General features: G+C 53.4%; 57 protein-coding genes. 52 read left to right on the top strand and 5 right to left on the bottom strand.

The window, feature by feature from the left end:
* The 13 genes from ACU680_RS27110 to ACU680_RS27050 all read left to right on the top strand — a co-directional run.
* Window positions 1-472, top strand: a 472-nt coding sequence (locus ACU680_RS27110; RefSeq protein ID WP_448181050.1) for a VirB8 family type IV secretion system protein, incomplete at its 5' end; no start/stop codon positions are given.
* Window positions 465-1256: a TrbG/VirB9 family P-type conjugative transfer protein gene (locus ACU680_RS27105; protein ID WP_448181049.1), complete on the top strand. Its 792-nt coding sequence runs from the start codon at window positions 465-467 to the stop codon at window positions 1254-1256. The genes ACU680_RS27110 and ACU680_RS27105, both read left to right, overlap by 8 nt.
* Complete coding sequence (locus ACU680_RS27100; RefSeq protein WP_448181048.1) at window positions 1243-2535, top strand: TrbI/VirB10 family protein; 1293 nt, start codon at window positions 1243-1245, stop codon at window positions 2533-2535. Before ACU680_RS27105 ends, ACU680_RS27100 begins: the two co-directional genes overlap by 14 nt.
* Window positions 2536-2544: 9 nt before the next feature.
* A complete protein-coding gene (virB11, locus tag ACU680_RS27095; RefSeq protein WP_448181047.1) occupies window positions 2545-3597 on the top strand; it encodes a P-type DNA transfer ATPase VirB11 in 1053 nt (350 codons plus the stop codon).
* 8 nt (window positions 3598-3605) lie between these two features.
* Entirely contained in the window at window positions 3606-3947 is a 342-nt protein-coding gene (locus ACU680_RS27090; RefSeq protein WP_448181046.1) for a hypothetical protein, read from the top strand.
* Window positions 3944-4351: a hypothetical protein gene (locus ACU680_RS27085; RefSeq protein WP_448181045.1), complete on the top strand. Its 408-nt coding sequence runs from the start codon at window positions 3944-3946 to the stop codon at window positions 4349-4351. Before ACU680_RS27090 ends, ACU680_RS27085 begins: the two co-directional genes overlap by 4 nt.
* Window positions 4352-4484: 133 nt before the next feature.
* Window positions 4485-4808 carry a hypothetical protein gene (locus tag ACU680_RS27080; protein ID WP_448181044.1) on the top strand — a complete coding sequence of 108 codons (324 nt, stop codon included), beginning with the start codon at window positions 4485-4487 and terminating at the stop codon, window positions 4806-4808.
* The gene (locus tag ACU680_RS27075) at window positions 4795-6327 is read left to right on the top strand and encodes a type IV secretory system conjugative DNA transfer family protein (RefSeq protein ID WP_375122192.1); all 1533 of its coding nucleotides are present in this window, start codon (window positions 4795-4797) and stop codon (window positions 6325-6327) included. The genes ACU680_RS27080 and ACU680_RS27075 overlap by 14 nt, the downstream gene beginning before the upstream one ends.
* Before the next feature lie 51 nt (window positions 6328-6378).
* On the top strand, window positions 6379-6714 hold the full coding sequence (locus tag ACU680_RS27070) for a TrbM/KikA/MpfK family conjugal transfer protein (protein ID WP_375122191.1): 336 nt from the start codon (window positions 6379-6381) through the stop codon (window positions 6712-6714).
* A gap of 24 nt (window positions 6715-6738) precedes the next feature.
* Window positions 6739-8877 carry a type IA DNA topoisomerase gene (locus ACU680_RS27065; RefSeq protein WP_448181043.1) on the top strand — a complete coding sequence of 713 codons (2139 nt, stop codon included), beginning with the start codon at window positions 6739-6741 and terminating at the stop codon, window positions 8875-8877.
* A gap of 26 nt (window positions 8878-8903) precedes the next feature.
* Entirely contained in the window at window positions 8904-9374 is a 471-nt protein-coding gene (locus tag ACU680_RS27060) for a single-stranded DNA-binding protein (RefSeq protein WP_448181042.1), read from the top strand.
* A 298-nt stretch (window positions 9375-9672) separates the two neighbouring features.
* Window positions 9673-10377 (top strand): StbB family protein, encoded by a 705-nt coding sequence (gene stbB, locus ACU680_RS27055; RefSeq protein ID WP_448181041.1) that lies wholly within the window; start codon window positions 9673-9675, stop codon window positions 10375-10377.
* 9 nt (window positions 10378-10386) lie between these two features.
* Window positions 10387-10962, top strand: coding sequence for a hypothetical protein (locus ACU680_RS27050; protein WP_448181040.1), 576 nt, complete (start codon window positions 10387-10389; stop codon window positions 10960-10962).
* Between the two features lie 35 nt (window positions 10963-10997).
* Here the strand turns inward: ACU680_RS27050 and ACU680_RS27045 are convergent, their stop codons facing one another.
* Window positions 10998-11396, bottom strand: a complete 399-nt coding sequence (locus ACU680_RS27045) for a hypothetical protein (protein ID WP_448181039.1) — start codon at window positions 11394-11396, stop codon at window positions 10998-11000.
* Window positions 11397-11560: 164 nt separating this feature from the next.
* Here ACU680_RS27045 and ACU680_RS27040 point away from each other — a divergent pair, with 164 nt between their 5' ends.
* The 10 genes from ACU680_RS27040 (at window position 11561) to ACU680_RS26995 (ending at window position 19646) form a co-directional block, all read left to right on the top strand.
* Window positions 11561-12010, top strand: coding sequence for a plasmid mobilization protein (locus tag ACU680_RS27040; RefSeq protein WP_448181038.1), 450 nt, complete (start codon window positions 11561-11563; stop codon window positions 12008-12010).
* 989 nt (window positions 12011-12999) lie between these two features.
* On the top strand, window positions 13000-13401 hold the full coding sequence (locus tag ACU680_RS27035; RefSeq protein ID WP_448181037.1) for a relaxosome component, NikC family protein: 402 nt from the start codon (window positions 13000-13002) through the stop codon (window positions 13399-13401).
* A 449-nt stretch (window positions 13402-13850) separates the two neighbouring features.
* Window positions 13851-15761, top strand: a complete 1911-nt coding sequence (locus ACU680_RS27030; protein ID WP_448181052.1) for an LPD7 domain-containing protein — start codon at window positions 13851-13853, stop codon at window positions 15759-15761.
* A 63-nt stretch (window positions 15762-15824) separates the two neighbouring features.
* A complete protein-coding gene (locus tag ACU680_RS27025; RefSeq protein ID WP_448181036.1) occupies window positions 15825-16268 on the top strand; it encodes a hypothetical protein in 444 nt (147 codons plus the stop codon).
* Between the two features lie 89 nt (window positions 16269-16357).
* Window positions 16358-16666 (top strand): plasmid replication protein RepB, encoded by a 309-nt coding sequence (locus ACU680_RS27020; protein ID WP_448181035.1) that lies wholly within the window; start codon window positions 16358-16360, stop codon window positions 16664-16666.
* Window positions 16667-16854: 188 nt separating this feature from the next.
* Window positions 16855-18126: a replication initiation protein gene (locus tag ACU680_RS27015; RefSeq protein WP_448181034.1), complete on the top strand. Its 1272-nt coding sequence runs from the start codon at window positions 16855-16857 to the stop codon at window positions 18124-18126.
* A gap of 181 nt (window positions 18127-18307) precedes the next feature.
* Window positions 18308-18487: a hypothetical protein gene (locus ACU680_RS27010; RefSeq protein WP_448181033.1), complete on the top strand. Its 180-nt coding sequence runs from the start codon at window positions 18308-18310 to the stop codon at window positions 18485-18487.
* A gap of 34 nt (window positions 18488-18521) precedes the next feature.
* On the top strand, window positions 18522-18875 hold the full coding sequence (locus ACU680_RS27005) for a hypothetical protein (protein ID WP_448181032.1): 354 nt from the start codon (window positions 18522-18524) through the stop codon (window positions 18873-18875).
* Between the two features lie 191 nt (window positions 18876-19066).
* A complete protein-coding gene (locus tag ACU680_RS27000) occupies window positions 19067-19222 on the top strand; it encodes a hypothetical protein (protein WP_448181031.1) in 156 nt (51 codons plus the stop codon).
* Window positions 19223-19232: 10 nt separating this feature from the next.
* On the top strand, window positions 19233-19646 hold the full coding sequence (locus ACU680_RS26995; protein ID WP_448181030.1) for a hypothetical protein: 414 nt from the start codon (window positions 19233-19235) through the stop codon (window positions 19644-19646).
* Between the two features lie 860 nt (window positions 19647-20506).
* On the opposite strand, the gene ACU680_RS26990 is transcribed toward ACU680_RS26995, so the two are convergent.
* On the bottom strand, window positions 20507-21091 hold the full coding sequence (locus tag ACU680_RS26990) for a recombinase family protein (RefSeq protein ID WP_448181029.1): 585 nt from the start codon (window positions 21089-21091) through the stop codon (window positions 20507-20509).
* Window positions 21092-21686: 595 nt separating this feature from the next.
* On the opposite strand from ACU680_RS26990, the gene ACU680_RS26985 reads away from it, so the two are divergent.
* The 8 genes from ACU680_RS26985 (at window position 21687) to ACU680_RS26950 (ending at window position 25913) form a co-directional block, all read left to right on the top strand.
* Window positions 21687-22097, top strand: a complete 411-nt coding sequence (locus tag ACU680_RS26985) for a hypothetical protein (RefSeq protein ID WP_448181028.1) — start codon at window positions 21687-21689, stop codon at window positions 22095-22097.
* A gap of 68 nt (window positions 22098-22165) precedes the next feature.
* Window positions 22166-22471, top strand: coding sequence for a hypothetical protein (locus ACU680_RS26980; RefSeq protein ID WP_448181027.1), 306 nt, complete (start codon window positions 22166-22168; stop codon window positions 22469-22471).
* A 255-nt stretch (window positions 22472-22726) separates the two neighbouring features.
* Window positions 22727-22906: a type II toxin-antitoxin system HicA family toxin gene (locus ACU680_RS26975; protein ID WP_003229979.1), complete on the top strand. Its 180-nt coding sequence runs from the start codon at window positions 22727-22729 to the stop codon at window positions 22904-22906.
* Window positions 22907-22958: 52 nt separating this feature from the next.
* A complete protein-coding gene (locus tag ACU680_RS26970; protein WP_448181026.1) occupies window positions 22959-23384 on the top strand; it encodes a type II toxin-antitoxin system HicB family antitoxin in 426 nt (141 codons plus the stop codon).
* A 332-nt stretch (window positions 23385-23716) separates the two neighbouring features.
* Window positions 23717-24403: a nucleotide-binding protein gene (locus ACU680_RS26965; protein WP_448181025.1), complete on the top strand. Its 687-nt coding sequence runs from the start codon at window positions 23717-23719 to the stop codon at window positions 24401-24403.
* Window positions 24403-24741, top strand: coding sequence for a stability/partitioning determinant (locus ACU680_RS26960; protein ID WP_448181024.1), 339 nt, complete (start codon window positions 24403-24405; stop codon window positions 24739-24741). The genes ACU680_RS26965 and ACU680_RS26960 overlap by 1 nt, the downstream gene beginning before the upstream one ends.
* Window positions 24742-24817: 76 nt before the next feature.
* Window positions 24818-25639, top strand: a complete 822-nt coding sequence (locus tag ACU680_RS26955) for an FkbM family methyltransferase (protein ID WP_448181051.1) — start codon at window positions 24818-24820, stop codon at window positions 25637-25639.
* Window positions 25640-25664: 25 nt separating this feature from the next.
* A complete protein-coding gene (locus ACU680_RS26950; RefSeq protein WP_448181023.1) occupies window positions 25665-25913 on the top strand; it encodes a hypothetical protein in 249 nt (82 codons plus the stop codon).
* Between the two features lie 97 nt (window positions 25914-26010).
* Here ACU680_RS26950 and ACU680_RS26945 read toward each other — a convergent pair whose 3' ends face one another.
* The 3 genes from ACU680_RS26945 to ACU680_RS26935 form a co-directional block, all read right to left on the bottom strand.
* On the bottom strand, window positions 26011-26205 hold the full coding sequence (locus ACU680_RS26945; protein WP_448181022.1) for a hypothetical protein: 195 nt from the start codon (window positions 26203-26205) through the stop codon (window positions 26011-26013).
* A gap of 200 nt (window positions 26206-26405) precedes the next feature.
* Entirely contained in the window at window positions 26406-26852 is a 447-nt protein-coding gene (locus ACU680_RS26940) for a DUF6392 family protein (RefSeq protein WP_448181021.1), read from the bottom strand.
* Between the two features lie 165 nt (window positions 26853-27017).
* Window positions 27018-27365, bottom strand: a complete 348-nt coding sequence (locus ACU680_RS26935) for a helix-turn-helix domain-containing protein (protein WP_448181020.1) — start codon at window positions 27363-27365, stop codon at window positions 27018-27020.
* A gap of 260 nt (window positions 27366-27625) precedes the next feature.
* On the opposite strand from ACU680_RS26935, the gene ACU680_RS26930 reads away from it, so the two are divergent.
* The 21 genes from ACU680_RS26930 to ACU680_RS26830 all read left to right on the top strand — a co-directional run.
* The gene (locus ACU680_RS26930; RefSeq protein WP_448181019.1) at window positions 27626-28159 is read left to right on the top strand and encodes a transcription termination/antitermination NusG family protein; all 534 of its coding nucleotides are present in this window, start codon (window positions 27626-27628) and stop codon (window positions 28157-28159) included.
* Between the two features lie 82 nt (window positions 28160-28241).
* Window positions 28242-28466 carry a hypothetical protein gene (locus tag ACU680_RS26925; RefSeq protein WP_448181018.1) on the top strand — a complete coding sequence of 75 codons (225 nt, stop codon included), beginning with the start codon at window positions 28242-28244 and terminating at the stop codon, window positions 28464-28466.
* Between the two features lie 16 nt (window positions 28467-28482).
* A complete protein-coding gene (locus ACU680_RS26920) occupies window positions 28483-28833 on the top strand; it encodes a hypothetical protein (RefSeq protein ID WP_448181017.1) in 351 nt (116 codons plus the stop codon).
* The gene (locus ACU680_RS26915) at window positions 28805-29137 is read left to right on the top strand and encodes a type IV secretion system protein VirB2 (protein ID WP_448181016.1); all 333 of its coding nucleotides are present in this window, start codon (window positions 28805-28807) and stop codon (window positions 29135-29137) included. Before ACU680_RS26920 ends, ACU680_RS26915 begins: the two co-directional genes overlap by 29 nt.
* A 21-nt stretch (window positions 29138-29158) precedes the next feature.
* Window positions 29159-29596 carry a VirB3 family type IV secretion system protein gene (locus ACU680_RS26910; protein ID WP_448181015.1) on the top strand — a complete coding sequence of 146 codons (438 nt, stop codon included), beginning with the start codon at window positions 29159-29161 and terminating at the stop codon, window positions 29594-29596.
* On the top strand, window positions 29565-31898 hold the full coding sequence (locus tag ACU680_RS26905; protein WP_448181014.1) for a VirB4 family type IV secretion system protein: 2334 nt from the start codon (window positions 29565-29567) through the stop codon (window positions 31896-31898). The genes ACU680_RS26910 and ACU680_RS26905 overlap by 32 nt, the downstream gene beginning before the upstream one ends.
* 8 nt (window positions 31899-31906) lie before the next feature.
* Window positions 31907-32584 carry a P-type DNA transfer protein VirB5 gene (gene virB5 / locus ACU680_RS26900; protein ID WP_448181013.1) on the top strand — a complete coding sequence of 226 codons (678 nt, stop codon included), beginning with the start codon at window positions 31907-31909 and terminating at the stop codon, window positions 32582-32584.
* 50 nt (window positions 32585-32634) lie between these two features.
* Window positions 32635-32961, top strand: coding sequence for a hypothetical protein (locus ACU680_RS26895; RefSeq protein WP_448181012.1), 327 nt, complete (start codon window positions 32635-32637; stop codon window positions 32959-32961).
* A 10-nt stretch (window positions 32962-32971) separates the two neighbouring features.
* The gene (locus tag ACU680_RS26890; protein ID WP_448181011.1) at window positions 32972-33910 is read left to right on the top strand and encodes a TrbL/VirB6 family protein; all 939 of its coding nucleotides are present in this window, start codon (window positions 32972-32974) and stop codon (window positions 33908-33910) included.
* Window positions 33911-34347: 437 nt separating this feature from the next.
* Window positions 34348-34749 (top strand): TcpQ domain-containing protein, encoded by a 402-nt coding sequence (locus ACU680_RS26885; RefSeq protein WP_448181010.1) that lies wholly within the window; start codon window positions 34348-34350, stop codon window positions 34747-34749.
* Window positions 34749-36470, top strand: coding sequence for a PilN family type IVB pilus formation outer membrane protein (pilN, locus tag ACU680_RS26880; protein WP_448181009.1), 1722 nt, complete (start codon window positions 34749-34751; stop codon window positions 36468-36470). Before ACU680_RS26885 ends, pilN begins: the two co-directional genes overlap by 1 nt.
* A 3-nt stretch (window positions 36471-36473) precedes the next feature.
* Window positions 36474-37790 carry a type 4b pilus protein PilO2 gene (gene pilO2, locus ACU680_RS26875; protein WP_448181008.1) on the top strand — a complete coding sequence of 439 codons (1317 nt, stop codon included), beginning with the start codon at window positions 36474-36476 and terminating at the stop codon, window positions 37788-37790.
* A complete protein-coding gene (pilP, locus tag ACU680_RS26870; protein ID WP_448181007.1) occupies window positions 37780-38295 on the top strand; it encodes a type IV pilus biogenesis protein PilP in 516 nt (171 codons plus the stop codon). Before pilO2 ends, pilP begins: the two co-directional genes overlap by 11 nt.
* 10 nt (window positions 38296-38305) lie before the next feature.
* Window positions 38306-39832: a GspE/PulE family protein gene (locus tag ACU680_RS26865; protein ID WP_448181006.1), complete on the top strand. Its 1527-nt coding sequence runs from the start codon at window positions 38306-38308 to the stop codon at window positions 39830-39832.
* Window positions 39829-40926, top strand: a complete 1098-nt coding sequence (locus tag ACU680_RS26860) for a type II secretion system F family protein (RefSeq protein WP_448181005.1) — start codon at window positions 39829-39831, stop codon at window positions 40924-40926. Before ACU680_RS26865 ends, ACU680_RS26860 begins: the two co-directional genes overlap by 4 nt.
* An 11-nt stretch (window positions 40927-40937) precedes the next feature.
* Window positions 40938-41525 (top strand): type 4 pilus major pilin, encoded by a 588-nt coding sequence (locus tag ACU680_RS26855; protein WP_448181004.1) that lies wholly within the window; start codon window positions 40938-40940, stop codon window positions 41523-41525.
* Entirely contained in the window at window positions 41525-42502 is a 978-nt protein-coding gene (locus tag ACU680_RS26850) for an ATPase, T2SS/T4P/T4SS family (RefSeq protein WP_448181003.1), read from the top strand. The genes ACU680_RS26855 and ACU680_RS26850 overlap by 1 nt, the downstream gene beginning before the upstream one ends.
* A 10-nt stretch (window positions 42503-42512) precedes the next feature.
* Complete coding sequence (pilV, locus tag ACU680_RS26845; RefSeq protein WP_448181002.1) at window positions 42513-43829, top strand: shufflon system plasmid conjugative transfer pilus tip adhesin PilV; 1317 nt, start codon at window positions 42513-42515, stop codon at window positions 43827-43829.
* Window positions 43830-43908: 79 nt separating this feature from the next.
* The gene (pilM, locus tag ACU680_RS26840) at window positions 43909-44346 is read left to right on the top strand and encodes a type IV pilus biogenesis protein PilM (protein WP_448181001.1); all 438 of its coding nucleotides are present in this window, start codon (window positions 43909-43911) and stop codon (window positions 44344-44346) included.
* Entirely contained in the window at window positions 44343-44855 is a 513-nt protein-coding gene (locus ACU680_RS26835) for a lysozyme family protein (RefSeq protein WP_448181000.1), read from the top strand. Before pilM ends, ACU680_RS26835 begins: the two co-directional genes overlap by 4 nt.
* Before the next feature lie 78 nt (window positions 44856-44933).
* Window positions 44934-45377 (top strand): VirB8/TrbF family protein (locus tag ACU680_RS26830; RefSeq protein ID WP_448180999.1); only part of this gene is annotated, 444 nt, incomplete at its 3' end.

Raw genomic sequence — 45377 nt, 5'->3', positions numbered from 1 at the left:
GGGCGGCCAGGCAAAGACCCAAAAACAAGTTGATGACGAATACTACCTTTCGAATTACGTCCGTTTCCGAGAGGGTTACAACTTTGCGGACAGTGACGCTATGTACGCAGCGGTTGAGTTGATGTCGTATTCAGAGACGTTTACTGAATACAAAAACTTCCAGATGTCAAAAAAGGGCTATACCGAAACGCTCGGCAACAACCGTCAAATGAAGGTTGAAATTCGGGGTGTGGGCTTCCTGAAGCGCGATGAGGAAGCCGGTACTGGCACAGCCCAGGTTCGGATCATTAAAACGGTTGTCGATCGCAATGGCGTACCTGATCCGTCCGTCAAACCTGCTACTTGGCAAACGACTATCAGCTACGACTACAAAAACCCACCAAAAAAGCGCGAGCAGGACTGGATCAACCCCCGTGGGTTAGGCATCAAGAGCTATTCCAAAGTGCAAGAGGCGGGGACAAACAATGGATAAGCGAATCCTGGCACTACCGCTTGTGTTGATGCTTGCCGGCGTAGGAACCGCACAGGCTGAAGTCATGGGCGACAGTTCAGTCCTCGACCGGCGAGTTCAAACCGCAGTGTATTCCCCGGACAACGTTTACAGAATTCAAGCAGTGATTGGACGATCCACGCTGATTCAGTTTCCGCAGGACGAGACGGTTAACGGTAAGTCGGGATTGATCATCGCCGGTGATCCGGATGCCTGGTCAGTCGGTGTAAACGGATCCGGCAACATGATCGCTATCAAGCCCAAAACAGCTGACGATCCGAACACCAACCTGATCGTCAACACCAGCAAGTACACCTATTTACTGGAGTTGAAGCTGGTGAAATCTGTCACGGAAATGACCTACGCACTGCGCTTCAAGCATCCCGAGGCTCCGAAACCGGTAGCGGTCGCGAAGGTTCCTTTCGACCCTTGCAACGGCCTGCGCAGTGGGCCTTATCAAGTTCGTGGGGACAAATCCCTGGCGCCGCTGGAGATCTGGGATAACGGCACGTTCACTTGCTTCCGTTTCCCTAACAACGTTCCACGTCCGAACGTGTACCAGGTGCTTCCTGACGGAACTGAAACGGTCGCGAATACCCGGCCAGAGGACGACATCCTGGTGGTGCATGGCGTGAGCAAGTTGTTCCGACTGCGCTTGAATGCCCTGGTCATGGAGGCTAGGCCGACCCAGCAACTTAGCACTACCTACAACTACAGCGGGACGACTACAGGGGAAGTGCGGGAGGTGAAACGTGCAGACAAATGACAGCGAGGACACCACCGGCGCCGTGGTTTCTGATCCGCCGGCGGAAATGTCGGCAGAAAAGGCGAGGGGGGCATTCGATATCCGTAGCAAACGGAGCGGCCCGCCTAAAGCAAAATTCTGGGTTTATATCGGGTTGCTGATCTTGGGCCTGGTGGTTGCGGTGTTCGGTATATGGGCTTGGGTTATCAGTGAAATAAAAGGTGGCTCCTCTAAAGTCGATGAAAGCACGGTTATTGCGGACGCCACGTTGACGACCAACACCTCCTCGGATGACTCCATGGCCAAACTCAAGGCTGATAAGTTGAAGGAGATCGAGGAGGAGAACAAACGCAAAGCCGAGGAAGCTAGAAAGCAGGCGGAAAGCAGTAGCGCACCGGCAAAGCAAAATTCCACCACATCAAGCGGTAACAAAACGTCTGCGGCGAACGCGGGAGCTAATGCCGCCCCTCCGGTGGAAACGGCTGCGCAACGGAAGCTGGGCGGGGGAGTAATGTTGCTGGCAACCGTCAACGACGTTTCTGGCTATCAGGCTGGTGCACGTGGTGAATCGAATTCGAGTCGTCCAGCGGTGGGCCAGCCGCCACCCGTCCAAGGTGATGTTCCGGATGCTGGCGAGGGGCTTCTGGGGGCCGGTGGGTCATCGACGCGAGGCAATCTGAATAATCTATCTGGCCCTGATTTCACTCCGACGAAAGCGACGTTGGCCCCTTCCCGAAAGTACCTCCTCGGGAATGGCACGTATGCGCGCTGCGCGCTCTACTCGGAGATCATCACCGAACAACCCGGGCCAGTGGATTGCCGACTTACAGAACCGCTCTACTCGGCTGATGGTTCGACGGTACTGGCCGAAGCGATGGCCCGGCTTCGTGGTGTGCAGACAGTCCAGATGGGTCAAGGACGTGTTCGGGTGTTCACGACCTGGAACGACCTGGAAACAAAATACGGGCGAGCGAGGCTTGACAGTCTTGGCGCTGGCCCAATGGGTGCAAGCGGCACAGAAGCATGGATCGATAACCACCTCAAGGAGCGGTACGGCGGTGCCGTTGTTCTGTCGCTTTTCAAGGACGTGCTGACAGCTGCCACGAACTCGTCGCAGCCGAGCAGTGGAGCCGGCGGTTACACAATCAACAACACTGAGCAGAGTGTCGAGGGCATGGCAGAGAAGTCCCTGGACAACACGATCAACATTGCACCGACAGGGCATTTACTGCCTGGCACGGTGATTACTGTGATCGTGGCCCGCGACGTGGATTTTTCTTCAGTTTTCGAGAATCGTTAAGGAGTCGATATGCAAGACGCAGCAATTGCTGTTGATGAACTGGTTGATTCGACGCTACTGCAGGACTTTCTGACCCAGGCAGGCCTCACCGACCGGATGAACCGGCCTGGCACTACAGAGGTGAAGATAAACCGGCCATTCGAGATCTGGACTGCGAATGATGACTTCCCCAGCGGTCAACGCGAAGAGGTGCCTACGTTGGACTTCGGTATGTGTTGGCGGGTGGCTAACAGTCTCGCTGTGTTCAACAACGTCCAGTTGACGCCCGAGACGCCGATTCACACCCTGAAATTCCCTGATGTTTTCCCTGATGGTGTGCGCGCTCAAGTGGTGATCCCGCCGGCGGTCGAGAAAGGGACAATTTCGATGACCATCCGGATCCCTTCGATAAAACGCTTTTCTTTGGAGGACTACATCCGCTCCGGTCGGTTTGCCGCCACTCAAGCGCTTGCATCATCCGTGCTGGAACTGACGGATTGGCAGCAAGAGATCAAAGCCGCGCATGGCCGGCGCGATTGGGCGCAGTTCTTCCAACTGGCGATCGATCATAAGCAGAACATCATCCTTTTCGGAGGCCCAGGCTCAGGGAAAACGACGCTCGCTAAGGCTTTGGTGGATCTGTTCCCTACGGATCGGCGAATGATCACGATCGAAGCGATCAATGAATTGCTTCTCCCGCGTCACCCGAATCGAGTTCACCTGCTGTACGGGCCTACGGTTACACCAAAGGCGCTGGTGGCAAGCACCATGCGGATGAAGCCTGACCATCTGTTTCTTGCCGAGCTGACGGGCGATGAGGCATGGCACTACATGGAAATCCTCAATACCGGTGTACCTGGCACCGTTACCACAGCTCATGCCAATGACTGTGTGTCGGGAATCGCCCGTGTGTGCGGGTTGGTTAAACAGTCGGAAGTCGGTAAGGGGCTGGATTACAGCTACATCGAGCGCCTGGTGAAAACCTCATTCGACATCATGATTTACATGGAAAAAACGCAAGTTCTTGAAGTGCACTACGAACCTGAGAACAGGTTGCGATTAATGAACGGCCATGCGGCCTAGGAGGCGTTATGTGGTGGAAAATCTCGTTAGTGGTGTTGGTCTTGATGGCGTTGTTCTTTGTGCTTGGCCTATACGTCGGTGGCGCCTTTTTCCTGATGGTTACGGGGCTGCCGATCGGCACGGTTACCTGGCACACGTTGATCGATATGTCATCGATGACGTTGAACGATCGGGGCATGATGTATTTGCCCTGGGCTTGGTGCGTGACGATCGCGCTAACCTTCTTACCGCTCGCGCTGACACTGTTGGCCCTGTTCATGCGTAAACCTGTTTCGAACCTGCACGGCAATGCACGGTTTGCCAACAACGCCGAGCTGCGCATTTTTGAGTACAAGGGGCCGTACCAATGAGCAGCCAAGGTCAAGTAGGAGAGTGTCTGAACTCCACCGTACTTGAGGGCATAGACCTCACACTGGTTGCTGGGCCAGTTCATCGAATCATGAACGAGAAGATGCACGCGGCCATCTTGAAAGCGGTCATGGATGCAGCCAAGAAAATCGGCTGGCAGTTCGCGTACACCAAAGAAGTACATGAGCTTTCGACTTGGCACCGGCTTCATATTGCCGAGGCGATTTGGCCCGCACACAAAGCCTTCATTGAGCCACGGTTCCAGGCGAATAATCCCGAAACCTACGAGCGTTGGGCGAGGGAGGCCATCGAGGATGGCTGGTCGGCCAACTGGCTCGATCAAACGCTTGCGGCCTTGCGCGAGATTGGAATTCGACCTGTGCCGTGCCTGGCTTTGACCGAATAACAGCATCCTCAGTACTCCACTCCCAATTCCATATGTGTGCCGCGCCGGCATAGGCGCAGCGGCCTACGAGCGCATGCCTTTTAGAGAAATCGCTGTGTTCAACGGCTCACTGAAACCATTTTTGGAGGCAGAAATGCTTACCCATGACACCATTCTGGGAAAACTGAGGTGCCGGCAGATGAAATCGGAAGCACAGCAATCACGCGAAGCGGAACTGCTTCTGGCTCGCCAGTTCGGGCACGCCTTTGTCAGAGAGTCAGACTCACAGCGAGTTCGCGCTGACTTCAACAGGGTGTTCAAGCAAGACTCCGAGGCGCTGCAGCAATACGAAATCGGCGTTGTGGAAGAAGATCAGCGGCGCTTGGCCCTGGGCATGACACCTATGCAGTACCACGCTTATTACCTCAACAAACTGAACCCTCAAGCAACAAAACGGAGGTCGCATGGCAGCTTATAGCCCCGAAAACCCTCAGAAACGCATCGAGGAGTATCCGCCGTTGTTGTTCGGGAAACACCCGACGAAGGACACGCTCCTAGCCTCTTACGGTCAGACCTTCATGATGCTCGCGGCGCCGCCCGGCAGCGGCAAGGGTGTTGGGATCGTGATCCCTAACCTGCTCAGCTACCCGGACTCGGTGGTGGTCAATGATCCGAAGTTCGAAAACTACGACACCACAGCAGGGTTTCGTGCGGCTGCGGGGCATCAGGTCAAACGTTTTTCGCCAGAGCGGTTGGAAACGCACCGCTGGAACCCGTTAGCCAGGCTAAGCCGTGATCCTCTGTATCGCCTCGGCGAGATCCGCACCATCGCGAGTGTGTTGTTCGTGTCGGACAACCCCAAGAACCAAGAGTGGTACAACAAAGCCGCGAACGTGTTTTCGGCGATTGTGCTGTACCTGATGGAAACACCGGAGTTGCCCTGCACGTTGCCTCAGGTCTACGAAGTTGCCGCGCTGGGGAGCGCGATGGGTGTTTGGGCACAGCAGGCAATGGAAGAACGCAGCGCCGGCAGCGCACCGCTTTCTGATGAATGCATGCGTGAAATGAACGGCGTTTACGAAGCCTCGAAGAACAAAAGCAGTGGCTGGTCTACCACGGCGGACATTGTTCGGGACACGTTGGCGATGTATGGCGAGAAGACGGTCGCGTGGGCTGTTTCCGCTGATGACATCGACTTTTCCAAGCTGCGCGAGGAAAAAACGAGCATCTATTTCTGTGTCACCGAGCCGTCGCTGGTCAAGTTCGGCCCATTGATGAACCTGTTTTTTACCCAAGCCATTCAGCAAAACTCCAAGATCCTGCCGGAACAGGGCGGGCACTGTGCTGATGGCTCGTTGAGGCTCAAGCACCAGGTGCTTTTCCTGATCGATGAGATCGCGATCATGGGCCGCATGAAGGTTATGGAAACCGCGCCGGCACTGACACGCGGTGCAGGGCTGCGCTACCTGATCATCTTCCAAGGCAAGGATCAGATGCGCGCAGAGCGTACCTACGGTGAGCAGGCCGGTAACGGGATCATGAAGGCGTTTCACATCGAGGTTGTGTACGGAACCGGCGATATCACACTGGCCGAGGAGTACAGCCGGCGTCTGGGTAACAAAACGGTTCTGGTCAAAAACCTGTCTGTGAACAGTGGTGGTGAGAAACGCACCAAAACGGACAGTTACACCGAGCAGCCCCGGGCGTTGATGCTGCCTCAGGAAATCAACGAACTGCCGTACGGCGAGGAGGTGGTTTTCGTCCAGGGCACCAAGACGACACCGCCTATGAACATCCGCGCGCGGAAAATCTTCTGGTACGAAGAGGAAGTGTTCAAGGAGCGGGCATTTATGAAAACGCCGGCGTTGCCGATCGGCGATGCCTCGAAAATCGACTCTTTGACTGTGCCAGTCCGTACCGCCGAGCCAAAGGTCGCCGTAGCCGCTCCGCATGACCAGCAGTTGCGCGACGCCCAGCAAAAGCGCCTCACCCCGTAACGCCTCCTGCAGCACACCAGCGCCGATCGGCGTGAACCAAGGGAATCAGACATGAAATACACCGTTGATGCGGCGACGTTTTCGCGTGCCCGCAAATACACCGTTGCCTGCTTGTTGGCAGTGGCTGTCCTCGTACCTACACCAGTTTTCGCGAAAGACCCCTGCAAGAGCGCGCTCTGTATGTGGGGACTGTACAGCGGCAAGAAGCAACCCGGATGCGATGAAGCGATCCAGGAGCATTTCGACATTGTTGTTTACAAGAAGAAAAAACGGATCGACTGGAACTCAACCGCCAAACAGCGGCTGAGCTTCACCAACAGTTGTCCCGGATCTGACAAAGGCCACAACAAGCTGATCAACGACAAATACGGCAAGTCGAGCGGCTGAAAAATCACCTGAGAGGACACTGTTATGCGAGTTTTCATTGCGGAAAAACCACAGCTCGGCAAGGTGATCGCCGAAGCCCTGGGCAACGGTCGCAGCCGAGGCGGCTTTATCGAGTGCGGGCCAGACATCGTGACCTGGTGCGTCGGCCACTTGTTGGCATTGGCTGGCCCGGAGGTACACAACCCAGCCTATGCGAAGTGGAACGCGGAAGATCTGCCGCTGAAGCTGCGACCGGAAAAATACCTGCCGATCCCGGCCACGCAAGACCAGCTCAAGATTGTGGGTGAGCTGATCGGCAAGGCTACAGAAATCGTACACGCCGGCGATCCTGACGATGAGGGGCAACTACTGGTGGACGAGGTGTTGCTGTATTACGGCAACCGTAGTCCGGTCAAGCGAGTGCTGATCAACGACCTGAACGCCAACGCTGCGCGCAAAGCGCTGGAAAATCTCAGGGACAACACTGAGTTTTATGGTTTGTCCCAAAAAGCCCTGGGCCGCAGCATTGGCGACCAGCTTTACGGCTTCAACATGACCCGGGCTTACACCTTGGCAGCACGGGCAAAGGGCATCAAAGGGGTGCTGTCGGTGGGCCGTGTACAGACAGTAATTCTCGGTTTGATCGTCAACCGTTACCTCGCGAACAGGAGCCACGCTGCAGCATATTTTCATAGCGTGACTTCGACGCTCGCCTTTGCCGCAAGTCGGATCGGAGCGCGCCTGGTCGTGCCGGCGGACGCTCCAGTAGATGACAAAGGGCGGATCATCGAGGAGCAGTACGCCGAGAGCCTGGCTGCACGCTGCCGCAATGCTGCAGTAGTAGTGAAACTGGCGGACGTGACCGAAAAGCCGACCGCTGCGCCTCTACCGTTTTCCTTGTTGGCTCTGCAGGTACAAATCAGCCGTGAGCATGGGATCGACGCCGAAAAAACCCTCGCGATTACTCAGGCGCTGCGCGAGAAATACAAAGCCATTACCTACAACCGATCCGACTGCAGTTATCTGACTGACGAGCAGTTCGAGGAAGCGCCGGCGACTCTTGCCGCATTGGCCCGGTTGCTACCGGATCTGGGCTACGTGTTTGCTGATGTCGAGTCCGGGCGCAAAAGTCGGGCGTTCAACAACAGCAAGGTTTCGGCGCACACCGGGATCATTCCAACGGCAGCGAACTTCGACGTCGCCCAGCTCACCGCTGACGAGCTGAAGGTTTATCTGGCGATCGTGAAGCGGTACCTGGCTCAGTTCATGCCCGAAAAACGCCATCTGGCCGCCGAGGTTCGTTTTGACGTTGCCGGCAATGAGTTTGTCGCCAGATCCACCAAAGTAACCGTACCTGGCTGGACGATTGCGATCTCGGCTGAGGTGAACGAAGAGGAGGATGGCGAAGACGGCGCGCAGGACGAAAGCCCATTCGAGTTACTGGCAGCGCTCGCGATCGGAACAAGTGGTTTGTGCGAGGCCGTCACAGTCACCAAAGAAAAAACACGGCCACTGCCGCTCTATACCGAGCCTACGTTGCTCGAGGATCTGCAGCGAGTCGCCAAGTACGTCAAAGATCCTCGTATCAAACAACTGCTCCTCGATCGCGACCAGGGCAAGGCCGCCGGCGAAAAGGGTGGGATCGGGACGCCGGCAACCCGGGGCGCCATGCTCGCCAAGCTGCAGGATCGCAAGTTCTACACCGTCGAAAAGAAAAAGCTCGTTCCCACGCCGCTGGGATTGGAGTTCATCGCGGCACTTCCGGAAATCGCGACAACTCCTGACATGACGGCGCTCTGGCATGAACAACAGCAAAGGATTGAGAGCGGTGAACTGACGGTTAACGAGTTCCTGGACGAACTGGAGGTGTTCATCGCCGACCAGATCCGCAACGTGGACGTGGGCAACATTCAGCAGCAAGCCGCCTTCCAGATCGACGCCAAGTGCCCTATGGATGGCGGGGAACTCAAGGTGACCCAGCGGGTGATTGGGTGCCTCAGCTGCACCTTCAAGCTCTGGCCTGAGATCAGCAGCAAAACACTCACCTCGGCCCAGCTCCAAGCCCTGCTTACGAAGGGGAAAACGGGCGTTATCAAGGGATTCAAGAGTGGTGCCGGTAAGTCCTTCGATGCGGCGCTGAAGCTCGATGGCGAAGGCAAAGTGAAGATGGTTTTTAACCGTTAATTTCCGAATGACAAAGGGGTAACAACATGGCTCGTGGAGTAAACAAAGTGATCCTGGTCGGCACCTGTGGGCAAGATCCAGAGGTTCGCTACCTGCCCAACGGCAACGCAGTAACTAACCTCAGTCTGGCGACCAGTGAGCAGTGGACAGACAAACAGACTGGACAAAAGGTTGAGAAAACCGAATGGCACCGGGTATCGATGTTCGGCAAGGTCGCGGAAATCGCCGGCGAATACCTGCGCAAAGGCTCTCAGGTCTACATCGAAGGCAAGTTGCAAACCCGCGAGTGGGAAAAGGACGGAATCAAGCGCTACACGACTGAAATTGTCGTGGATATGCAAGGCACGATGCAGTTGCTCGGTACGCGGCCGCAGGGCGATCAGCAGGCCCGTCCTAGCTCGGCCCCGCGATCGCAACAGCAAACTCCTACCCCGCAACAAGCGGCACCACAGCCGGCTCCAGACTTCGATAGCTTCGACGACGACGTGCCGTTCTAGCGCCCCCTGAGCCGCCCCGTCAGGTGCCGCGCTCCCGGCTCGTCGGAACAGCTCCATCGTTCCGGCGAACGGAAGCACGGGCGAAGCGAACACTTGACGGCACACGGACAAAACAAGGCTCACCTCGGGAGTGTGGGGGTTGCTTTTCCCCCACGCTCCTGAGGTCAACGCGGCCGTTGCCAGAGGACGAGGGCGGAGCCCTTGGTGTTTTCCACTGTTCACACATTAATAAACTTTGATAACGCGCATTTATTAACTGCGCGAAAGGCTTTGTTTTTTTAATTACAGGAATCTAGAAATGAAAGTAGCAGTAATGAATTACACCGGTACTGTCGGCAAAACAACTATCGCTGTTCATATGTTGTCGCCACGTATGAACGGCGCACCTATTTACGCGATTGAATCGATCAATGAATCCGCAGAAGGATTGGGGCTTGATGTAGAGAAAATGCGCGGTAATAAATTCCGTGAATTGCTTAAACGAATCGTCATGGAAGACAATGCAATTATTGATGTCGGCGCATCTAACGTTGAAGACTTTATGGTCAATCTTGAAGGATTTGAAGAGGCTCATGAAGAGATCGATTTTTACATTATTCCGGTAACCAGCGGGACTAAAGAACAGAAGGAAACTGTCGCGATGGTTAAAAGCCTTGCGGCAATCGGTGTGCCGCCAGAGAAAATTCGAGTTATTTTCAATCGTGTTGAACGTGATGTGGTTTCTGAGTTTTCTATCATCGTCAACTATCACAAAATTGCGCAGAACTTTACTTTGAATACGGAATGCGCCGTTTATGAAACTGAGTTGTTTGATGCGTTGTCATTGAAAGGCTTGTCGCTCAATAGTCTGATGGCCGACGAGACAGATTACAAAGAGCTTCTAAAAGACAAAGAGGCAGACCCGAAAGAACGCGCTCGCTGGTCTGATATGTATGGTCTGAAGTTACTTTGCAAGGGTGTTAATCGTAAGTTGGATGCTGCCTACGATTTGTTGTTTGCTTGAGGTGAGCATATGAGCGATCAAGATGATGTGCCGAGAACAGCCCGGGACGCTCTACTGATAGAACTGTTAAGTGATGTTGGCCGGGTTCATGACGCTATCAAAGAAATCCCGGATATCTTTAAACTTTCCATGTCGGACTCTTTGGAGATCATTGCACAAGCAGTTGGTGACGCGGAGTCAACGGCAAAACACTTGCAAGATGCGACAAATGAGTCAATTAAAGCAACCGCAACGCGTGTTGCCTTCGAGGCCGGTTCAGAACTTTCGAATTCTATACAGCAAAGTCTGGAACGCACATTCGAGCCGGCTCTAAATAGAGCGTCCTCAAAAATTGACGACTTGCAACGCCGTGTCGAAAAATTGTCAGGAAATACCCGGGACGTTCATGCTACGCGGTTTAACTATATTTTGTTGATAGGGTTCGTCTCAACCTTGTTGTTGGCGTTGGCGGCTATGTCCAGGCTGGCAATTGTCTCTCAGGAAAGTAACGAGACCAACAAATGGTTTTACAATGAGTACAAGGCTCAACGTAGCATTATCGAATCTCTACCGCCGGACTTAAAAAGGAAGTTTGATAAATATTAGCCCGCTCGATTCGATGAATAAAGACTGGGGACGGTTTAGCCTTCCGCTAAAGCCGCCCAGTCTTCTTGTTCATTACGGAGGTTTCGCAATTCGGTTGGAGTAACCGGTTTCCGTTCCTTTTGTGTCACTTTTTCTATAGGTTGAGAGGTCGGAACATCTTTACCAACTTCGTCAAGTTTGGTTGGCTTTCCCGTCTTCTTCATTCTCGCTCGGTACATCATCGACGCGAAGAGTCCTGCGGTTACGGTTCTTCCTGATTCCTTACTTACAACTGCGCTGATGAAACCATTGCTGTATCCGAAGGCTCGCAACTGTTCCAGTTCGACCAGGTGATTTGCTACGGCTTTCTGCATGCTGATCGATGCTTTCATCGCTTCGATGAAGGGCACCAGGCTTCGAAGGGCTTTTTCATCGTTCACTTGTCTATTTGGCATCTATGTCTTGCTCATGTTCTGTCTATGGAATGTCGTGAACTGTCTATGAACTGATGAGCTTTGTCTAGTCAGTGCCTACGTTCTGCTTATGGTTTGGATATGCCCCCAATGGCAGGGGCGAAAAACAGGCACGTTACCGATTGTTTACAAAAGAGCTTCGCCTTTTGAAAACAATCGTCCGTGCCAAAGGGGAAACCCCTTTGAAACCCCGCACAGCGGGGGCCTGCCGGCCCTTGATGTTGTCGGTTGTTGATGGTTGGTTAGGAGGTGATGGCATGGCGAAAGACAAAACCCGCGTCGTGTCCTTCCGGGTCTCCGAGGAGGTCTTCGCGGAATACGAGAGGAAGCTAAAAGATTCAGGCGTGAAAAAATCGCAGTTCCTCCGCGAAGTTTTATTCAACTCGAACGCAACCTTTCAGGCGCCATCTAGAGACTATGAGCGCCTGTTGTTTCTGTATAACAAGTCGAGCAATAACTTAAACCAATTGGCTTATAAGGTTAACAGCGCGTATCGTAAGTCTGGAATCATATCCGAATCATTATATATCAGGGCGATCAACGAGTTGGTTTTAATTCGTGAGTTGCTTAGTGCCGGGGTTAATCATGCTGATTAGACCCGGCGGCTATAACACTGGTGCCCAAGAGTATCTCGAAAAAGGTGCTAAAGCAGGGCGTGAATATTCGCGGGATGAACTGGACGAGCGCGTAATTATCGACGGCGATTTGGATCTGACTCGAATGATATACGAGAGTATTCCGGATCGAGGCCAAGATCGTTATTTAACCTTCACGATGGGTTTTCGTGAGGACAATGTTTCTGATGAAACATTGCAAGCAGTTACGTTGGAGTTTAAGCAGTTCCTGATGTATGCGTATAAAGACGAAGAATTTAATTTCTACGCCGAAGCTCATCTTCCAAAAATAAAGCAGGTGACCGACAAGAAGACAGGAGCAATGATCGAGCGAAAACCACATATTCATGTGATTATCCCTCGTAAAAACCTACTGAGTGGCAACGAAGCAAATCCGGTTGGTGTTTATTTACACCACGAAAAATACTTCGAGGCTTTTCAGGAGTATTTGAATCAGAAGTATGACTTGGCTTCACCACGCGAACATATACGATTCGACCCACAGGACGCAGCCAGTGTTTTATCGCGTTACAAGGGCGACGACTTTTACGGAAAAAATCGTGAGTTTAAGCAAGACCTGGTGAAACAGGTGATCGAGCAAAACGTTACCACGCGACAGGATTTTTACTCTTTGGTTGAAACGCATGGTGAAACTCGAATCCGAAACGCCGGTAAGCCCACTGAGTACATCGCTGTTAAGTTGCCGGGGGATGCGAAGTACACAAATCTCAAGGACACGATATTTCAAGATGACTTCATTGTCAGGCGTGAGCTTAGTAGACCGCCTTTGGAGAAGCATCTAATACAGGAGCGGTTAGCGGATTGGCCTACACGTGCGCGAGAAATTAAATACGTGCACAAGGCTTCACCAAAGTTTAGGGAGCGCTACAAAGAGGCGTCAGTTCAAGAAAAAGCAAAACTGCTAGTTCGTTGTGAACAAGCATTCTATGAGAAATATGGAGAGCCAAAAAATGTCGAACATCGAACCCTTGGGCGGTCGGGTGGTCGTCAGCGAAGTTCTGCTGAAGCTGACGCCGAAAGATCTGGATCAACTACCGATGGCTTGCAAGACCTGTCCTTCAGCGATGTGGCAGATCACGGGCAAGCCCGACCAACCGGACAAGTTGACGGTGCGCAACTATTGCCAGGCAATGCATACGTTCACCTGGGACAGCAAAACCCGGGAGGAGATTCTGGACTGCGACCGTCTGTACGAGAAGGAGGAAGAGGAGGAGCCGAAGGACGACGACGACCAGGACATCCCGCCGTTTCTGAGACAGAAACGTCAGGAGCAGGAGCAGGAGCAAGCCCAGCCCGTGCGGGATCCGGCAGAAAGCGATCCCGATCAACTCGTGGACGAGCTGGTGACGTAGCACCTCCGTTTGTTCGCAACCTCAACAAGGTGCGCAGCATCAACGACATCGAGGACTACGGACGTCGTTTGTTCGACCCTTTGAAGCGATCGGGCGATGACGAGCTCGTCATCCATATCGATGCGGGTTTATTGCCTGTGAAGCCTCGGCCTGAAGCTAAACCCGCCACGGCTAAGCGGCGTAAACCCAGGGCGCCGCGAGGGGGGAAAGGGAAAGACCAGGTTCTACCGCCGCATGCTCGAAACCCGCACAAAGTCGCATCGGTTGCTGATATTGAATCCCGCAGTCGGAGGCTTTTTGAACCGTTGAAGAAGTCTGTTGGGGCGGAGCTGCTTTTCAAGTTGGCAACTCGAAAACAGATTGTTCTAAATCGAAGTGCATCCACAGTAGCGGCTTACTTCAGCCGACAAGTTGTACAGAACACCTTATTGCCGGCGCAACGCCGTGCTATGCAAAGAGTTGACCGACGTTTCTTCGAAATAAGACGGTCAGTGTTTTCAGATGACCGTTTAACCCGACTAGATAAAAAACAACTGGTTTCAATCCTGACGTTTGAAAGATTGAAAGCGCGTGAGGCAATAAAAACCCCTGATTTACACCATGAGGCTACTTATATGGGAAGTGCAGAAATTCGCGGTCTTGTTAAAGAAACAACGGAAGAAGAAAAAAATCCGTCGTACTCGATCAGCGGCCCTGGTGCAGCTGGGCCGACGCCGGTACGCAGTCGCGTCAAAGGAATTCTTCGACGGATTGCGCTGCAGGTTGACCCGAAGCTCACCAAGGAGCGCGAGGCAGAACTGAGCGCGAAGGATATCTACACCCGCAAAGCGAAGTTCAGCCAGAACGTGCATTACATCGACAAGAACACGGATCGCACGCTGTTTGTCGACACTGGTACGTCTATTGCGTTGCGCCGTACAGGTATCACTGAAGCCGGCGTGTCTGTTGCGCTCGGGCTTGCCCGGGAACGCTTTGGCAGCACGTTGACGATCAACGGCACCGCCGAATTTAAGCGCCTGGTTATCGAAGCCGCAGCCAAGGGCAAAATGGACGTTCACTTCACTGACAAGGCCATGAACGACAGCCTGAAGGCCCGCCGTGCAGAGCTGGATATCGAAAGCGAAGGTCAAGTGATCGAGAAACCCGGGGCTGAAGCTGCACCTGCAGCAGCGGCCACGCCTGCAGCGCCTGAAACAGTGGCGCCGGCGGCACAGGGTGCATCGAACGTCATTCTTCCGGACGACAACGCGCCGAGCTTCATCATCGATCGCGAGACTGAGTATCGGAAAAGCTGGGGTAACGGGGAGCTGTCGGAGGATGACATTCGTTCCTCGCCATCGATGATGGAACTCCGGGGCATCGATCACGCTACTTGGCTCGTTGCCGCGAACGATTTCAGCCCCGCCGCCGAAAAGCTCATGACGTCTTTCATGGAAGATCCGTTCTACCGTGAGGCGTTCAAATCGACCATGGAAGAGATCTACGAAACTGTAGAAGCATCTCCCGAAGCAGTGACGGCATTGGATCCGGCAATGTCCTTTGCCGCCAAGATGGTCAATCAGATCGAGCGGAATTTGAGAAAGACTGCAGATCTGCCACTTCATCAAGTTGGCGACACCCCTGCATCGAGGGCCAACGCCGAGGCCCAACAAGCACGCTATCTCGCGGACGGCAAAGGTATCACCGGCGAGATCGAACTGGCGTACGCCCTGGGCGTGACTGCCGCCGACATAGCGGCACAGTTGGGCGACAAGCTGACCGGTATTGCTGCCGGCGATCGAGCCGGCTTCCTGGAGCGCGTAGCGGACACACTCGGTATTCCGTCCCGTGCACCTGATGCGGACAAAACGGTGTTCGCTGCGTGGCAGCAAGAACACGCTGCCCGGGCTTCTTCAGCACCTGCAGCACCTTCGGCTCAACCGCCTGTTGACTTGAAAACTGCGCGTGCGGCGGTGACGTCTGCCGATCGCAAATTGATTCGTGGCGTCTTGCTGGAACACGGCCCGGCGCGCTACCAGAACAAGCCTGGCAACGACACCAGCTACTTCGTCAAGCTCAAAACCGATGCCGGCGAGCGGACTTTGTGGGGCGTAGGCCTACAGGACGTGATGGAGAGCGATCAGTTCAATATCGGCGAGGCAATGACACTGCGTGACCTTGGGACTCGCCCTGTGACCGTTGAACAGATCGATGAAAACGGGAACGTCCAGAAGATCACCGCGAACCGCCGGCAGTGGCATGGCGAGTCGGAGACAACGGCACAGGACATCAACAGTCCGGCACCTGCCGGCGTTGAAGTGCCAATCACCGACACCTCTACTCCGGATCCGGAAGAGGAACATGGCCCCGAAATGAATTAACCAGGTGCTGCCCTCCTCCCCCTCCGTGGGGAGGAGATTTCGCGAAGCGAACCGGAGAAAAACATGAGATCAGAGGACAAGATCGTTCAGCAGCGGCTGATCGATATGGGCTACAGCGCTCAGCAGGTTGAATGCCGAGGGAGCATGTTCGGGGTACTTGAGCAGCTTTTGGCTGATCCACCTGCAGGCCAGAAAAGCAGCATCGAAGATCTGGTCGATTCACTACGTGATCTTCTGAGCCAGGCTGACCGACTCGATAGCCGCGATCGCCTTGCTTTAGCCAGACAGGTGCACAAGACCATCAAAGGGTGCCCGGAGCCAGGTTGCGGCCGGAAGCCTGACGTCGATAATTACGACAGCGACGGCCAGTCGCTGATCGTGTGTATGGCCCATGACGACGGTGTGGTTGTTTGTGAAGGCTCCACGCTGATCGAGGCAATCACCAACTGGAACAGTGACGATTGGGTACCAGGTGAGGCGCTTCCTCGATCGGATTTCCCGTTCTAGCCTATCTTCATGAAATACCGGTTTCCTGCATAAAACGCCGCTTTTACCCCCCTCAAAACTTGCTTCACGGTGCATGAATTTGCTTTTTCATGCAGCCGCGCTTAGTCTTGCTTCGTTATTACCACAACGATTCGAGGGGCGTGATGGCCGTGGATCTCTCAGCGATGCGCAAATTGTTCAAGGATGGGGGCCTTAAGTCCGCCATCGTAACCCCTGCTCCTATGCAAAGCGGCTGGGAGCTTATCGTTGTGCATACAGACGGAACACTGGATTACATGACGGTTGCCCGATCGGATCGACGCAAAATCTACAAGAGCCTTGAGTCGGTGCATGCGGATGCAAAACGTGTGGGGTTTGTTGAAGTGACAACCCAAGTGGAGGCAATGCAGGTGGCGTAACGGAATCGTAGAAACCAAAAAGCCCGGCTGGTAACCGGGCTTTTTGGAAAATCAGAACAGGTCTTTCTCTTTCGACGGTGAAAACCTGCTCTACACATCAATTGGTGAGCCGATTATGGCGCGCACTGCGGCTTCGTGCAAGTCGCAGAATGTCAACGTAATCAGCTTTCCGCCGTAAGGCGTTGAAAATGGAATTGACTTCAAAAGCTATAGGCACGTCCGGTCAGGACGGTAGAGAACGCCGAAATAGCACGTCTGTAGACAGTTTGTACTCACCTTCCGGGAGATTTTTCGAGGACAACACCGCCCTAAGCCGCGTGTTGCAAGAAGCTCCCTACCTCGCCCGTTGCAGTGACGACAAAACCGCTACGCGGATCCGTCCTCGCGAATACGCCATCCGCTACCCCTACATGCAGATCAACCGCCCGGGAATGGTGTCATGGTTGATATTCGACCTCGATCACACCAACTCGCTGATCTGGAGTGATGAGGATTTGCCGGCACCGAACCTGGTTGTTCGCAATCGGGCAAACGGCCATTCCCACCTCTACTACGCGATCCCTTCTGTTTGCACTACAGAGAATGCGCGGGCTAAGCCGATCCAGTACATGAAGGCCGTCTATGCGGCCTTCGCGGCTCGCCTGAACGCAGATAAGGAATACAACAGCGGCCCTGTGGCAAAAACGCCTGGTCATCCTTGGTGGTCGACCACCGAACTACACAACCACGTCTACGAACTCGGCGAACTGGCGGATTACGTTGATCTTGCAGTCTCTCCCTGGGGAAAAGGCCCGCAGATCGATGACCTGGGCCACTCTCGTCACTGCATCCTTTTCGAACAACTGCGGTTCTTCGCCTACAGCATCGTCAACCGGGAACGCGATCGCGGGACATTCACCGCATTCACTCGCGCTCTGGAAGCCTTCGCGCACAACCACAACAACTTCGAGAACCACGGATTCTCCGAGAATCTGCCGCTTTCTTCGCTCAAGGCCACGGTGAAATCGGTTGCCCGGTGGACGTGGGATCGCTACAGCGGTGACAGCAGGTGCCACCGAGGCGCGATGCAGCTGGACAAGGATTTGCCACTGGTGGAACGGCAGAGCCTAGCCGCCAAGCGTACCCATGAGATCCGACACAAGGCGACGGAATCCAAAATCCGAGCCGCATGCCGGCAACTGCAGGCACGTGGCGAGAAACTTCGGCAAGCGGCGATCGCAGCGATCGCAGGAGTTACCCGGCAAACCGTAGCGACGTATGCGCACGTGCTTAAAGAAGTCGTGCGACCGGCAGTCGTAGCGGTGCTTAACGTCCCTCAAACGCCCGATCGAGCGCCAATCGCCGGCGCGATCGGCCCCTGTCCGGAGGCGTCCGCCGGCGCTGCTGTCGATGTTAATAATGGTGTACATCAGGTACCTGCGGCACCGCGGCGTCCTGAGGAAGATGAAAACTCTTCATAGTGTCCGGGGAGTGGTAGTTCCACCGCCCTCCTCCACACCACCGCAGCACCTGTAAAACCAGCGTTAAAGCTCGAATGACATTCAAATGTGCTGGGGAATGGGACTGCGTGGCACTCAGATTTCAATGTGCTGCGTGTTCTTGATCCTGCACCGACCTACAACGATCGGAGATAAAAGCCTGATGACCGATTCGACCAATGAAAGCCGCTACCCATTGCTCCTGACAGAACAGCAGCTGGCCGACCTCATGATGTTGTTGGATGCTGCATCGGCGAATGAGCCGGATCCGGAGGCGCCAATATTTGAGCTGTTGAACCAGGTGCGGGCAGTTCGCCGCCAAGCAGCGACAGCTAACCGGTAGAATCAACTTTTGAATTCGTCTAAAGGAATGCCCAATGCGTTGTGATATTCATCTGCTGGACAGTGAAGACAAGCCGTGGTTCGTCGGTGAGCGAGAGCTTCCGAGCGAATATATGCTGAAGCTAGCGGCCGATCGCTTGCCAATGCTCAGAGAAAAAGGAGCGGAATTCGCCCAAGGCGCCATCCCTGTTTTTGGTGCAGAACTGGTTAAGGTCGTGAAGGCTGGTTCTAGTGAAGATGACATCGACAAGGCAGTGATTCAGCTCGCATTGGCTGCTGTAACCGTGGAGAGCTTTTTGGGAGTGAACGACGCTGTTCTACTGAAGCGTAATTTCAGCTTTTCCGTTTACGAGAACGGTGCCGTCAAAATCGACCACACGGATACTTAATCCGATCGCAAGATCCGAGCATGTCGCTCGAACGCTACCGCGAACTCTGTACTGGGATGTACGAGCTGCACAACGAAGCCGCCTAGAAATCAGACAGCCCCGATTCGTCGGGGCTTCAAGGAAAAATCGCGCTACGCGAGTCCTGGGAAATGTGAGGCTGCGACGAGCGTGCAGACAAGTAGGAAAAAGACATGAAGATCCTGATGATTCTCGCGGTACTGATGGTGATTGCAGGTGTTGTTTTGGGTGATTCGATCTTGGGTGTGCTGGGTGCTGTCTCGCTGGCCTGCGCCGGTGTTGATGCGCTGGCCCGCAATCAACCAGTTCGCCAATCTGTTCAAGCATAGGAAATGCGACATGTCCGTCTATTACAGGTTCTACATCAAAACCTTGTCACCTAAGCGCGTGGAAGACTTGATTGTCACCACTCTTGGAGGTGATGGGTGGCTCCAGAGCTACCGTGGCGGGTACTTGCAGCCGGTAAAGGTCACCGTGCAGCAAGGTGACACTGAAAAGGTGTATCCAGAACGTGATAACCACGGCGGCACGATCACGTCAGAATCTGACACTGGCTGGTTTTGGCTGGACTCCATGATTAGTTTCAACACTCCTGAAGCAGCAGAGGTTGCCAGGGCGTTATTGGCCGAAACCCAGTTCAGATACCCGCTGGTAGAGCTGATCGCAGTTGACACTGATGCCAGCGATCAAAAGTCGGATTGTGCTTTTGTTGTGCGTGACGCAAGCGAGCTGTGTGATCAACAAGAGTCTTAGGAAAGCGCGGCGGATCTGCCGACCAGGTACACCCCAAGCCCCGCCTTCAAACGTGGGGCCAGGCCTGTAGAAACACTTTTCCGTAGGCAAAAAAAAACCGCCCCAGCCGAAGCTGGAGGCGGTCTTCCCATCAGTTCAATCCTTACAACAGATCGTCCCAATGGTCTCGCATGAATTCAATAACGCTGTACAAGCGCATCGAATTCACAACGAGGCTCCACGTACGTTTAAGAAACTTAGACATACTTTGGCCCTCCTTGCGTGGGGCCAAACCTCGGTGTGTTTCCCGGCATACACACACCTGAGAATTACACGTCAATGCATTCGCTGAGGCGGCCGGGGTTAACCCCCCAAAGACAACACCGGCGCGGTCCTACCCGCGTCAGAGGGCAAAAAATCGTTACGTTGCCCAGCCAAACCCCGCTCAGAATCAACATAGGAGCGGTGCCATAGTAGCGTATTTTCTCACCGGTGCAGCTACCAGAATGGATCGAATCGTTTTTTGGCCGGGTCGTTGCGAATGATGGTTTTTATCAAACTTTTACGCCGCTTTAGCGAATCGGCTGTACCCACCCAGCCATACACGCCTTAAAACGCTTTTTAGTGGCATTACAAGCTGAATAACGACGTTTCTTGCCGCTTGTGGTCGTTGACATAGTTGTCATCCGTGTCAACCGGCAGTAAGATGAACCCACGTCAATGCATCCGCTGAGGGTGTGCAGGTAACGGCCTAACCGAAACCTGCAACAAAAACCGCTTCCTAAAAGCGGTTTTTTTTTGCCTGTCGTTTGTGTTGGCAGCGCTCGACACTGCCGGCGCAGAAGCAGTAATCAATGTCCGGAGTCGGCAACCCCCGCGAGTCATTCGCTATCTGCCTTCTGGCGTATTCGGATGATGGTCTGTCGTGAGGTCGCGTAATTACGGGCGATCTCAGCGACAGCCGTACCTGCAGCAAGAAGCTCGCGAACTTCGCTTTTCTGCTTGGCGGAAAGCGCTTCCCTCCTCCCCAGCTTCGTGCCTTTCGCAACTGTCCGAGCTAATCCCGCGTTTGTTCGTTCGATCATCTGGTCACGTTCGAACTCGGCGAAGGCTGCAATCACTCCCATGGTCAGCTTGCCGGTAGAACTGTTCAGATCCATTCCGCCCAGGGCGAGGCAGTAAACTCTCACGCCCTCTTTCGCCAGGCGTTCGACAGTGGAACGGATATCCATTGCGTTCCGGCCCAGTCGATCCAGTTTTGTGACGATCAGGATGTCGTCTTGCTCCAGGCGATCGATCAGCTTGGAAAACCCTGGGCGAGCTGCTGCAGCAACACCACCGCTGATTTGTTCGACGACGATTCGGCGCGGCTGAACAGCGAAGCCGGCGGCCTCGATCTCCAGCAGTTGGTTATCGGTGGTCTGTTCGTCTTTGCTTACCCGGGCGTACACGAAGGTGCGCGACATGTATTTCGTCCTTTTACTGTCCGTAATGGGTATGGTCGAATCGTACACTGTCCGTTATTCACAAAGGCCCACTTTCGGACAGGTGTTTTCCGGGTGTCGGTTAAGGATCGATTTCGGACAGGATAAAAAGGCTCTTTGAGCCTATTTAGTGCTTTCTTATTAGGCTCTTTGAGCCTATAATTGTTTCTGTTGGTGGCACGCAGAGAGCCACTCGACTTCTGAGGGGGCTAGTCGTGCCACTCACGGAGAACGAGATGAGACTTTCAGATGTGGCGACCATTCAGGTGAACTTTCCGGAAGCACATTTTTGGATTGTTCGCAGGGGCTCAGCGGAGCGATGTGGCGAGCCTGGACGTGTGTTCAATCCAGAACATATTGGGATCCGGGTAGACCGTACCGACATTCTCCTACCGGACTACCTTTACTACGCGCTCAAGCATCTACATCAGCAAGGGCAGTGGAAAATGTTGGCAACCGGAACTCTGAGTTTGGTCAACATCCGTGTTTCAGACGTTCGACGTATCGAGCTGTCACCACGGTGAGAGTGGGGGCTGCGAAGCCCCCAGTTCTTAACCTCAATCAGGGACTGCAGAAAATGTTAATTGGACTACCCGACATAGCAACACAGCAAGCAATGGTGTTTGAGGAAGCGACGAAGGAGGCTATTGCACAGCTCAATAAAAACTTGCATGCGCCCAGGGTAATGACGCCGTTGGAGGTCGATGAGAGTTTATTTCCCCGCACGCATTTGTTGCGTGATCGTGAGGGATGGGAGGCGCCGGATCCGAAGCTGATCAGAGCCTATTTCCGACAGTTCCAATCGACTTTCAAAGAGTACAGCACCGACGAGAAGCTGGCGGATCTGTTGGGGCTTTCCACAAATCGGCGAGTGCGCGCATTCAAAGACGGCAGTAAGAAAGTGCCTTATGGCGTATGGAGGAGTTTCTTAGTGATGACTGGCCGGGTTCCACAGGATGTTATTCCTGTGTTGGCCTTTATGGCGTGAGAGCAGGATGCCAAGGGGCGGTTGCAGCCACCCCCGGGCGTTGAACACAACAAACCGGAAGGAAAATTATGTCCAGTAATGATCATAACATGATGCGCTCAGTACCCATTCGAGAGCTTGCGAATCCCCGCTATTTGTTGGCATTGCAAGAGTTCGCCGGCGAGGTCGCGCCGTTTTGCGTGGCCGAGGCGCTGTTGAAGCGGTTTGGCGATGAAAACCTCACAGCGCGTCAACGGTTTGAACAGATTCAGATCGATAGTGTTATGCGCCGAACCAGGTGCGATCGGAAGGTGGCGGTGGACTACTTGGAAGCAGAAGATTGGAACGAGGACGATGCCGCAATATCTCTCTTGAGAGATCGTAAATTCGTATAAATTTGCCCGCCTAGCTGAGCTGGGCGGGACGCATTGCACTAGGTAGGACGCTTCATCGGCACCGTGCGGGGACAGTCCATATCGAACTGGTGAGGCGTTCTACCAGTGTTATCCGTCAAAGGTTGAGTACACCCCTCCTCTCTCATTCTCTTTACCTCTAAATAATGCCAATTCTTCGAGTAAAAAATACAACAAATGTGTTGTATTAACACATAAATGTTGTAGAATGGCTTATCCAAACAACGAGGCGAGGTGATGAAGTTCAGCGAGTTCAGACGATGGTTGAAGGCCCAAGGGGTGACCTTCGAAGCAGGCAAAGGAAGCCACTTCAAAGTCATCGCACCAAACGGCAACAGAAGCACCTTCGCGGATCACGGCAGTAAGGAAATGCCAGAACCGACCCGCAAGGCGATCATAAAACAACTGGGACTCTAAGGAGTCCCTTCGCCGCATCTGAAAGCTGAACGATCACCTCCCAGGAGTGACCATGTACGACTATGCCATTCGATTCGAGCAAGACAGCGCGCCAGGCGTTGCCGTGTTCTGCCGTGATCTTCCCGAGCTGAACAGCTACGGGGATGATCGCGATCATGCTGTTAGTGAAGCGCTGGACGCGATTGAGACTGCATTGTCGGCCTATGTCGATCAGCGCCGTGCTATTCCGCCGGCGACACCTCCGCAAGACGGGGAACACGTTGTCCACTTGCCGGTGGTCATCGTCGCGAAAATCGCGCTATGGAACAGCATGATTGAGCGAGGTATGAAAAAGGCTGACCTTTGCCGTGTCTTGGGCGTGCATCAAGCCCAAGGAGATCGTCTAGTGGATTTTTTGCATACCTCGAAAATCGAGCAACTTGAAGCCGCCTTGGCCGCTCTAGGCAAGCGGCTCTTTGTATCTGTCGAAGCTGCGTAGTATCGCCGGTTCGTTGACCGGCCTCCCCTCTTCCCTCTCTGAATCCAGAGCTACCAGTGAGATATCTCATTGATAGCTCTGGATATCTTTGTGATATCCGGTTCGCTGCTAGCCGTTCCAGATATCTCACCGCTAACCTGAAGTTATCATCTGGATATCCCGCCCATGGATATCTTTCGGATACCTTATAGGTATCTGGGTTATCCGGCATTTAGGATATCTTTAGGATATCTTTCAGGTATCTATTGCATATCTCCGAGTTATGTCTAGAATGGCTATCTGTCGGATATCTTTGGATATCCAAGGATATCTTCCAGATAACGGAGCGAAATATGCCATCAACCGCATTTGTTAGCCCAAAGGGCGGAGTAGGAAAAACCACCTCCGCTTTAACTTTGGCGACCCAACTAGCAGCAAAAGGCGCGGGCGTTACGATCATCGATGCAGACCCGAACTATCCGATCAAGAAATGGGCTGCAGGTGGTCATTGTCCACCGAACCTTAGAGTTATCTCGGACGTAACCGAGAACAACATCGCCGCGAAAATTCGTGAGGCGGCGGCTATTGATCCCTTCGTGATCATTGACCTCGAAGGGACTGCCGCCAAGATCGTCGTGCTTGCCCTGCAGGAGGCTGACTACGTGATCGTCCCCATGCAAGGGTCATTACTCGACGCGGAACAGGCGGGAAGGGCGGTAGCGCTGATCCACGATCAGGAGCTGGCCGTCCGACGCCATTTGCCTGACTACAAGCTGCCGTACTCGATTTTGCTGACGCGCACACCACCTGCTTACCAAACACGCAATATGGCGAGCCTGCGCAAAAGTCTTGAAGATAAGAACATCCCGATTTTCGAGACTGTAATGACCGAGCGTGAAGCATTCCGCTCGATGTTCTCTTTCCGGAAGCCACTGGAAGCACTGGATGCTTCTGAAGCCCCGGGAATCGACAAAGCGATCGCCAATGCCAGCGCGTTGGCGGCAGAGCTGATTTCGAAGCTATCTGCTGGAGGAAAATAATGAGCAATGATGAAAGGGTTGACCCCTTTGCCAGCCTGAGCCAATTCAAGCCAAAATCAGCCGATGCGCAGTCAGTAGCTGATCCTGTGGTTATCGAAAAGATATCCCAAGATAACGGCTTTCCATCGCGTGAAGCTCAGCCAATTCAATCGGCGCCTGGTAAACGTCCACGGTACAAGTCCGTTGAGCCACGGGTTCAACTGAACATCAAAGTCACATCGGAATGCCATGAGCGTTTTTACAACATGGCAGCTGAGCGAAACATGCTGTTAGGAGATCTATTGGCTGCCGCGCTGGATGCTCTGGTGATGGTAGAAAGCTCGCAGACGAAAACGTGACCTGCAGATGTTGCGCAAGACAGCGCAACAGCCGGCGACAACAACAAAAGACAACCCAATAGGATGGGACGCGCCAGTGACATTCATTTCTTACGCACAGAACTTCGAAGATATACGCCTGTGGCGTATCCTCAAGACAGTCAAAAACGGCTTCTACATCGACATCGGGGCCAATGACCCCGTTCGTGACTCTGTCACTAAGGCTTTCTACGACAACGGCTGGAGCGGCATCAACGTCGAGCCTATGCCCAATTACTTCGAGCTACTGTGTGAACAACGACCGCGAGATAAAAACCTGCAATGTGTTGCCGGTGTGGCCGCTGAAGATCTGACCTTTTACAGCATCGCAGACACAGGCCTCTCTACTCTCGATCAGGGCATTGCCCAACGATACAAAGACTCTGGCATGGGCGTGCGCGAAGAACGCGTCAGCTCACGCACGTTGACTTCCATTTGTGAAGAACACGTCAACGATCGACCTATCCACTTCCTGAAGATCGATGTCGAAGGCCATGAGGAGACTGTGCTGCGAGGTATGGACTTCGCTCGGTGGCGACCTTGGGTGATCCTGGTTGAAACGCCCTGGGAACGTAACCAGGTGTGGGAATCGATCCTGACGGCCGCCGGCTATTCGCCAGTGGCCTTTGACGGCATCAACACATTTTATCTTTCAGAAGAACACCTGAATCTCAAGCCAGCTTTTGATTTGCCGCCATGCAACCTCGACGAGTTTCAGTTCTGCAAAGGTCATAAGTTCAGTTACCCCATCGAAGACCTCGAACGGCAACTGGCTCACAGCGTAGAACGTGCTGAAAACGCCGAGTCCGAGTTGCGCGCAATGCGAGAGAGTCGGACTTGGAAGGTGCTTCGCCGATTCAAAACCTTACTCCGTGCTTGATTGGTACACCCTGTAGGAGAAAGCGATGCCCGACTTCGATGCGATGCTGACACCGTTGAACTTGCCTGAGTCCGTGCGCAAGCAGGCGCACCGTTTGCTCAATGCCATTCAGCAAGCAGATAGCGGCGCTGAGCTGCAACGCGCCGCCGATCGAGCCGATGGCTTCGGCCTCGGCATCGAAACCGTACGCGCACTGAATCCTTCATCACTAGAGGGGTTGTACCTGGTGTTTGATCGGGTCGCCGACATGCGCCGTGCGGATCTAGCCCCTTAACCGACTGCGCAACCTTAGGCATCTACTTCGCGATCACAATCCAACCGAGTAAAAACACTTCAAAGCCCGCGTCTGCGGGTTTTTTGTTTTCAATGCCCTAATGGCCCTGGGCGCGTGCGGCCTGATCCACTACTTCCGCCAAGATCCGGGCGCACGTCGTTAGCTCACCTTGGAGGCGCTGGTGAACCAACGTCGGCGCACTGGCCGGCGTAGCCTGGTGCTTCGCATGGAGCTTTCGGAACTGCTGCAGGATGTCGAGCTGGTGTTCGGTAAGATCGAGGATGATTTGCATGGTGTCGCACCTGGTTCAAGTGGGGGAGGGGGCTACCACTGTGAATCTAACCGAGTGCAAAGGGGAGTGGCTTGGACTTTCAAATCGACTACAGAGGAGGGTAGGGAGACACTGGAGAGCGCCTTGCTGGTTACTACAACAGGTGACAACTGCAACCGGCCAGACGCCATGCCAGTGCAACCCTACTCGTTGTTTCGGTGTTAGACGTTCCTGTCGATTAATGAAAAAAGCAATCTGCTTACTTTCATGTTTTTAACGTATTGAAATTCGACCAGCGTTGCCGGGTGCCAATTCGGGTCGAGTTGGTAAGTATCCCAACCGCTCAAACCGGTACCAAGAAGCTCCATCGCAGTCTTAGAAAATATCGGAACCCCAAAGGTACTATGTACCTGTTTTTGTTCTTTTATTTCTTTGAACGGCTCCGGTAATTCACCTGTAAAAACTGGTAGATCATCGTCTTTCAATGTGACGTGTATAACCTCGAAACGTAAGGTTTCGGGCCAGAATATCAACTCAATCCCAGGAACCGGCTCGATCTCTAATGATTCACCATCTTCATACAAGTCTTGTAGTGGAAGGTTATCGATTACTTCATTCGCAATTAGAGCATCGTAGGAGCAGCCTAGGTTCTTGATTAAACGTTCCATATTTACGGAGTTCATCTGCGCCTCAGACCTGTTGAAAAACCCCCCAAGCGCCTCTCGCGCCGGGTAGGGGGGCGATAAGATGCCGTGTAGCCAGATTTTTTACCAGACTTGACGTGGCACTGTGCTAGCTACGATCTAATCGGATCCACTACATGCTTGTACGGTTCAGCGCAGATTAACTCTTTTTGGTGGCCGCGCAGCGTCTATCAGGCGCTGGAGGGTGGCGGAGTCATCGATTCGATATACGAGGTCAATGAGCGTCGAACGCAGCTCGCATATCGTTTGCCAGCGGATATCGCTTTCACTCGGCAGGAAGTCGATCGGGGATACACCGAAAAAAGCAGCGACTTTGACCAGTTGCTCACCGTCTAAAGCGTACTCACCGCGTTCGTATCTGCCAACCGTCGTGTCCTCACACCCGATCACCTCGGCCAACGCCGCCTGGGTGATATTTCGGGCTTTACGATGCCATCTGATTCTTGAGCCGATGAGCGTCCGGATCGGGGAGGTCATTTTTCCGCCTGAAATGCGCCAGTTTCAGGCGTGCCACGCGAATTTACAGGGCATAATTGCATTTTCTGCATTTTTGGTTGAATACTTTATTGTTTGTGAATAAAATTGTGTACTGGCATGGTGCCATTGCAATTTTTAACGCTATTCATATAATCGGCCGCCGTCGTTATGACGGTATGGCACCCCTCAAAGGACGGTGCTGATAGGGATGGGCTACGGCGCGTTTGTGGCGGCGCGTGCCCGAACACAGGGGTATAGGGATGTTTCGATGGCACTTGATAACACATAATTTCCATGCTTTTCAGTTAGTTACGAGCAAAATCAAACTGCTTGGAGTTGAGGTTTACGCTCCTACGAAAATGGAGGTGAAGAAACGCCGAGACTGCAACGCAGTACGGGTCACGGAAACGCAGCTGTTCCCTGGCTACCTTTTCGTCCGGCTCGATCCTGAGCTGGTGCATCCATCCCAAATTTCCGACATTCCTGGCGTTAAGGAATTTGTCCGGTTCGGCGGGGATATCAGCACCGTGTCCAACGGGCTGATCGAAGCACTGAAGCAATCGTTGTTGCTGCGCACAGCTAAAAATGTGACCAACCTCGAATGTCGAAACGTGTCTCCAAATGTTCTGAAAGCCTTGTCTGAGATCGCTTTGACGAAGTCGAAGTTGGAGCGCCAGGCCAAACTTTTCTCCTTGCTGCAAAGCGAGTCTGAGTTAATCACCTTGGGCAATCGCCCGTACTCGCGCATCGCTTTTGATGTCGAGAAGCGTCACGTCGACGAAAAAGTCTGGTAAACAGACCACTCTAAAAAATTGAAACTTTGAACACACTGCTTGCATGCGCAAGGCGGTGTGTTTGCATTTGTCCGGAGAAACTATGAGTACAAACGAAAAGCCAAAGATTGGAGGGCCGACGAATACCAAGGTGGTGCATGTTGGAAGCGAGTTATTCAAAAAGCTCGTTGATGAAGCTATTGATATTAGCCATCAAGGCAGGCGGCAAATTACGCCGTCTCAAATCGCTCAGTACCTGATCAACAACTATTTGCCTGAAGCGGCAAAGAAACTTCTCAAGGAAATGAAAGAAGCCGAGGACAAATAAAATGGTCGTTAGAGGCATGCTGTTGTTGATAGCGCTCGGTATCGCAACTAATGCGACGAGCGCCGAAGTTATAAAGAACAAGGAACTCCCACCAAGTGCAAAGGAATCTCGGCAGACAACATCGGCTGAGACGATCACTGATCCGGTATCTGACCTGTTTCCTGTAGCACCAGGCAATTCACCTCAGCACGTTGCGCAGCCAGTACCGCAATCGGTGCAGCCAACTTACGAAAGCTGGGATGTCTTGCGGCAATACCCGCGCTTCACACAACTCCCACCTCCTTCGGTATCCGAATCGAAGGAACAAGAGCATCAAAAAGAAATAAAGGAGAAAACCGATGTTGAGAAAAAAGCTGTTGAGAAATAAACGACTGTCACGGTTGCTCGTCACTGCAATTGGCTGCGTGCCTCTGGTTGCAATGGCGGATTGGGATGGCGGGATGCAAGAAACTGCTCGAAATATTCGATTGGTGCTGTACACCCTCGGCGGCACGATCTCGGGTGGCACTCTCGTATGGTCGGGTGTTCAGTGGTTGATTTCTCGCTCGAACGGGGATCATCAACATTCCTTCCTGGACTACTTGAAGCAAGCCGGCGCGGTTGCAGCGGTCGGCGGTTCCGTCGTTTTGGGGACTGCTGCGTGGCAATTCTTCGGATCAGGCGGCGCTTGATGTAAATGCTGGAGGGCAGTTATGTCAGGCGTAAAAAAGTTGATCTTTGAAAGCTACAACGCAATGTCTCGTCCCGCTAAATACTGGGGGATACCGATTATGCCGTTGCTCGGCCTGTTGATGTGCACAGCACTCAGTTATGTCGCGGGCATGGCTCTCTTCTCCTGGGTATGGGGATTAGTATTTGCGTTCCCATTCGTGGTGGCATTGATTGCCCTCCGGTTTATCTCCTCTATTGATGATCGGTACTTCCGGCGCGTGCGTTTTGCGATCAGGCGGATACGACTCAACTTTAAATACGGTAAGCGGTTGTTACTAACATCCTTTAATCCGAAGTGGAGCCAATATTATGCAAGGCGCTTTGCAGAAAAACGCTATGTCTCCGGAGGTTTTCGTCCCTCTGATGCGATATCACGTACACGAACACATGGTGACTCTGCCGGGGAATCGACTGATTAGTCTTCTTCGGCTGAAAGGTATTTCCCACGAAACACGTAGTGATGAAGACCTTGAACGGGAATTTTACCAACTTAATCGCTACTTCATTGCATTGGGTAAGAAAGAAAGTAAAAACCTGATGCTTCAAACTTACGTGACAAAAACCGGTATCGAACTAGATACCCAATATTCTATGGAGCTGCCGGCACTTCAAGATTTTGTTGATGCCTACACGGCACCTTTCCGTAACGGTACGTTTCGTGAAGTTGGTTACTCCATAGCTCTAATTCTGAAGTACAAAGATCTGGACTCTGGCATTAAGTCAATGCAGGAGCTGCTGACTATCTCCCAAACGATGCTGGCAGATTACGACGTCGCGTTTATGGGGATGGAGGAGAACAAACACGGTGCGCTGTTCTCTCAGATTGGTCGGTTTTACAGCCTGTTGCTCAACGGCCATGAACAAGACGTGCTGGTGAGTGATACCCGCCTGGGTGAAGCGGTCATCGACAGCGTCACGAACTTCGAGGCATACGATTACGTTGAAAATCGTCCAAATCGCGGCGGACAACGATTCGCTACGACCTACGACCTGCGCGACTATCCCGCCGGCGGATCTGAGCCAGGTATGTGGGACGAAGTAATCGAGTATCCCTTCGATTTCACCCTGGTGCAGACGTTCCTGTTTGAAGACCGGAACAAAGTGAAGTTGGACTTCAAGAAGCACATCGCCGACCTTGGTTCGGTGGAGGGTGAGACCAAGCAGGCGAAGGAGCTGGAGAAGGCGATTCAGGAAATCACCCAAGGCGAGAAAGCATTCGGTCGCTACCATGCCTCGCTGATTGTTTACGGTGATAGTCCGGACGCCGCTATTGATAACGGCGCAAAAATGGAATCGGTGTTTACGGTTCATGACGCGACGTTTGTTCGTTCGACGATGAGCAACATCTACACCTGGTATTCGCAGTTCCCGGCAGCAACAGAAGTGCTGTACCCGATGAGCAAGTCTACGGAGAACTTAGCCTGTGGTTTTTCGCTGCACGCTACGCCAGGCGGGAAGGCCAAGGGTAACCCGATCGGCGACGGCACCGCGTTGGCTCCAATGCGTACAGTCAAGGATGGGTTGTACCTGCTGAATGCTCATGACAGCCCTACTGGGCAGAATAACCTGGGCGAAAAGCTACCTGGTCATATGGCTGTGACCGGCCAGACCGGTGTTGGCAAGACAACTTTCGAGGCAATCTTGCTCACGTTTGCCAGCCGCTTCGACAACATGCTGTTTGGCATCGATTACAACTGTTCTCTTCAGAACATCCTCATGGCCCTCGGCACGCAGTACTACACGATCTCGCCAGGGATCCCAACAGGGGTTAACCCATTCCAGTTCCCGGATAACCCGGAGCTGCGTCAGTTCCTGTTCGACATCGTGCTGACTTGCGCAGGCGGGAAGGCCATCACGAAAGAGGATGAACAACGCGCAATTCAGGATGGGATCACTGCGGTGATGGAACACTCCAACGTCGCCAACCGGGGAATGTCGCTGCTCCTGCAGTTCATCCCAAGGATAGGCGGCAATTGCCTGAACACTCGTTTGTCCAAATGGTGCAGGCTCGCCCATGGTTACAAAGGACAAAATGCCTGGGTACTGGATTCGCCAGTCAACCAGTTCAACCCAGAAGCGTTTCGGCGTCTGGCGTTCGACTGTACGAAGATCCTGAAAAAAGAGTTTGCGTCCAAGCACCCGGAGGCCATGGAAGTCCTATTGAACACGTTGTTTTATATGAAACGTGTGATGCACGCCTCCAAGCCCGGATCGCTGTTGCTGAACGTGGTGGCCGAGTATTGGGCGCCGCTTTCGTTCGAAAGCACTGCAGACGCCATCAAGGAGATCCTCAAGAGTGGTCGAACCCGTGGTGAAACGCTGATTATGGACACGCAGCAGCCAGAGGATGCGCTTGCCACTCCTTACGCCGCCGCTGTAGTACAGCAGGTCATTACGTCGATCTGGTTGGCAAACAAAAAGGCCGATCGTGAGGGTTACGAGCGTTTCGGGATCAAGGGCAAAGTGTTCGATGCAATTGTTGATATGCATCCGCAGAGCCGCGAAATGGTGGTGCTTCAGGGTAACCAAGCGGTAAAGCTGAAGCTGGTTCTTGACGAGAAGTTGAAGTATTGGCTGCCGCTTCTGTCATCGACGGATGAAAACCTTGCGGTTGCAAAAAGAATCCGTGAGTCGTTGAACACTACTGACCCGAAAATTTGGGTACCGCCCTTCCTGGCTGAAATGGCTCAAATCACCGCGCAACAAAAGCTCCAGCGCTGAGGTATCAAATGAAAAAGACTTTGTTAGTGGGGCTTCTGGCCGCCGCAATGGCAACTGCTGCGCCGCTTGTTAGCGCGACCGGTATTCCCACGCTTGACGTGGCTACTGGAGTAATCCTGACGAATAACGCCTTGGAGCAAGCAAAACAGGCTCTTGATGCGTTGAACCAGGCTAAAGAGGGTATTGAGCAGGCCCGTGCACAGTATGAAAATTACAAGGGATTGATATCGGGAAATTCCAACATGGGGAGTTTTCTCGATAATCCGACCCTAAACAAAATAATGCCGCTTTCGGAGTGGGGGGATGTTTACTCTGAAGCAAAAGATCTTCCCGACTTAAGAAGTCGGTACAACTTGCGTTCTGACGACGCGGCGGTTCAAAAACAATTCGATAAACTGCTCACAGCGACCGGTGTACTGGAGTCCAATTACAATGCCAGTACACAACGAGTAAAGAATGCTGAACAGCTTCGTGAGCAATTGAATGTTGTGGAAACGCCACAACAGAAAGCAGACCTGCAATTGCGTTATCAACAAGAGTTGTTGGAGTTGCAGAATCAGCAAATGCGCATGGAAAACATGAAAATGCTGATGGAGCAAAAGGAAAAAATGGAAAGTAGGCAGCGCTCTCAGGCGTTTGAAGATTACATTCGCGGAAAGAGTAAAACAGTTCCACAGTTCAATTAAATAAACTATACTCAGGTGGTTTTATTTAATTCGTTTCTTAGGGGGTGTTTATGTTTCGTAACGTTTTCGCTGTTTGTGGTCTGGTTGCTTTCTCGATGCTCACAGGTTGCGGTGCTGACAAGCCAAGTGCGTTCGTTGGTCATTGGGTTGAAGTAAGCAGTACCGACTCCAAGCCGATGACTCTGGATATCTCGAAAGAGGGAAACGTTTTTCACATTGATGAAAAAAAGAGCCTGTTTGGCAAAGAGTTTGAAAGCAAGCTTGAAGGTAAGGCCGATTCAGACTCAACGCTGAGTGCCAAAGGTGGAGCAGTGAGTTTTCGCCTGCAGGACGGTCGCCTCTTCTACAAGGGGCGTGAACTGAGTAAATCATCGTGAAGGAGGCTCAATGGATTTTCAGGTCGCGGGGGAGCTATTTCAGGCCATAGACGATGCACTGAAAGGCGCCTTGGGAAGTGGCATGTCCAAGGTCATGCTCGGAGTAGGTGCGTTGTTTGGAACAATCTGGATTACGCACTTTGTAATTAAGAGCATCTATTGGTTGTTTCAAGGGTTTGATGTCATCTTCCAAGATATCTTGGTGAGCATCGGGAAGATGGCATTCATTGCCCATTTTGCATTTAATGTAGGCTGGTACCTACAAACAATGGTTCCATTTGTCACAGGCTTCCCCGTTTGGATGGGTGGAATACTCTCAGGCCAAGAAGGTAATCAAACTAATCAGGTTGACGCGTTGATTATCAATTACATCGATTCTCTGGATAAATTGATTTCGCTTATGAAATTCGGTTTTACAGAAGATTGGTCTGTAATGTTTTATGCAGTTGTCGTTGTCTTGTTTTATCTGATTGGTGGCGTGCCTTTCCTGTCTGTCTGCGTTGGGACGATGATTACTTTAAAAGGCGCGTCTACCGTTATCTTGACGATCGGCCCTTTATTCATTGCCTTTGCTCTTTTCGAGCAAACGCGACAATGGTTTTGGGGGTGGGTATCTGTAGTGGGTGGCTTCATGCTTACCCAAATCCTGATTTCAGTAATCGTCGGCATTGAAATGGGGTTCATTAATTCATTCATTGTGAAAGATGGCGGATTAGAAATTACGTTGAAGACTGCTTTTAAGATCCTCCTCGTTTTCGGTTCTTTCACACTGCTGATTACTGAATTGCCTGGTTACGCCGCCTCTATCATGGGAGGTACACCTTCCGGAGGTGTCAGTGGTATTGGATCTTTAATTGGTAAAACTTCCGGTCTTAGTACAGCTCGCTCGATGGCCGGGGCCGCTGGTAAACAGCTACTCCGCTTAAGAAATCGAAACCAAATCAAATAATCCCCGCTCGACAATAGCTTCGTTTTTCCCTTCCTGTTTCATCGTTTTTAAAAAAGGTACTAGCCATGAATTGCAAACTCGTTGCGAGTGAGCTGCTTTGTGCTGCCTTGCTTTTGGGATGCAGTGCGCCGAAATTAACGTTGCCCTCGGGTGACTGGGTTGAAGTTAATCAGCCAGCGTTTCCAGTACCGCCCAGGGCAGCAGTTCCACCACTACCTCCAAATCCTCCGCCGGTGCCGGCGACACCAATCTCGACACCACGTGCACCCATCGTTTTCGGGCCGGCGCCGGTGTCACCGAACACAGCTTCACAGCCACTGCTAGCGTCGGCTGTCCCGGGATCGCTCGGATGGGCGCCGGGATCCCCAGCGTCAACAACTCGGTCAGGCAAAACCGCTGTCGCTCAGCCGGTGCCACCGCTGAAGCCACCTGCTGTCGTGGCTGCAGCGGAACCGGTAAAGCCGGTCACCTTGCCACCCAAGGTCTTTGCAGCCCCACCGGCGCCGCCGGTACCGGTCATCGCTCCAGTTGCAAAACCTATCAAACCCGCGCCCATCCCCAAGCCAGTTTGGGAAGCAAAAGCCGGGGATAGTCTGCGCGGTGTGATCAAGACCTGGAGCCAGCGAGCCAACTACGAAGTTGCCTGGGAAGCGGAAGACCTCGATTACCCGATCGATGCTCCGCTGCGCTTTGAAGGCACTTACGAGGAAGCGGTCGCCGGCATCTTCCAGCTTTACGAAAAAGCTGAGCGGTCATTCGTTGTTGATGGCCGACGTGCCCAGCATCGGTTGAACGTATCTGAAAACTCCGTCAAGTCGAAAAGCAAGAGGGCGCCATAATGAATACCCGTCCTGGGGCAATAGCCCTGACGATGTTGCTGACGTTCGCGGTCGGGTTAACTGGCTGCGAAACCAAGCGTGTAAGCGAATCGATGGGCCGCGTGGATGCGACTGCGGATAAAGCAAATGCTTTATCCGGATCGTTGCGTCAACAGTCCGGCAATACGCGCAAATCGGTGATGTTCACCAATGAGCAGTGGGTGAATACACAGCCCTTGCAGTTGAAAAGGGGACTTCCGGTTACACGGGACTGCGATGTCGGTTACAACGAATCGCGAACGCTGCAGGAGTTTGCTCAGTGGGCAAGCCATGTCTGCGGATCCAGTCCAGGCAAAGTGACGACGCCTGTTCAGGTTATGCCTGATGCATTGGACGGCGGCGCGGCCTTCATGAAGAACAAGGGCGTTGCTCGCCCGACAGGGCCGGCTCCGGTTGCTTCGAATGATTCGATCTCGGATCTGTTTCCGGGCGGCTCTACTGGTTCGATTACTTCCTTTGGCGCCGCCGCACCCTCCAGTACGCCTTCTTTCGGCAACCGATATGTGAACGCGCAGCGTTACGAGGGGCGTCTGTCAACCCTGCTGGATTCCGTCACCGGGAGCCTGGGCCTATCTTGGCGCTACGACGCCGCCGCCGGTGCGATAAAGATTTACTACCTGGAAACACGGCAGTTCCCAATCTACGCATTCAACACGACCTCGACGTTCAAGTCCGAGGTTAAATCCGGTATGTCCTCCACGGCGGGCACATCCGGCGGTTCAGGGCAGGGCAGCAGCTCTACCGGGATGAGTGGCGAATCCGGAAGTAGCCAAAACACTCAGACCGACATGGTTTCGTCGGTACTGAACGACATTGAAAAAAACGTCAGAAACATGCTGACGATGGATCAGATGTCGTTTTCCCGTGCGACGGGCGTGATCAATATCACTGACCGCCCGGACGTTCTCGATGCTGTTCAAGCCTACTTGGACAAAGAGAACCACCGGATTACGCAGCAGATCCTGATCAACATCGAAGTGATCTCGGTGAAGCTCTCGGACAAGGATCAATACGGCATCGACTGGAGCCTGGTCTACAAATCAGTCAGCGGTAACTGGGGCTTTGGTCTGGGAAATAAATTCCCTGGAATCGATGGAAGCGCGGTAGGTGGCTCTATCAGCATCCTCGACACTGCAAGCTCACCATTCGCCGGTTCTAAGGCGATTGTTCAAGCCTTAACTCAGCAGGGTCGCGTGTCTACGGTACGGGCGCCTTCAGTCACAACTTTGAACCTGCAGACGGCGCCGGTTCAGGTCGGCAAGGTGAAGGGCTACATCGCATCGAGCGGAACCACACAAACTGCAAACGTTGGTACCACCAGCTCACTAGTACCCGCTTCGATCACTTCCGGTTTCAACATGGCTCTTTCCCCGATCGTTATGCCGGCGGACGAGTTGTTGATGAAAATCGCGATCAACATGAGTACCGAGCCTCAGTTGGACAACTTCACCAGTGGCGATGCAAAGGCACAGGTTCCGAGCTATGACCTGCAGATCTTCGATCAGACCGTAAAACTGCAGTCGGGTCAGACGCTGGTACTGAGCGGCTTCGATCAAACGACTGAGAACGCAAGTAAGTCAGGAGTCGGGGAGGCTTGGAACTGGTTCTTTGGCGGCGGCGGTACCCGTGAAACGAACCGCGAAGTCCTGGTGCTGTTGCTCACGCCGATCATCCTGGGGTGACCTATGCCACCAAGCTCAAGCAGTGACATCAGTGTCGTCAAGATCAACGGCAAAGACTTTGTAGCAGGGCTGATGTGGCAGCCGCTTTCCCGGCCTCGGTCTTACATGGCCGAGGCAAGGGAGATTGGCAAGCGCGATTCAATGGACATCGTGGCGATACGGCTGGGCCTGAGCATGATTCAGGCCGGATTCGTTCAAAAGGGCAACGGTGTCACAAAGGGGATGTTTTCCCTTGCGTCCGCGCTGGCTGGACAGATCCGGGAGCAGTCTTGGATCGGTGCGTTTTTGCTGCCTAACGGCATGTACGCACTTGTTGCCGTCCATGGGGGGCTGATCGTTCCTGGCTGCGATGTAATCGGCCACAAAGACCAGATTTTCAATCTGCTAGTGGAGAAGGACAGCCAACGCAGGATCATGGAGTTCGACAAGGTTTATCACCCTGTGGACTTCGAATATCGCGGCGCTCCCCTCGACATCGAGGAGGTGCTTCCAGTCGGTGCCCGGTTGAGGGACTACGCGCTCAAACCGCTGACCTTCGGATTGACCAAGCGGGAAATCATCACGGTTGGTTGTGGGGCTTTGGCCTTGGTCATTGCGTTGTTTGCGTTCACTCAGTGGACGGAGTACCAGCGTCAGGAGGCAATCAAAGAAGCCGCACGCCAAGAAGCGGAACGGCAGGCAAAGCTCGCCGAGCTGAATGCCCTTGCCGGCGCTCAGCAACCAGTTCAAGCACTGCAACACCCGTGGGCATCCATTCCTGGCGTTGAGGACTTCCTGAACGCCTGCGAAGGGGCGATCGACTCGCAAGCACTTTCGCTAGGCGGTTGGTTGTTTGAATCCGCTTTATGCAATACGGCGATCATCGAGCCGGTTTACAAGCGGTCGGGAACGACATTTAACGATCTGATCGCAGCCGGGCAAGGCCGATTCCCGGAGCCGCCTGTACTGATGACCGGCGGTGATCGTGCGCGGTTTGGCGATGAAATCAAGCTGGGTGTGGGGGGAGACGACGAATTGTCGGAGTTCCCTATCATTCAGGCGAACTTTACATCGCACATGCAGAAGCTGGATCTGAAGGCGGAATTGGTTGAAGTGCCCGTCGCGCTGCCGGCGGCCGCGAACCTACCCGGGCAAGAGCAAGCAGCGACCCCACCGGCGCCGGACTGGAAAACGTTCAGCTTCTCGCTGACTTCGCCTTACACACCGAAATTCATATTTGCAGGACTGAATCTGCCAGGTGTTCGCCTGGTGGAAATGACTGTTGTGCGCGACGGTCATCAACTCAGTTGGAGCATCAAGGGAGAAATTTATGCGCGTTAGACGATTGTTGTTGGCCGCATGCGTGCTGCAAACATTTGCAGTCTTTGCGGAGGGAAAGCCACTCGCGACCGTTGGCGATCTGTCAGAAGTCCAGAGCGAAACCATCATGTTCGACGCTCAGGCAATGCGAGCTGAGGCAAAAGCGAAGATGCAGGAGAGTGCAGCCAAAGCCGGCGATGATCCTCAGTTCGCAAAAGGGCAATCCAGCCCTTCGGTGGCCGTGGTAGCAGCTGATCTGCCAACGGTAACGGGGATCTCAGGTGCTGCGGGCCGGTTGTACGCAACCTTTCGTTATGCGAACGGCACAACGGTTACATCCAAGTCAGGCGAATCGATCGCCGGCGGGTTCCAAGTCGCCGAGGTCGGCATCGATCGCGTAGTGCTGACCCGTGGTGATCGTCGCATACCGCTCCAGTTCGGTGTGTCCAGAACACCACCGCAACAATCGGTGCCCGTGCAATCCCCGGGCTTCAACGCTCCGCTGTCACCGCCGGCATTACGCTGAGGATCGAGCCATGACTTCACTAGCGATATTGGCACCCGTGCCGCTCACTGCACCAGGTCAGACCTGGGAAGTCGATGCAGAGCTGCGTGAGAAGCTGTGTCTGACAAACGATGGTGTTCTTCATGTTGTTGACGGCTACGGCGGCAATCACTTCGTCATGGCGTTTGTGGAGCGCCTGCGTCGTGCAGGTTTCAAGCACTCTACGGAGTATGTAAAACCTGAACTCCTGCAGGCGCTCTATCGGGGGTATGTCGGTGCATCTGTCGGTAGTCGGCAAGGTCAGCAATACGTTGGCAACGAAACTTCCGCCGGCAAACAGGATGAAGTCGTAAAAATCCTGCGTTCAGCAACAGCGGCAGGCGCGAGTGACATCCACTTTTTTGCCACTCCGAAAGGTCATCAGCTCAGCTTCCGGATCCATGGTGAGCTTGAGCCGGCGGCGTCATTCGCTGGACGTGACGGTGAGGCGATGTTGTCCACCATCTACGAAACCATGAGCGAATCAACTGGCACGAACTATCGTCCGGGTGAAAGCCAGAGCGGACGGTTGCGTAGCGAGTTTGTGACCGAGTGCGGTCTTTTCGGTGCCCGCTTGGAAACACGCCCGACCTTGAATGGCCCTTGGATGGCAATGCGCTTGCTGTATGACAGCGGTACGACCCTCACTCTGGATCAGATGGGATATCTACCGTCACAGATCGAGGCGCTCAAGCGCTTGGTTCATCGAACTGACGGCATTGTATTGCTGACCGGTACCACAGGATCCGGCAAGTCAACGAGTATCCAGACGCTTCTCAGCATGTTGCTTGAATCAGTGAACTACACGATCAACCTGGTGACGGTTGAAGACCCGGTTGAGTATCGAATCAACGGCGCGAACCAGACGCCTAAAGGCCCCAAGGAAGAATGGGTTGACGCAGTCGCGAACCTGATGCGACTGGATCCGGACGTCGGCTTTATTGGCGAGATGCGTGATACCGCATCGGCGCTTGCAGCGTTCCAGGCGGCGTTGACAGGGCATGGTCTGTGGTCGACGTTGCACGTTAACTCCGCAACAGCGAGCCTTCAGCGACTCCATGACCTAGGTGTCGAGGACAACTTGGCGTATGACCCTAGCCTGGTGAAGGGGTTGGTCAACCAGTCATTGACGAGGGTGCTTTGCGACAAATGTAAAGTTCCTTACGAGCGGTATGACCTCGGGCCGATTGCACCTGACTTGAAAACACGTATCCATAAGCACTGCATCGTTGAGCAGGTCTTCATGAAAGGTGAGGGCTGCGAAGCGTGCAAGAAGCGCGGCATTGTTGGCCGAACCGCAATTGCAGAAGTTCTCGCGCCGGATCTGGCATTCATGCGTAAGTTTCGTGATGACGGTAAGGCCGAGGCGCAGGCTTTTTGGGTGAATGAACAAGGCGGCATTACGAAAAATGCCCACTTGTTGCAGCGAATTAATGAAGGGGTGGTCGATCCCTCGCACGGTGAACGGGATATCTGTTTGCTGGATGATTACGTGGCAGTTGTTGGAGTGAAGTCATGAATGCCTTCAGCGCAGCATGGGCGGCGCTGGTTATGAAGCATTCGGGCGGAACCCGCATCGACTTCTACGAGGGATTTCAGAACCTGGTCGAAAACGGGATAAGCGTGAACGACTCGCTCAAGGAGCTGAACAAGATCTGGAGTGCAGGCGGCAAAAAGCCCAACGAACCACTGGCGATCGTCACACGTGACCTGATGATTCAGCTCAGCAACGGTACGCCGCTGAGTCGGGCTTTATCCAGATGGGTGCCCTACGAGGAGGCATCCCTTCTGGCGGCGGGCGAGCAGGGCGCGCGAATGGTTCAGGCCTGTGATGACATCGTGCGGGTCATTACGGCGAAACAGCAGATCATCGGCGCAGTTACTTCGGCGGTTGTCTACCCGGCGTTTCTCAGCTTTCCGTTGTCGATGGTCTTGTGGCTGGTATCGACAAAGTTAGTCCCCCCAATGGCCCGTGTTTCTCCTCCGGAGAACTGGACAGGAGCCGCTGCAACGCTGTACCAGCTTGCGAACTTCGTGACGGGCTACGGTGCAATCACTGTCGTGTCGCTTCTCGCGCTGATCGCGGTCTTCGTGTGGAGCCTCCCGCGCTGGACTGGATCTTTCCGGATGCTGTTCGACAAGGGGCCGTTCTATTCAACGTATCGCATGGTTCATGGCTCAACGTTCCTCTTGAACCTGGCCGTGATGATGCGAGCCAACATTCCTCCTTACGTTGCGCTGGAAATGCTCGGGGAGTACGCGAATCCCTGGTTGAAAGAAAGAATCCGAGGCGCGCTGTACGGCATCCGGATGGGGAGCAACCTCGGTGTGGCTCTGGATGATGCAGGGCACAATTTTCCGGACAAGAAAGCCATTCAGTTCATCCGGATCCTTGCTGCCCGGGAAGGGTTCTCGGGTGCGATCAACAACTACTCGGAGCGCTGGCTGAAGCTCAGTATAAAAAGCATCCAGCGCATGGCAAAAATCTCGTTCTCCATCGCAATTCTTCTACTCGGTGCTGCAATGGCGCTCGTGGTGGTGGGCACTCAAGACATGCAAAACAGCTTCGAACAATCGGTCAACAAGACAGCAACCAAAGTCGTAAAACCCTAAGGAAAAAATCCATGAAAATCGAAACAACGGCTGTAATCACCGCCGAGAACCCGGCTGTCCCTAATTCGCCGAATGTCCGGAAATTGGGGCGTCGGAGTCCAAAGCAGGGGGGATTCGGCGCGCTCGAAGTAATGATCGCAATTGCCGTGGGTATTTTCGCGATCATTGGTGCCATTGCCTGGTACTCCAAGTTGACGAACACCTCGAACAACAATGAGGAGCTTCAGAACGTCTCCAGCCTCATCACCAATACCCGACAACTGAAAACCCAAAGTGGCTATGGGCCGACAGGAACCAACCTGATACCGGTGCTGATCGCCGGTGAGGGGATTCCAGAAAACATGCAAAAGAGCGGCAGCACTGTTTCGAACCTTTGGGGTGGTGCTGTGACGAACGTGTCTACTGGATCGGGCTACAACATGACATACGCGGGGGTGCCGGATTCGAACTGCATTTTCCTTGCGACCAAATCTGCCAACAGCAACTCCCTGACCATCCGTATCAATGGCGGAACGGCAATCACCGGTGAAGTCACCTCCATCGCAGCGACGAGCGCCTGCACGTCCGGAACCAACACATTGTCCTGGTCTGGTCGCTAATGACCGGTCTGCAAAGCGTCATTTCGACGAGCGACTGGCTTGATCTGTACGTCAGTAACAGCTTTGCAGACGTAACCGACCTCGCGGGAGCTGCAAACTCCCGCGTGCCGGTTCCGGAAAGCTGGAAAAGCGACGTCCAGGAAATCCTGTTGCTTTGCCAGAAAGGTCAGCAGGACGCGGGTGCCCCGGAGTTTTCGATTCTGCATGGAAAGGACGTGTATCGAGTTACGCACCTGGACAGCACGGAGCCAGGTGGAACTTACGTCTTGCGCCGTTCCAAGGCGCAAATCAGAAACTATCGGGGCTTGGGCATACCGACCTACTACGCCGAGGCAATGCTTGATCCCAAGGCGACCGGGCTGATGCTGATTTGTGGCGGGTTCGGTGTTGGTAAGACCTCTACCGGGGCTTCTTGGGTGGTCGAGCGGCACAAGCTGCATGGTGGCGTGTCACTGGCAATCGAAGACCCCATCGAAACCGCCATTGATGGACTGCATGGCAACGGTCGCTGCATTGCGATCAACGCTTCGCGTCACAAGGGTGGTTATCGCGAACATCTGATCCGTGGATTGCGTTCTGGAGTCGATTTCATCTTCCTAGGCGAGATCCGCGACTCCGATACCGCTTACGAGGCGCTGAAAGCCAGCTCCAACGGCGAGTTGATCGCGGCAACCCTGCATGCCGCCAGTATTCCAGTGGCTTTGGAGCGTTTGATATTCCTCGCGGAACAGCACACCACCTCGGGGGCAAAGCTGCTTGCCGAAAGCCTCTTAGGCGTGTCGTGGCAGGACTTGACCGTCACGAAGGGCCAAGGGGGGCAGGATTTCAAACGGCTGTCTATCGAGACTTTGTTGGTAGGTGGGGAGAGCGCTGCCGGCGTCAGAGAAAAAATTCGTAGCGGACAGATCACCGCAATTGCACAAGAGGTCGAGCAGCAAGCAGCCCGGGCGATGTGGGGAGCCAATAAACCAACATAGAGGGATCATTGTGAAACAACGCCGTAGCAATTTCAGAGGCAAGCAGAAGGGATTTACAGCGCTAGAAACGATGATCGTCCTGATGATCGTGACGATCGCGAGCGCTGGTGGAATAGCGGTCTACAGCCGCTACATCGACCGGCAAACCAACCTAGTCACCGCGGATCAAATGGATAGCGTTTCCGATGCCGCCGCTGGCTACATCAAAGACAACTACGCGGCGGTCGCCGCTTCTGCGACATCTACGGCGCCGGCAGTGATTACAACGGCGATGCTCCGGACTACCGGGTACCTGCAAGCGGGGTTCGCTGACAAGAACGCTTACGGCCAGGACTACCGGGTGCTTGTGCTTCAACCCACTCCGAATAAGCTCCAGTCGCTGATCGTTACGGTGAACGGGGACACGATCAAAGAACTGCATTTGATCGAAATCGCGAAGCAGCAGGGGGGCAAGGGTGGTTATGTGCCATTGTCGAACACAGGGATTGCGCTCGGGAGTTTCGGCGGATGGCAAACCCCGTTGGCACCCTATGGCGTTTCACCTGGTGCGGGGCATTTGGCAACCGCCCTGTTTTTCGAAGACGGCGCTCTGGTGAATGACTACCTTTATCGTCACGCAGTGCCAGGCCAACCCGAGCTTCAAAAGATGCACGCAGCGATCGACATGAACGCTAACAACCTGAACAACGCCGGAGCGGTCAACGCAGCTTCCGCAAACATCAGTGGCAATACCGTAACGGCTGGTGAAACCTACACCGGCGGGTGGTTCAGATCTACCGGAGACACCGGCTGGTACAACGAAAAGCATCAAGGCGGCTGGTACATGAGCGATCCGGCCTGGGTGCGATCTTATGCGGACAAGAATGTTTATACCGGTGGCGAAATGCGAGCCGGTAAATTGACGTCCACTGGCCGAACGGAAGTCGGGGAATTTCTCCAGCTCAACACGATTTCCTCAGCCGGAACGAATTGCAGTCCGATTGGGATGATAAGTCGCGACGCAGTCGGAATGCCGCTTACTTGCCAAGCAGGTAAGTGGCGAACGATCGGAATCATGAATGTTCAACGCGTTTCTCGATATGAAATTATCGACGGCTTGCCAGTTCCAAGGTTAGTTGAGTTTGCCGTCGCCTGTCCTGTGGGCAAAAAAGTTGTCAGCGGCGGTTGTAACTTCAACGGTTATTCGAGAGAGGTTAACCTGGACGATTCATCCCCGACTCCGGACGCTGCCGGGTGGAATTGCTCAGTCAGAGTAACGTCGATTGACCAACCCGATCCGTGGACAGGTGTTGAAGCGTCGGCGATCTGCGCCAATTACGGTGATTAGACAAACCTAAATCGCTGCGACCTGTTGTTGCAATATGAAATATCTAAACCAAACACTTCAATAACTCTTGGGTGCTGTCATGCCTCTTTTGTATCTTTTGCTCGCCCTTATGTTTTCACTTAGCGTCATGTCTCAAGTTGAGAAAACATCAAAGAACAGAGGCATGGCAGTAGCGGAAGTTAAGGCAGTGTCCGTAAGTATGCTGATTTACCGCAATCTTGTTGCCACCTACGCGTCAGCAAATCCCGCACAAACTGGCAGCGTGAGTGATGCTTCGTTAAGTATGCCGAATTGGTACGTGAAGAATCCGGGCCTTGGGAACTTTATAAGCCCGAGTGGAAGTTATGTGTACTACACACAGCAGCTACCGGGACTAGTCGGTGAACTTGCTAAGAAAACTGAATCAACAAACGTCGGTGTTAATCAAAATGGGGTTTTGATAGCGCCGAATAAGGTCAACCCGGGAATCGTGCTGCCAGCTCAGATCCCCAATGGATCGGTGGTACTGGTGCAATGAAGAAGATTCTCTTCGCTCTTTCATTCTTGTCGGCGGCATACGTGCAGGCTGAAACGCCTCCACCTGCTTATCAGCGGGCAGCACAGGCTCAGGACGTCCCCCCAGAGGTGCTTTGGACGATTGCCAAAATCGAAAGCAATTACAAAATCAAGATTGGTTATTACCCTTGGCCTTGGACGCTGAATATCAAGGGCGAAGGTAGGTACTTCGCTACTCGCGCTGAAGCCTGTAACGCAGCTTTGGAGGGTTTGCAGAGGTACGGTAAGTACGGAGTTGACATCGGACTTACCCAGCAGAACTGGGGGTGGGTGGGTTCACAGCATTACGCTCACCCTTGTGACTCCCTGGCGCCTAGCGACAATTTGAACACTGCCGCTATCGAACTGCGTAAGTGCTACGAGCGGGAAAAAAATTGGGTGTGGGCTGCTGGATGTTATCACCGACCGGCTGGTGGTGAACCAGCTCGGATTTACAGAGAAAAATTCAGCAAGAAGTACAACCAACGATAACCAATTTATTTCGCTCTTCGGAATCTTGTTCAGATTATCCGGTGGGTTGAGTGCGCATTTATTTAAGAGAAAATCATTATGAAATTCCGTCTGAGTAAACAAAAAGTTATCGAGCAGGAACAAGAGCTAGCCGCCGGTCTGGTGTTGGATCCTGAGCTTGCGCGGAACATTTCTTTGGCACAAGCCGCATACACCAACGCGGCTAAATGGTTTGAGGCAAACATAGCTGCTGAGTACCAGAGAAAGGCCAAAAGCGCAAAACTGCTCTCCTACTTTTTCGGCATGCTGGCATTTATGGCTATCGGCGCTGTGATGATGCTTACTCCGCTGAAAACGGTGGAACCGTATGTTGTTCGTGTTGATAACGCGACCGGCGCTACCGATATCGTCAGACCGGGCGGCCAGGCAAAGACCCAAAAACAAGTTGATGACGAATACTACCTTTCGAATTACGTCCGTTTCCGAGAGGGTTACAACTTTGCGGACAGTGACGCTATGTACGCAGCGGTTGAGTTGATGTCG

The sequence above is a fragment of the Pseudomonas sp. LF020 genome (assembly GCF_053456425.1).
Note: the sequence above shows the minus strand (reverse complement) of the source record. Positions and strands in the feature narration are given on the sequence as shown.

What these genes read in the sequence shown, in the direction of transcription:
- ACU680_RS27105 (WP_448181049.1), top strand. Translation starts at nt 465, where the DNA reads ATGGATAAGCGAATCCTGGCACTACCGCTTGTGTTGATGCTTGCCGGC.
- virB11 (WP_448181047.1), top strand. Translation starts at nt 2,545, where the DNA reads ATGCAAGACGCAGCAATTGCTGTTGATGAACTGGTTGATTCGACGCTA.
- ACU680_RS27090 (WP_448181046.1), top strand. Translation starts at nt 3,606, where the DNA reads ATGTGGTGGAAAATCTCGTTAGTGGTGTTGGTCTTGATGGCGTTGTTC.
- ACU680_RS27085 (WP_448181045.1), top strand. Translation starts at nt 3,944, where the DNA reads ATGAGCAGCCAAGGTCAAGTAGGAGAGTGTCTGAACTCCACCGTACTT.
- ACU680_RS27080 (WP_448181044.1), top strand. Translation starts at nt 4,485, where the DNA reads ATGCTTACCCATGACACCATTCTGGGAAAACTGAGGTGCCGGCAGATG.
- ACU680_RS27075 (WP_375122192.1), top strand. Translation starts at nt 4,795, where the DNA reads ATGGCAGCTTATAGCCCCGAAAACCCTCAGAAACGCATCGAGGAGTAT.
- ACU680_RS27070 (WP_375122191.1), top strand. Translation starts at nt 6,379, where the DNA reads ATGAAATACACCGTTGATGCGGCGACGTTTTCGCGTGCCCGCAAATAC.
- ACU680_RS27065 (WP_448181043.1), top strand. Translation starts at nt 6,739, where the DNA reads ATGCGAGTTTTCATTGCGGAAAAACCACAGCTCGGCAAGGTGATCGCC.
- ACU680_RS27060 (WP_448181042.1), top strand. Translation starts at nt 8,904, where the DNA reads ATGGCTCGTGGAGTAAACAAAGTGATCCTGGTCGGCACCTGTGGGCAA.
- stbB (WP_448181041.1), top strand. Translation starts at nt 9,673, where the DNA reads ATGAAAGTAGCAGTAATGAATTACACCGGTACTGTCGGCAAAACAACT.
- ACU680_RS27050 (WP_448181040.1), top strand. Translation starts at nt 10,387, where the DNA reads ATGAGCGATCAAGATGATGTGCCGAGAACAGCCCGGGACGCTCTACTG.
- ACU680_RS27045 (WP_448181039.1), bottom strand. Translation starts at nt 11,396, where the DNA reads ATGCCAAATAGACAAGTGAACGATGAAAAAGCCCTTCGAAGCCTGGTG.
- ACU680_RS27035 (WP_448181037.1), top strand. Translation starts at nt 13,000, where the DNA reads ATGTCGAACATCGAACCCTTGGGCGGTCGGGTGGTCGTCAGCGAAGTT.
- ACU680_RS27030 (WP_448181052.1), top strand. Translation starts at nt 13,851, where the DNA reads ATGCAAAGAGTTGACCGACGTTTCTTCGAAATAAGACGGTCAGTGTTT.
- ACU680_RS27025 (WP_448181036.1), top strand. Translation starts at nt 15,825, where the DNA reads ATGAGATCAGAGGACAAGATCGTTCAGCAGCGGCTGATCGATATGGGC.
- ACU680_RS27020 (WP_448181035.1), top strand. Translation starts at nt 16,358, where the DNA reads ATGCAGCCGCGCTTAGTCTTGCTTCGTTATTACCACAACGATTCGAGG.
- ACU680_RS27015 (WP_448181034.1), top strand. Translation starts at nt 16,855, where the DNA reads ATGGAATTGACTTCAAAAGCTATAGGCACGTCCGGTCAGGACGGTAGA.
- ACU680_RS27010 (WP_448181033.1), top strand. Translation starts at nt 18,308, where the DNA reads ATGACCGATTCGACCAATGAAAGCCGCTACCCATTGCTCCTGACAGAA.
- ACU680_RS27005 (WP_448181032.1), top strand. Translation starts at nt 18,522, where the DNA reads ATGCGTTGTGATATTCATCTGCTGGACAGTGAAGACAAGCCGTGGTTC.
- ACU680_RS27000 (WP_448181031.1), top strand. Translation starts at nt 19,067, where the DNA reads ATGAAGATCCTGATGATTCTCGCGGTACTGATGGTGATTGCAGGTGTT.
- ACU680_RS26995 (WP_448181030.1), top strand. Translation starts at nt 19,233, where the DNA reads ATGTCCGTCTATTACAGGTTCTACATCAAAACCTTGTCACCTAAGCGC.
- ACU680_RS26990 (WP_448181029.1), bottom strand. Translation starts at nt 21,091, where the DNA reads ATGTCGCGCACCTTCGTGTACGCCCGGGTAAGCAAAGACGAACAGACC.
- ACU680_RS26985 (WP_448181028.1), top strand. Translation starts at nt 21,687, where the DNA reads ATGTTAATTGGACTACCCGACATAGCAACACAGCAAGCAATGGTGTTT.
- ACU680_RS26980 (WP_448181027.1), top strand. Translation starts at nt 22,166, where the DNA reads ATGTCCAGTAATGATCATAACATGATGCGCTCAGTACCCATTCGAGAG.
- ACU680_RS26975 (WP_003229979.1), top strand. Translation starts at nt 22,727, where the DNA reads ATGAAGTTCAGCGAGTTCAGACGATGGTTGAAGGCCCAAGGGGTGACC.
- ACU680_RS26970 (WP_448181026.1), top strand. Translation starts at nt 22,959, where the DNA reads ATGTACGACTATGCCATTCGATTCGAGCAAGACAGCGCGCCAGGCGTT.
- ACU680_RS26965 (WP_448181025.1), top strand. Translation starts at nt 23,717, where the DNA reads ATGCCATCAACCGCATTTGTTAGCCCAAAGGGCGGAGTAGGAAAAACC.
- ACU680_RS26960 (WP_448181024.1), top strand. Translation starts at nt 24,403, where the DNA reads ATGAGCAATGATGAAAGGGTTGACCCCTTTGCCAGCCTGAGCCAATTC.
- ACU680_RS26950 (WP_448181023.1), top strand. Translation starts at nt 25,665, where the DNA reads ATGCCCGACTTCGATGCGATGCTGACACCGTTGAACTTGCCTGAGTCC.
- ACU680_RS26945 (WP_448181022.1), bottom strand. Translation starts at nt 26,205, where the DNA reads ATGCAAATCATCCTCGATCTTACCGAACACCAGCTCGACATCCTGCAG.
- ACU680_RS26940 (WP_448181021.1), bottom strand. Translation starts at nt 26,852, where the DNA reads ATGGAACGTTTAATCAAGAACCTAGGCTGCTCCTACGATGCTCTAATT.
- ACU680_RS26935 (WP_448181020.1), bottom strand. Translation starts at nt 27,365, where the DNA reads ATGACCTCCCCGATCCGGACGCTCATCGGCTCAAGAATCAGATGGCAT.
- ACU680_RS26930 (WP_448181019.1), top strand. Translation starts at nt 27,626, where the DNA reads ATGTTTCGATGGCACTTGATAACACATAATTTCCATGCTTTTCAGTTA.
- ACU680_RS26925 (WP_448181018.1), top strand. Translation starts at nt 28,242, where the DNA reads ATGAGTACAAACGAAAAGCCAAAGATTGGAGGGCCGACGAATACCAAG.
- ACU680_RS26920 (WP_448181017.1), top strand. Translation starts at nt 28,483, where the DNA reads ATGCTGTTGTTGATAGCGCTCGGTATCGCAACTAATGCGACGAGCGCC.
- ACU680_RS26915 (WP_448181016.1), top strand. Translation starts at nt 28,805, where the DNA reads ATGTTGAGAAAAAAGCTGTTGAGAAATAAACGACTGTCACGGTTGCTC.
- ACU680_RS26910 (WP_448181015.1), top strand. Translation starts at nt 29,159, where the DNA reads ATGTCAGGCGTAAAAAAGTTGATCTTTGAAAGCTACAACGCAATGTCT.
- ACU680_RS26905 (WP_448181014.1), top strand. Translation starts at nt 29,565, where the DNA reads ATGGTGACTCTGCCGGGGAATCGACTGATTAGTCTTCTTCGGCTGAAA.
- virB5 (WP_448181013.1), top strand. Translation starts at nt 31,907, where the DNA reads ATGAAAAAGACTTTGTTAGTGGGGCTTCTGGCCGCCGCAATGGCAACT.
- ACU680_RS26895 (WP_448181012.1), top strand. Translation starts at nt 32,635, where the DNA reads ATGTTTCGTAACGTTTTCGCTGTTTGTGGTCTGGTTGCTTTCTCGATG.
- ACU680_RS26890 (WP_448181011.1), top strand. Translation starts at nt 32,972, where the DNA reads ATGGATTTTCAGGTCGCGGGGGAGCTATTTCAGGCCATAGACGATGCA.
- pilN (WP_448181009.1), top strand. Translation starts at nt 34,749, where the DNA reads ATGAATACCCGTCCTGGGGCAATAGCCCTGACGATGTTGCTGACGTTC.
- pilO2 (WP_448181008.1), top strand. Translation starts at nt 36,474, where the DNA reads ATGCCACCAAGCTCAAGCAGTGACATCAGTGTCGTCAAGATCAACGGC.
- pilP (WP_448181007.1), top strand. Translation starts at nt 37,780, where the DNA reads ATGCGCGTTAGACGATTGTTGTTGGCCGCATGCGTGCTGCAAACATTT.
- ACU680_RS26865 (WP_448181006.1), top strand. Translation starts at nt 38,306, where the DNA reads ATGACTTCACTAGCGATATTGGCACCCGTGCCGCTCACTGCACCAGGT.
- ACU680_RS26860 (WP_448181005.1), top strand. Translation starts at nt 39,829, where the DNA reads ATGAATGCCTTCAGCGCAGCATGGGCGGCGCTGGTTATGAAGCATTCG.
- ACU680_RS26855 (WP_448181004.1), top strand. Translation starts at nt 40,938, where the DNA reads ATGAAAATCGAAACAACGGCTGTAATCACCGCCGAGAACCCGGCTGTC.
- ACU680_RS26850 (WP_448181003.1), top strand. Translation starts at nt 41,525, where the DNA reads ATGACCGGTCTGCAAAGCGTCATTTCGACGAGCGACTGGCTTGATCTG.
- pilM (WP_448181001.1), top strand. Translation starts at nt 43,909, where the DNA reads ATGCCTCTTTTGTATCTTTTGCTCGCCCTTATGTTTTCACTTAGCGTC.
- ACU680_RS26835 (WP_448181000.1), top strand. Translation starts at nt 44,343, where the DNA reads ATGAAGAAGATTCTCTTCGCTCTTTCATTCTTGTCGGCGGCATACGTG.